General features: G+C 68.2%; 46 protein-coding genes and 1 tRNA gene. 15 read left to right on the top strand and 32 right to left on the bottom strand.

Going from position 1 to position 57,370, the window contains the following annotated elements:
* Positions 1–23 precede the first annotated feature (23 nt).
* From ACTOWL_RS14985 to rplU, 4 genes are all read right to left on the bottom strand, one after another.
* A complete protein-coding gene (locus ACTOWL_RS14985; protein WP_441322043.1) occupies positions 24–830 on the bottom strand; it encodes a hypothetical protein in 807 nt (268 codons plus the stop codon).
* Between the two features lie 198 nt (positions 831–1,028).
* Positions 1,029–2,093, bottom strand: coding sequence for a GTPase ObgE (gene obgE / locus ACTOWL_RS14980; RefSeq protein WP_441322042.1), 1,065 nt, complete (start codon positions 2,091–2,093; stop codon positions 1,029–1,031).
* A gap of 136 nt (positions 2,094–2,229) precedes the next feature.
* Positions 2,230–2,493 (bottom strand): 50S ribosomal protein L27, encoded by a 264-nt coding sequence (gene rpmA / locus ACTOWL_RS14975; protein WP_429228069.1) that lies wholly within the window; start codon positions 2,491–2,493, stop codon positions 2,230–2,232.
* A 15-nt stretch (positions 2,494–2,508) separates the two neighbouring features.
* Positions 2,509–2,823 carry a 50S ribosomal protein L21 gene (rplU, locus tag ACTOWL_RS14970; protein WP_441322041.1) on the bottom strand — a complete coding sequence of 105 codons (315 nt, stop codon included), beginning with the start codon at positions 2,821–2,823 and terminating at the stop codon, positions 2,509–2,511.
* Between the two features lie 256 nt (positions 2,824–3,079).
* Here rplU and ACTOWL_RS14965 point away from each other — a divergent pair.
* Positions 3,080–3,169 (top strand) — tRNA-Ser (locus ACTOWL_RS14965).
* A 179-nt stretch (positions 3,170–3,348) separates the two neighbouring features.
* Positions 3,349–3,948, top strand: coding sequence for a hypothetical protein (locus ACTOWL_RS14960; protein WP_441322040.1), 600 nt, complete (start codon positions 3,349–3,351; stop codon positions 3,946–3,948).
* An 85-nt stretch (positions 3,949–4,033) separates the two neighbouring features.
* On the opposite strand, the gene ACTOWL_RS14955 is transcribed toward ACTOWL_RS14960, so the two are convergent.
* The 8 genes from ACTOWL_RS14955 to ACTOWL_RS14920 form a co-directional block, all read right to left on the bottom strand.
* Positions 4,034–5,143 carry a DSD1 family PLP-dependent enzyme gene (locus ACTOWL_RS14955; RefSeq protein ID WP_441322039.1) on the bottom strand — a complete coding sequence of 370 codons (1,110 nt, stop codon included), beginning with the start codon at positions 5,141–5,143 and terminating at the stop codon, positions 4,034–4,036.
* Positions 5,144–5,162: 19 nt separating this feature from the next.
* A complete protein-coding gene (locus tag ACTOWL_RS14950; RefSeq protein WP_441322038.1) occupies positions 5,163–6,785 on the bottom strand; it encodes a GMC family oxidoreductase in 1,623 nt (540 codons plus the stop codon).
* A complete protein-coding gene (locus ACTOWL_RS14945) occupies positions 6,782–7,309 on the bottom strand; it encodes a hypothetical protein (RefSeq protein ID WP_441322037.1) in 528 nt (175 codons plus the stop codon). Before ACTOWL_RS14945 ends, ACTOWL_RS14950 begins: the two co-directional genes overlap by 4 nt.
* Entirely contained in the window at positions 7,306–8,760 is a 1,455-nt protein-coding gene (locus ACTOWL_RS14940; RefSeq protein ID WP_441322036.1) for an aldehyde dehydrogenase family protein, read from the bottom strand. The genes ACTOWL_RS14945 and ACTOWL_RS14940 overlap by 4 nt, the downstream gene beginning before the upstream one ends.
* Positions 8,760–9,908, bottom strand: a complete 1,149-nt coding sequence (locus ACTOWL_RS14935; protein ID WP_441322035.1) for an amidohydrolase/deacetylase family metallohydrolase — start codon at positions 9,906–9,908, stop codon at positions 8,760–8,762. The genes ACTOWL_RS14940 and ACTOWL_RS14935 overlap by 1 nt, the downstream gene beginning before the upstream one ends.
* 36 nt (positions 9,909–9,944) lie before the next feature.
* Positions 9,945–10,961 carry an ABC transporter ATP-binding protein gene (locus ACTOWL_RS14930; RefSeq protein WP_441322034.1) on the bottom strand — a complete coding sequence of 339 codons (1,017 nt, stop codon included), beginning with the start codon at positions 10,959–10,961 and terminating at the stop codon, positions 9,945–9,947.
* 16 nt (positions 10,962–10,977) lie between these two features.
* A complete protein-coding gene (locus ACTOWL_RS14925) occupies positions 10,978–12,882 on the bottom strand; it encodes an ABC transporter permease (RefSeq protein ID WP_441322033.1) in 1,905 nt (634 codons plus the stop codon).
* Positions 12,883–12,952: 70 nt separating this feature from the next.
* Positions 12,953–14,266 carry an ABC transporter substrate-binding protein gene (locus ACTOWL_RS14920; RefSeq protein WP_441322032.1) on the bottom strand — a complete coding sequence of 438 codons (1,314 nt, stop codon included), beginning with the start codon at positions 14,264–14,266 and terminating at the stop codon, positions 12,953–12,955.
* A 183-nt stretch (positions 14,267–14,449) separates the two neighbouring features.
* Here ACTOWL_RS14920 and ACTOWL_RS14915 point away from each other — a divergent pair, with 183 nt between their 5' ends.
* A complete protein-coding gene (locus tag ACTOWL_RS14915) occupies positions 14,450–15,427 on the top strand; it encodes a Gfo/Idh/MocA family protein (protein ID WP_441322031.1) in 978 nt (325 codons plus the stop codon).
* Between the two features lie 4 nt (positions 15,428–15,431).
* On the opposite strand, the gene ACTOWL_RS14910 is transcribed toward ACTOWL_RS14915, so the two are convergent.
* From ACTOWL_RS14910 to ACTOWL_RS14890, 5 genes are read right to left on the bottom strand one after another with little or no spacing between them, the layout of a single operon-like run.
* Positions 15,432–16,442: an aldose epimerase family protein gene (locus tag ACTOWL_RS14910; RefSeq protein WP_441322030.1), complete on the bottom strand. Its 1,011-nt coding sequence runs from the start codon at positions 16,440–16,442 to the stop codon at positions 15,432–15,434.
* A 20-nt stretch (positions 16,443–16,462) separates the two neighbouring features.
* On the bottom strand, positions 16,463–17,245 hold the full coding sequence (locus tag ACTOWL_RS14905) for an SDR family NAD(P)-dependent oxidoreductase (RefSeq protein ID WP_441322029.1): 783 nt from the start codon (positions 17,243–17,245) through the stop codon (positions 16,463–16,465).
* 34 nt (positions 17,246–17,279) lie between these two features.
* Positions 17,280–18,110, bottom strand: coding sequence for a carbohydrate ABC transporter permease (locus ACTOWL_RS14900; RefSeq protein ID WP_441322028.1), 831 nt, complete (start codon positions 18,108–18,110; stop codon positions 17,280–17,282).
* Position 18,111: 1 nt separating this feature from the next.
* Positions 18,112–19,047 (bottom strand): carbohydrate ABC transporter permease, encoded by a 936-nt coding sequence (locus ACTOWL_RS14895; protein ID WP_441322027.1) that lies wholly within the window; start codon positions 19,045–19,047, stop codon positions 18,112–18,114.
* Positions 19,048–19,051: 4 nt separating this feature from the next.
* Positions 19,052–20,290 (bottom strand): ABC transporter substrate-binding protein, encoded by a 1,239-nt coding sequence (locus tag ACTOWL_RS14890; protein WP_441322026.1) that lies wholly within the window; start codon positions 20,288–20,290, stop codon positions 19,052–19,054.
* Positions 20,291–20,539: 249 nt separating this feature from the next.
* On the opposite strand from ACTOWL_RS14890, the gene ACTOWL_RS14885 reads away from it, so the two are divergent.
* Positions 20,540–21,814, top strand: coding sequence for an ROK family protein (locus tag ACTOWL_RS14885; protein WP_441322025.1), 1,275 nt, complete (start codon positions 20,540–20,542; stop codon positions 21,812–21,814).
* A gap of 87 nt (positions 21,815–21,901) precedes the next feature.
* Here ACTOWL_RS14885 and ACTOWL_RS14880 read toward each other — a convergent pair whose 3' ends face one another.
* The 3 genes from ACTOWL_RS14880 to ACTOWL_RS14870 all read right to left on the bottom strand — a co-directional run bounded on the left by ACTOWL_RS14880 (position 21,902) and on the right by ACTOWL_RS14870 (position 33,842).
* The gene (locus ACTOWL_RS14880) at positions 21,902–31,525 is read right to left on the bottom strand and encodes a hypothetical protein (RefSeq protein WP_441322024.1); all 9,624 of its coding nucleotides are present in this window, start codon (positions 31,523–31,525) and stop codon (positions 21,902–21,904) included.
* 12 nt (positions 31,526–31,537) lie between these two features.
* On the bottom strand, positions 31,538–32,134 hold the full coding sequence (locus tag ACTOWL_RS14875) for a hypothetical protein (protein ID WP_441322023.1): 597 nt from the start codon (positions 32,132–32,134) through the stop codon (positions 31,538–31,540).
* Between the two features lie 388 nt (positions 32,135–32,522).
* The gene (locus tag ACTOWL_RS14870) at positions 32,523–33,842 is read right to left on the bottom strand and encodes a mandelate racemase/muconate lactonizing enzyme family protein (RefSeq protein ID WP_441322022.1); all 1,320 of its coding nucleotides are present in this window, start codon (positions 33,840–33,842) and stop codon (positions 32,523–32,525) included.
* A gap of 149 nt (positions 33,843–33,991) precedes the next feature.
* Here ACTOWL_RS14870 and ACTOWL_RS14865 point away from each other — a divergent pair, with 149 nt between their 5' ends.
* The 8 genes from ACTOWL_RS14865 (at position 33,992) to ACTOWL_RS14830 (ending at position 43,090) form a co-directional block, all read left to right on the top strand.
* A complete protein-coding gene (locus ACTOWL_RS14865; protein ID WP_441322021.1) occupies positions 33,992–35,029 on the top strand; it encodes a LacI family DNA-binding transcriptional regulator in 1,038 nt (345 codons plus the stop codon).
* Between the two features lie 180 nt (positions 35,030–35,209).
* The gene (locus ACTOWL_RS14860; protein ID WP_441322020.1) at positions 35,210–36,406 is read left to right on the top strand and encodes a mandelate racemase/muconate lactonizing enzyme family protein; all 1,197 of its coding nucleotides are present in this window, start codon (positions 35,210–35,212) and stop codon (positions 36,404–36,406) included.
* A 143-nt stretch (positions 36,407–36,549) separates the two neighbouring features.
* Positions 36,550–38,055, top strand: coding sequence for an ABC transporter substrate-binding protein (locus ACTOWL_RS14855; protein ID WP_441322019.1), 1,506 nt, complete (start codon positions 36,550–36,552; stop codon positions 38,053–38,055).
* A gap of 77 nt (positions 38,056–38,132) precedes the next feature.
* Entirely contained in the window at positions 38,133–39,086 is a 954-nt protein-coding gene (locus tag ACTOWL_RS14850) for a carbohydrate ABC transporter permease (RefSeq protein WP_441322074.1), read from the top strand.
* Positions 39,083–39,973, top strand: a complete 891-nt coding sequence (locus ACTOWL_RS14845) for a carbohydrate ABC transporter permease (RefSeq protein ID WP_441322018.1) — start codon at positions 39,083–39,085, stop codon at positions 39,971–39,973. The genes ACTOWL_RS14850 and ACTOWL_RS14845 overlap by 4 nt, the downstream gene beginning before the upstream one ends.
* Before the next feature lie 15 nt (positions 39,974–39,988).
* A complete protein-coding gene (locus ACTOWL_RS14840; protein ID WP_441322017.1) occupies positions 39,989–41,086 on the top strand; it encodes an ABC transporter ATP-binding protein in 1,098 nt (365 codons plus the stop codon).
* 52 nt (positions 41,087–41,138) lie between these two features.
* Positions 41,139–42,311, top strand: a complete 1,173-nt coding sequence (locus tag ACTOWL_RS14835; RefSeq protein ID WP_441322016.1) for a mandelate racemase/muconate lactonizing enzyme family protein — start codon at positions 41,139–41,141, stop codon at positions 42,309–42,311.
* A gap of 35 nt (positions 42,312–42,346) precedes the next feature.
* Positions 42,347–43,090 carry a ribonuclease activity regulator RraA gene (locus ACTOWL_RS14830; protein WP_441322015.1) on the top strand — a complete coding sequence of 248 codons (744 nt, stop codon included), beginning with the start codon at positions 42,347–42,349 and terminating at the stop codon, positions 43,088–43,090.
* Positions 43,091–43,144: 54 nt separating this feature from the next.
* Here ACTOWL_RS14830 and ACTOWL_RS14825 read toward each other — a convergent pair whose 3' ends face one another.
* Both ACTOWL_RS14825 and ACTOWL_RS14820 read right to left on the bottom strand, forming a co-directional pair.
* A complete protein-coding gene (locus ACTOWL_RS14825; protein WP_441322014.1) occupies positions 43,145–45,349 on the bottom strand; it encodes a molybdopterin cofactor-binding domain-containing protein in 2,205 nt (734 codons plus the stop codon).
* Positions 45,350–45,352: 3 nt separating this feature from the next.
* Positions 45,353–45,805, bottom strand: a complete 453-nt coding sequence (locus tag ACTOWL_RS14820; RefSeq protein ID WP_441322013.1) for a (2Fe-2S)-binding protein — start codon at positions 45,803–45,805, stop codon at positions 45,353–45,355.
* Positions 45,806–45,920: 115 nt separating this feature from the next.
* Here ACTOWL_RS14820 and ACTOWL_RS14815 point away from each other — a divergent pair, with 115 nt between their 5' ends.
* A complete protein-coding gene (locus ACTOWL_RS14815) occupies positions 45,921–46,904 on the top strand; it encodes an AraC family transcriptional regulator (RefSeq protein WP_441322012.1) in 984 nt (327 codons plus the stop codon).
* A gap of 21 nt (positions 46,905–46,925) precedes the next feature.
* On the opposite strand, the gene ACTOWL_RS14810 is transcribed toward ACTOWL_RS14815, so the two are convergent.
* The 10 genes from ACTOWL_RS14810 to ACTOWL_RS14765 form a co-directional block, all read right to left on the bottom strand.
* Positions 46,926–47,318, bottom strand: a complete 393-nt coding sequence (locus tag ACTOWL_RS14810) for a type II toxin-antitoxin system VapC family toxin (protein ID WP_441322011.1) — start codon at positions 47,316–47,318, stop codon at positions 46,926–46,928.
* Between the two features lie 18 nt (positions 47,319–47,336).
* Complete coding sequence (locus ACTOWL_RS14805) at positions 47,337–47,567, bottom strand: FitA-like ribbon-helix-helix domain-containing protein (RefSeq protein ID WP_441322010.1); 231 nt, start codon at positions 47,565–47,567, stop codon at positions 47,337–47,339.
* Positions 47,568–47,652: 85 nt separating this feature from the next.
* Positions 47,653–47,982 (bottom strand): TfoX/Sxy family protein, encoded by a 330-nt coding sequence (locus ACTOWL_RS14800; RefSeq protein ID WP_441322009.1) that lies wholly within the window; start codon positions 47,980–47,982, stop codon positions 47,653–47,655.
* A gap of 15 nt (positions 47,983–47,997) precedes the next feature.
* Positions 47,998–48,804, bottom strand: a complete 807-nt coding sequence (locus tag ACTOWL_RS14795; protein ID WP_441322008.1) for a FadR/GntR family transcriptional regulator — start codon at positions 48,802–48,804, stop codon at positions 47,998–48,000.
* A 19-nt stretch (positions 48,805–48,823) separates the two neighbouring features.
* A complete protein-coding gene (locus tag ACTOWL_RS14790; protein ID WP_441322007.1) occupies positions 48,824–50,383 on the bottom strand; it encodes a HEAT repeat domain-containing protein in 1,560 nt (519 codons plus the stop codon).
* A gap of 106 nt (positions 50,384–50,489) precedes the next feature.
* On the bottom strand, positions 50,490–51,341 hold the full coding sequence (locus tag ACTOWL_RS14785; RefSeq protein ID WP_441322006.1) for a carbohydrate ABC transporter permease: 852 nt from the start codon (positions 51,339–51,341) through the stop codon (positions 50,490–50,492).
* The gene (locus ACTOWL_RS14780) at positions 51,331–52,272 is read right to left on the bottom strand and encodes a carbohydrate ABC transporter permease (RefSeq protein ID WP_441322005.1); all 942 of its coding nucleotides are present in this window, start codon (positions 52,270–52,272) and stop codon (positions 51,331–51,333) included. Before ACTOWL_RS14780 ends, ACTOWL_RS14785 begins: the two co-directional genes overlap by 11 nt.
* On the bottom strand, positions 52,269–53,489 hold the full coding sequence (locus tag ACTOWL_RS14775; RefSeq protein ID WP_441322004.1) for an ABC transporter substrate-binding protein: 1,221 nt from the start codon (positions 53,487–53,489) through the stop codon (positions 52,269–52,271). Before ACTOWL_RS14775 ends, ACTOWL_RS14780 begins: the two co-directional genes overlap by 4 nt.
* 61 nt (positions 53,490–53,550) lie before the next feature.
* Positions 53,551–54,867, bottom strand: coding sequence for an alpha-L-fucosidase (locus ACTOWL_RS14770; protein ID WP_441322003.1), 1,317 nt, complete (start codon positions 54,865–54,867; stop codon positions 53,551–53,553).
* Positions 54,864–56,177: an L-fuconate dehydratase gene (locus ACTOWL_RS14765; RefSeq protein ID WP_441322002.1), complete on the bottom strand. Its 1,314-nt coding sequence runs from the start codon at positions 56,175–56,177 to the stop codon at positions 54,864–54,866. The genes ACTOWL_RS14770 and ACTOWL_RS14765 overlap by 4 nt, the downstream gene beginning before the upstream one ends.
* A 222-nt stretch (positions 56,178–56,399) precedes the next feature.
* On the opposite strand from ACTOWL_RS14765, the gene ACTOWL_RS14760 reads away from it, so the two are divergent.
* Both ACTOWL_RS14760 and ACTOWL_RS14755 read left to right on the top strand, forming a co-directional pair.
* On the top strand, positions 56,400–57,092 hold the full coding sequence (locus ACTOWL_RS14760; protein ID WP_441322001.1) for a FadR/GntR family transcriptional regulator: 693 nt from the start codon (positions 56,400–56,402) through the stop codon (positions 57,090–57,092).
* A 50-nt stretch (positions 57,093–57,142) separates the two neighbouring features.
* The coding region (locus tag ACTOWL_RS14755) for a LysR family transcriptional regulator (RefSeq protein ID WP_441322000.1) at positions 57,143–57,370 on the top strand (228 nt) is incomplete at its 3' end.

Below are 57,370 nucleotides of genomic sequence, written 5' to 3'. Positions count from 1 at the left end.
CCCTCGCCGCGGCACGGCGCCCGTCAGGCTCGGCCGAGCGCCCGGCGGATCGAGGTCTCGACCGGCGAATAGGCCCCGTCCGGCCGCTCCAGCCGGTACGGTTCGGCCAGGCCGAGCGATGGCTGCGCCAGGAAGCGCGGCTCGGTGCCACGATGCTTCTGCGCCGCATGGATCATGAAGGGGTGGCACAGATAGACCGTGCCGGCCTCGCCGATCGCCAGCGCCTCCGGCCGGCCGGCGCCGACCCGGTCGACGCGTGGGGTGGCCAGCCCCGCCTCTCCCGCCGGTTCGAGGAACCGGGCCATGTCGAGGTGGGAGCCGACCCGGAGCCGCGTCGGCGCGTCGTCCGGGCCGATATCGGAGAACAGGAACAGCATCACCAGCGCCCGGCCGCGCGAACTGACATTCACCCGCCAGGACGAGAAGTCCTGTCGCTCGTTCGGGTCGCTGCTGTCGCCGGGGAAGCTGACATCGACATGCCAGCCGTCGTCGTTCGGTGCCGCCCGCGCCGGGAAGCGGACCGGGAAGGTGCCGAGGTCGGCGCGCGGCTGCCACCGCCCCTGGCCCACCAGCCGGTCGAGCGCGGCGCGGAGGACCGGCGTGTTCGCCGCCTGCCGGAACGGCTCCTGCCCGTACCAGCCGAGCCGGACGACCGGCTGCGTCCAGGTTTTTGGGTCCTGCGGGTCGCAGGGCAGGTCGCGCCACAGGATGGCGCGCCCCTGCTCGGCCAGGTCCCGGGAAAAGGCCCGGTCGATCCGGACGAATCCGTCGCGGATGAACTGCTCCACCTGCGCCTCGCTCAGCGCGGGGCCGGGATTGTCGATGGCCATGGAAACTCCTCTCCGCCGTCTGCCGACGGCACCACTGTCCGGTCCGCACGGGAGCCGCGCGGAGGCTGCCGTTCTTCTCCAGGTCGCTGTCAGCGCCTGGGAGAACGGAGCCGGATGGCGGAAAGGATCATCATGGCAGCAGGATAGCGCATCGGGCGGGGAATGGAATCAGGCTTCGAGGGCGAAGCGTCGGGCCGCTCAGTCGGAGTCGGTGGCCGCCCAGGGCGTGATGTCGGCCGGCGCCGGCTCGTCCTCGACCGGGGCCGGGCGGCTCTCGGCGATGCGGGCCCAGAGCAGGCGCAGCACGTCCTGCACCCCGCCGCCGGTGGCGCCGGACAGGGCCATGACCTTGGCCTTGCGGCCGGCCGCCGCCTTCAGCGCCTTCAGCCGCGCCGCCACCGTCTCCTTGTCGAGCGCGTCGGTCTTGTTCAGCCCGACGATCTCGAGCTTGCCGGCCAGGCCGCCGCCATAGGCCTCGAGCTCGCCGCGGACCACGCGATAGGCCTCGGCCACATCCTCCTGGGTGCCGTCGACCAGGTGCAGCAGCACGTTGCAGCGCTCGACATGGCCGAGGAAGCGGTCGCCCAGCCCGGCGCCCTCATGCGCGCCCTCGATCAGGCCGGGGATGTCGGCCAGCACGAATTCATGGTCGTCGCTGCGGACCACGCCGAGATTCGGGTGCAGCGTGGTGAAGGGGTAGTCGGCGATCTTCGGCTTGGCCGCGGTGGTGGCGGCCAGGAAGGTCGATTTGCCGGCATTGGGCAGGCCCACCAGCCCGGCATCGGCGATCAGCTTCAGCCGCAGCCAGACCCAGCGCTCCTCCCCCGGCCAGCCGGGATCGAAGCGGCGCGGGGCGCGGTTGGTCGAGGTCTTGAAATGGGCGTTGCCGAAGCCGCCGTCGCCGCCCTTGAGCAGCCGGAGACGCTGCCCGACCTCGGTCAGGTCGGCCAGCACCTCCTCCTTCTCCTCGTCCAGCACCTGGGTGCCGACCGGTACGCGCAGCACGGCGTCGGCCCCGGTGGCGCCGAACCGGTCGGAGCCCATGCCGTGATGGCCGCGGTCGGCCTTGAAATGCTGCTGGTAGCGGTAGTCGATCAGGGTGTTCAGCCCGTCCACCGCCTCGATCCAGACGTCGCCACCGCGGCCGCCATCGCCGCCGCTGGGGCCGCCGAACTCGATGAACTTCTCGCGCCGGAAGGCGACGCAGCCATTCCCGCCGTCGCCGCTCTTCAGGAAGATCTTGGCTTCATCGAGGAACTTCATGGCCGAATCGCCCCGTGCCGCCGGCCCCGGGGCCGGCCCTCTTCTTGTCGCATCAAAACAGGAAACGGGGGAATGGTCGCCCATTCCCCCGCTTCACCATCGTCCGTGCCTGCGAGCCCCCGGAAGGGGCGAGGCGTTACTCGGCGGCTTCCGCCTGGGCGATCGACACCGTCATCCGGCCGCCGGCCGACTTGAACTGGACGCTGCCGGGAACCAGGGCGAACAGGGTGTGGTCCTTGCCCATGCCGACATTGACGCCGGGATGGAACTTGGTGCCGCGCTGCCGCACGATGATGTTGCCGGGAATGACGGCCTGGCCGCCGAAAATCTTGACGCCGAGGCGCTGACCCGCCGAGTCGCGGCCGTTGCGCGACGAACCACCGGCCTTCTTATGTGCCATCTGTCGATCTCCTCTTTACGCGCCGGCGATGGCGGTGATCTTGAGCACCGTCAGGTCCTGGCGGTGGCCCTTCTTCCGCCGGTAGTTCTGGCGACGCTTCTTCTTGAAGATGATGATCTTCGGGCCGCGGGTCTGCTCGACCACCTCGGCGGTGACCGAGGCGCCGACCAGCACCGGGGTGCCGATCTGGACAGCGCCGTCGCCGCCGAGCATCAGCACCTGGTCCAGGGTGACGGACGAGCCCGCCTCGCCGTCGAGGCGCTCGACGGTGATGAGCTGGTCCTGGGCGACCCGGTACTGTTTCCCACCGGTGCGGATGACTGCGAACATGGTCAAGCTGCCGTCGACTAGGAGAACGCCCCTTGCGGTCCGTCCTCAGGTGATCAAAAACGAGCACGGGTGCCGGCCGAACCAGCACCCGTGTCCGTGAACGCGGCACTATAGTCAGGCGCGCCGGCGTGTCAACGGCGGAATGCGGGACCGGGATTCCACCCCGCAATCGACGCTTGCATGGCCGAACGCTCTCCACTATGGTCCGCGCCGGCCACGCGGAGGGGGTCTTTCAGGCCGCCCGCCATGCCTCTGCGGAGAGGTGCTAGAGTGGTTGAATAGGACGGTCTCGAAAACCGTTGTGTCCGCAAGGGCACCGAGGGTTCGAATCCCTCCCTCTCCGCCATTCATCTCGAATTCTTGACAGTTCCCCTAGGCCTTCCCGGCTCGCGCTCGGCGTTCTACTCGGCAATCAGCTTCATCTTCCGCTTGTCGGCCGCGCGCTCCTGAGCGGTCAGCACCTGCCACTCAACCCGGCCTGTGGTATATCAGGCGGACGGGAGTCAGGGGCTCGGAATTTCGATCATGAATTCTCCAATAGCCGGCGCCGTACGCGGTGTTGTTGTAGCTGCGGTCTGCCTCACCCTGGTGACCGTTCCCGTGCGCGCCGCCGAGCCGACCCCGGACAATGCGACCTGGGCCTATTCCTTCGCCTATGTCATGGGTGCCACTGCCGGCATCATAGGTGCCTGCCGCTTCGACGATATGCGCAAGGCCCATGACAAAGCATGGGAATCGCTCCAGGCAACATTCGACGCCGCTCACAATATGGGCATCGCCAGCATCGCGAAGGGCGGGCCTGAAGTATTGAGTGGCCCCCAACTCGCGGCGGCGCTGGAGGTCCATGGCCAGATCCTGGCCTATCTCGCTGTCGGCCCGTGCGCAGGATCAAAGCTCATCGAGCTGAACCGCCTTGTCGTGAAGATAGGCAGTTCCATGAAGGCAGTTTCCGAATTGTCCGATGCCTCGACTCTCAAATTCAAGATCTCGAATCTGCGGAACGAAGGCGCAGAGGCCGAGGACCAGATCCTTCGGGATACCGCTCGCGAGTATAATGCCATACTGAACGGTGCCGCAGCCGAGATTGTCGAAAAGTTGAAGATGATCGATCTCGTCAACAAATAGACACTAGGAAATTCCGATCAGGGTTTCTTTTCTTGCCGGCGCCGAGATCGACACCACGCTCCGTTGCCGCTGACCGTCGCGGCCGTCAGGCCATGGCGCCGCGGGCGGCGACCGGCCACAGGCATTCGACCCGGCCGTTGCGGGTGCCGACATACCAGTCGTAGCGGTCGACGGTCGGATCGCAGTGGCCCGGCACCATGCGCAAGCGATCGCCGAGCTTCGGCCCAGCGGCGCCGGGCTCGAGCACCAGCCGGCCATGCTCGTCCGACGGGCCCTCGTAGCGGAGGCCGTCGCGGCCCCAGACCAGCGGCATGCCGCTGTCGGTGGGCAGCGCCTTGTGGCCGGCGTCGACGATGGCGGTGCCGTCGCGCGGCACGCTCATCACCGTCGCCAGCACGAACAGGGCCTGGCGGAAGGGCGGCGGCGGGTCGTTGCGGGCGTAGTCCGCATCCATGAAGGCGTAGGAGCCGACCTGCAGCTCGGTGAACACGCCGCTGGCCGCCTCCAGCGCGAAGGTGCCGGTGCCGGCGCCGCCGACGATCGGGCAGTCGAGGCCGGCCCGGCGCAGGCCCTCCACCGTCCGACCCGCCGCCTGTGCCGCTTCGGTGATGGCGGTGGCGCGCTCCTCCGGCAACCGGCGGTGCTGGGCCCGGCCGTGATAGGCCTGCAGCCCGCCGAAGACGAGGTGCCGGCTGGCGGCGATGCGCCGGGCCAGCGCCACCGCCTCCTCGCCCGGCACCACGCCGCAGCGGCCGGTGCCGACATCGATCTCGACCAGCACGGTCAGCCGCGTGCCGGCCGCCTCCGCCGCCGCCTCGATCGCCGCCACGCCGTCGGGATGGTCGGCGCAGACCGCGACCCGCGCGATCCGGGTCAGCGCCGCCAGCCGCGCCAGCTTGCGCGGGGACACCACCTCGTTGCTGACCAGGATGTCGGGCACGCCGCCCCAGGCCAGGATCTCGGCCTCCGCCACCTTCTGGGTGCATTGGCCGACCGCGCCGCGCGCCAGCTGCAGATGGGCGATGACCGGCGATTTGTGGGTCTTGGCGTGCGGCCGCAGCTTGACGCCCGCCGCCGTGGCCAGCCCGGCCATGTGGTCGAGATTGGCCTCGAAGGCGTCGAGGTCGAGGATCAGGGCCGGGGTGTCGACCTCCTCCTCGCGCATGCCCGGCTCGGCCGGCGGCGGCTGCAGCATCGATCGGACTCCCTTGGGCCTAGGCCGCCATCGGCCGGGTCGCGCCCTTCAGCTCGCGGAAATTGTCGCGGATATGGGTCGCCGCCCGCAAGGCCAGGGCCGAGATCGTCGGCGTCGGGTTGACCACGCCGCCGGTGGTCAGGACGCTGCCGTCGACGATGAACAGGTTCGGCACGTCCCAGCTCTGGTGCCATTTGTTGACCACCGAGGTCGCGGGGTCGCTGCCCATGCGGCAGGTGCCGATCATGTGCCAGGCCGGGGTGCGGTAGACGCCGTCCTTGTCGCGGTAATCCTGCAGCTTGACCTCGAAGGCGCCGGCGGCGGTGCCGATATCGACCAGCCGGTCGAGCATGTAGTTCATCATCCGCCGGTCGTTCTCGCCCGGCGCGTAGTGCATGGTCGCGACCGGGATGCCGTCGGCATCGCGCTTCACCGGGTCGAGGGCGACGCGGTTCTCGGGGTTCGGCAGGTCGTCGCCGATGGCGTAGACGCCGATGCCGTGGCCGAAATGGCGCTCGAACCAGCGGTGGTGATCGCGGCCCCAGGGCGCCCGGGTCTCGGTGATCCAGCCGGCGGCGACCTCCGCCGCGGCCGAGGTGCTGGTCAGGCAGTTGAAGTTGAAGCCGTTGACGAAGCCGCGGCTGGTGTCGGTCTCGGCGAATTGCCGGCTGATCAGCGAGGCGACGTAGCCCATATGGCCGTCGATCGGCTCGTCGACCCAGATCTCGGCCCCGACCAGGGTGTGGTGCAGCAGGTTGCGGCCGACCTGGTCGGACTGGTTGGCGAGGTTGTCCGACGCCAGCAGCAGCCGCGGCGTGCCGACGCCGTTGGCGGCGACGACCACGATCTCGGCCGGCTGGAACTCGGTGCGGCCGGTCTCGCGGTCGATATAGACGACGCCGGTGGCCCGCCCGTCCCTGCCCTTCTCGATCCGCAGCACCCGGGCGTGGATGCGCAGCTCGGTGCCGGCCGACAGGGCCTTGGGCCAGATCGACAGGGAATACTTGCTCATCGACCCGCGCGGGCAGCCGTTGCAGATGCCGCAGCCGTTGCAGCCGGGGCGGCCGTCATAATCCTCGGAGATCACCCCCGCCTCGGCCGGCCACCAGTGCCAGCCGAGATGGTCGAAGGCCTGGGACAGGCGGCGCGCCGCCTTGGTGAAGGGCAGCGGCCCGGTCGGGCAGGAGTCGCGCGGCGGCATCGCCGGGTCGCCGGCCAGGCCGCTGACGCCGATCATGCGGTCCGCCGCCTCGTAGAACGGGGCGATATCCTCATAGGCGATCGGCCAGTTCGGCTGCAGCCCGTGCTCGTCGCCCTTGCGGAAATCCGACGGGCGGTAGCGCGGCCAGATCGCGCCATAGACATTGGTCGACCCGCCGACGCCGTTCCACATCAGCACCTGCGAGCTGTCGGTGACGACCGGGTAGTCGTCCGGATGGCGGCGGCGGTTGACGTCGGCGTTCCACCGGGTCTTTCGCTGCCAGGACCAGTCGGAGCTGTAATGCGGGTGGTCGCCGGCCTCGACCCAGGAGCCCTGCTCGAGGCAGACCACGTTCAGCCCGGCCTGGGCCAGCACCACGGCGGCCAGCGAGCCGGTGGCGCCGGCGCCGATGATCAGGACGTCGCAGGATGGCTTGGTCATCGCTTCAGGCCCCAGGCTTGCGTGCGGTCGACGTCGAGTTCGAGGGCGGAGATGTCGACCGGGCGCACATCCCCGGTCGGCAGCCAGCGGCCGCGGCCGTGCTTCGGCGCGTCACGGGCCGGGTCGAAGCGCTGCAGCGGGTAGCCCTTCACATGCGGCCGCAGCCGGTAAGGATGACCCTGGGCGTTGATCACCGCGACCACATAGGGGCTTTCGTAATAGGCGAAGTACGCGGCATCGCGGACCCAGCCGAACAGCTCCGGCTCCGCCGCCTCCAAGGCCTGGGCGATGGCGATGCGCCGCTCCTCCGGCTGGTCGGCGAAGGGGCCGCCGGCCTGCAGGGTCGCCTGGGCCAGCCGGGTCAGGTCCGGCTCGCCGCGCTCCTCGACCAGCCGGATCGCCAGCATCGACTGGACGCCGATGGTGGCGCCGGAGGGCCAGTCGCCATCGCCCGGCAGCAGCAGGTCGACGAGGTCGGCCAGCAGCCGTGCCGCGACGGCGGAAGAAGGTGTGGGTGTCGTCATTTCCCGGTCCGGGTGATCGAGATCATCTTGAGTTCGGTCATCGCCTCGAGCGTGTGGCGGCCGCCGAGCCGGCCGATGCCGCTCCTGGTGCCGGAGCCGCCGCCGAAGGGCAGGTGCAGCTCCCAATAGGTGCTGCCGGCATTGACGTTGACGATGCCGGCCGGGATCGCCTCGCCGAAGCGCAGCGCCCGGTCCATGTCGGCGGTGAACACGCCGACGCTGAGGCCGTGCTCGGTGTCCAACGCCAGGTCCAGCGCCTCGGCGTCGTCGTCGAAGGCCAGGACCGGCACCACCGGGCCGAACGTCTCCTCGCGGTTGATCCGCATGTCGCGGGTGACGCCGGTGATCACGGTCGGCTCGAAGAACAGGTCGCTGCCGAGGTCCGGCCGCGGCTTGCCGCCGGCCAGCACCGTGGCGCCGCGGGCGATCGCGTCCTCGACATGCTCGCGCACCTTGGCCGCGACCTTGGGGTTGTTCAGCGGCCCCATGGTCGTGCCCTGCTGCAGCGGGTCGCCCAGCGTGTGCGACTTGGCGATCTCGACCAGCCGCTGCGCCAAAGGCTCGACGATGCTGCGATGGGCCAGGACCCGGCCGGTGGCGGCGCAGACCTGGCCGGCGTTGAAGAAGGCGCCGCCCGCGGCCGCCGCGGCGGCACGGTCGAGATCGGCGTCCGCGAACACCAGCACCGGCCCGTTGCCGCCGAGCTCCAGCAGCATCGGCTTGCCCGCGCCGCGCTCGGCGATGCGCTGGCCGGTGGCCGGGCTGCCGGTGAAGCCGATGCCGTTGGTGTCGGGATGGGCGACGATCTCGTCGCCGACCACCGCCCCCTCCCCGATCACCAGGTTGACCACGCCCGGCGGCAGCCCCGCCGCCTCGATCGCGCGCATCAGCTCGACCGCCGCCATCGAGGTGGTCGGCGCCGGCACCCAGACGATGGCGTTGCCGGTTGCGATGCCGGGGGCGAGGTATTCGACCGGGATGTTGACCGGGAAGTTCCAGGGCGTGATCACGGCATAGACGCCGCGCGGCTGGCGCAGGGTCAGCACCAGCTTGCTCGGATCCTCCGCCGGCAGCGTCTCGCCGCCCAGCTGCTTGACCAGCTCGGCCGCCAGGCGGAACCCGTCCGCCGCCTTGCCGACCTCGCCCTGCGCCTCCTTGAACGGCTTGCCCTGCTCCAGGCTCAGGGTGCGGGCGATGCGGTCGCGGGCGCCGTCGATCTGGGCGGCGATGGCGAGGCAGGCCTTCGCCCGCTGCCACACCGGCGTCGCGGCCCAGCCGGGCTGCGCCGCCCGGGCGGCGGCGATGGCGCGCCGGGCCGTCTCGCGGCTGCTGCGCGGCAGCTGGCCGATCGGCTCGCCGGTCGCCGGGTTGGTCGCCGGCATCCACTCCGGCTCGGTTTCCCAGCGCCCGCCGATGTGGTTGGCGAAGGTCTCGATGTCGTTGCGCTGCATCACTTCGTTCCTTCCGCCGGGTGCCACCAGCGCCCGTTGACCACGACGCCTTCGGCGAAGATCCGCCGATCGGCGGTGACGATTTCGCCGCGCACATCCTCCAGCGGGAAGGCACCGTCCTGCAGCGACAGGATGCTGGCGTCGCCGACGCTGCCGGGCTTGAAGGTGCCGAGCTCGGGCCGCCCCAGCGCCTTGGCGGCGTTGACGGTCGAGGCGGCGATGACCTCGTCCAGCGGCATGCCCAGCGCCAGGAACTTCGACAGCGTCGTCACCTGGTCATAGGCCGGGCCGTTGATGCACAGCGCGTGCACGTCGGAGGAGATGGTGTCCGGCTTGAAGCCCTGGGCCAGCATCGTCCGCGCCGTCTTCCAGCCGAACGACCCCTTGCCGTGGCCGATGTCGAACAGCACGCCGCGCTGCCGCGCCGCCAGCACCTCGGGCTTGATCTGGCCGTCGCGGGTGACCGGCGAATTCGGGAAGGGCCGGAAGCAATGGGTCAGCACGTCGCCCGGCCGCAGCCGGTCGACCACCGCCTCGTAGGAGGGCGGCGGCTCGTCGATATGGACCATCAGCGGCAGCCCGGTTTCGTCCGCCACCTGCAGGGCGACGTCCAGCGGGGCGATGCCGGCCGGGCCGCTGGCGATGCGGCCGATCCGCACCTTGATGCCGATGATGACGTCGCGGTTCGCCTCCGCCACCTCGACCGCGTCGCGCGCGGCCATCAGCCGGATGTCGTGGCTTTCGCCCACCATGACCCGTTCGGAGAAGGCGAAGATGCCGGCGAAGGAGACGTGCAGATAGACCAGGATGCGGATCTGGCTGGGGTCGATCACATGCTTGCGGAAGCCGGGGAAGTTGCCCGGCCCGGCGCTGCCGGTGTCGACGCAGGTGGTGACTGCGCTGGCCCTGGCGAACTCCTCGGCATCGATGCCGAGCGAGGTGCCGCCCCAATAGACATGGGTGTGCAGGTCGATCAGCCCCGGCGTCACGATCAGGCCGGAGACGTCGCGGACGGCGCCGCCGCCGGGATCCAGGCCGACGCCGACCGCGGCGACCTTGCCGCCGGAAAAGGCGACATCGGCGACGCGGTCGATGCCCTGCGACGGGTCGATCACCCGACCATTCCGGAGCACGAGATCGAAGGCCATGGGATGCACGCTTCCTTGCGGTGGGGGCGCCGGCGCCTAGACCCGGGCGCCGCTGGCGCGGTCGAACAGGTGGATGCTGCGGTCGGCGGCGGTCAGGGTCAGGCTGGCGCCGGGGCGCAAGGCCCCGGGGTCGCCGCAGGTCGCCTTGACCATCCGGTCGCCGACCAGCACGTCGAGGAAATGGATCGGCCCGGCGGGCTCGATCAGCGCCAGCTCCCCGGTCAGGGACAGCGCCCCGTCCTCGGGCCCCGCCGATGGCGTCAGGTCGTGCGGACGGATGCCGACAACCCGGCTGTCGTCCTGGCCGCCGGAGACGGCGGAGCCCGGCAGGAAGTTCATCTGCGGGCTGCCGATGAAGCCGGCGACGAACTGGTTGGCGGGCTCGCGATACACCGCCATCGGGTCGGCGAATTGCTGCAGCACGCCGTCATGCATCACGGCGATCCGGTCCGACAGGACCATCGCCTCCTCCTGGTCATGGGTGACGAAGATGGTGGTCACCGCCAGTTCGCGCTGCAGCCGCTTGATCTCGGTGCGCATCCGCACCCGCAGGCTGGCGTCGAGGTTGGACAGCGGCTCGTCCATCAACAGCGCCGCCGGGTTGCGGACGATGGCGCGGCCGACCGCGACGCGCTGGCGCTGGCCGCCGGACAGCTCGGCCGGCGACCGGTCCAGCAGCTCCTCAAGCCCCAGCAGCTCCGCCGCCCAGGCGACCTGGCGCTTGATGGCGTCGGCGCCGACCCTCTGCTGGCGCAGCGGGAAGGCCATGTTATCGCGCACCGCCATGTGCGGATACAGGGCGTAGTCCTGGAACACCAGGGCGATGTTGCGGTCGCGCGGCGCCAGGCCGCTGATGTCGCGGCCGTCGAACAGGATGCTGCCGGTCGAGATCTCCTCCAGCCCGGCGATGCAGTAGAGCAGCGTGCTCTTGCCGCAGCCGGACGGGCCGAGGAAGGAGATGAACTCGCCATCGGCGATGTCGAGGTCGAGCCCCTTCAGCACCCGGTGCTGGGAGTAGCTCTTGGACACGGCACGGATGTTGATCGAGGTCATGTGGGCCTCTCGCGGCTCAGCCCTTGACGGCGCCCGAGAGCGCGCCCTGGACGAGGTAGCGTTGGAACAGGAAGGCGACGAGCACCGGCGGCGCGATCGACAGCACGCTGGCGGCGAACATCGGCCCGTATTCGTAGAAGCGCGCCTGGCTGAGGAAGCCGGACAGCACCACCGGGATGGTCTGCGACGCGGGGGTCGAGGTCAGGATCAGGGCGAACAGGAACTCGTTCCAGCTGACCAGGAAGCAGAAGATCGCGGCGGCGATGATGCCCGGCCGGGCCACCGGCAGCAGGATCTTCCACAGCATCTTCAGCCGCGAGCAGCCGTCGATCAGCGCCGCCCGGTCCAGGCTGACCGGGATGCCCTCGAAATAGCTCTTCATCATCCAGGCGCTGAGCGGCAGCAGGATGCTGCTGTAAGCGATCACCAGCCCGGTCCGGGTGTCGATCAGCCCCAGGGTGCGGAAGATGACGAAGAAGGGCAGCACCAGGGTCAGCGCCGGGGTCATCCGGGTCAGCAGCAGGCCCCACAGGCTGATCCGGAAGAACCGGGCCTTGCCATGCCGGGCGAAGGCGTAGCCGGCCAGGGTGCCGAGGGCGACGCTGATCGTCACCACCACCACGCCGACGATGAAGCTGTTGAACAGCGACAGCGGCACCCGCTTGGCCTGGACGCTGGTCTCGTTGCCGGCCGCCAGCTCCGGCGCCAGCACCGCGGTGAAGTTCTGCAGCGTGAAGCCGCTGGGCACCATGGTGGGCGGCGTCCGGATCAGGTCCGAGGCCGGGGTGATGCTCATCAGCACTAGCGCGATCACCGGTAGCGCCGACCACAGGAAGATCAGCAGCGCGGACAGGGCGAAGCCGAAGCGGGCCAGCACGGCCTCGACCGGCCGGGGCAGCCGCGCCCGCGGCCGGTAGCGCGGCAGCGCCACCATGGCGTGCCGCCGGCCGGCGCCGACCCGGCCGCTGTCCGGGGCGATGCCGATGGAGGCCTCGGCGGCCCGGCTCTGCCGTGGGCCGAGCACCAGGAAATAGAGGATCGCCAGGACGAAGCTGAGGATGGTGAGGCCGTACAGGATCGCCGCCCCTTCCCCGAACTTCAGGAACTGGAAGGAATAGAGGTAGCCGAGCCAGGCGAAGACCGTGGTGGCGGCGCCCGGCCCGCCCCGGGTCATGATCCACAGGATGTCGAAGGCCATCAGCGAGTTGATCGTGGCGATGATGGCGATGAACAGCAGGTTGGGCTTCAGCCAGGGCAGCGTGATGGCGAAGAAGCGGGCGACCGGCCCGGCGCCGTCCAGCATCGCCGCGCGGTGCAGGTTGCCCGGCATCGACTGCAGCCCGGCCAGCAGCAGGAGGGCGGTCAGCGGCGCCTGGTTCCAGACCTGGGTCAGGGCGACCAGGTTGAGCGCGCGGAAGCCGTCGCCGAGCCAGGGTGTCGCCAGGAAGCCGAGGCCGAGATCGTTGAGCAGCCCGTTCAGCGCGCCGTAATCGCCGGCATAGACGAAGGACCAGAGCACGCCGACCGAGACCGGCGCCATGGCCCAGGGCACCAGCATGACGCTGCGCAGCAGGCCGCGGCCGGCGAAGCGCTCGTTGAGGACCAGCGCCATGGCCATGCCGATCAGGGTGGTGCCGATCACCGAGAAGGCGGCGAAATACCCGGTTCGGCCCAGCGCCGCCCAGAACTCGGCATTGCCGAGCATGCCGGCATAGTTGTCGAGCCCGACGAAGAGCCAGCGTTTGGTGATCGGGTTGGTGCGGTGCAGGCTGAGATACAGGCTGTAGGCCAGCGGCAGGCCGACGACGGCGATCACGATCGCCAGCGTCGGCGCCACCGCGCCATAGGCGAAGCCCGGGATCCGGCCGATGCGGCGGCGCGGGCGGGTGATGGCAGCTGCTTGCGGAATGGTGATCGACACCGGGCCGCCCCTCCGACGAATGGCTCGCGAAGGACGATCGCGGCGATGCCGCGACCGCCGTTCCTGCTGGCTACTGGTACTGCTGCTTGAGTTCGGCGACCTTCTTGCCGAGCTCGTCGACGATCTGGTCGGTCGACATGCTGCTGCGGATGTATTCCTGCACCCGCTGCATCATGAACAGGTCCCATTCCGGGAACCAGATCTGCTTGGCGATATCGCGGGAGGTGGCGAGCTCGAGCTGCTTGTTGGTGACGGCGAGGTCGCGCCACTTGCCGAAGCTGGCGACGACTTCGGGGTCGGCCATCACTTCCTTGTAGGCGGAGCCGAGACCGAAATCGAGCGCCCAGCGCTTGATCACATGGTACTGGCCGTCCTTGGACTTGCCGCCGAAGAAGCGCAGCAGGTTCCAGGTGCGGTCGATGTCGGTCGGCTGCGCCCCCATCATGTAGACGGCGGTCCAGGCGAAGGTCGACTTGGTCTTGCCCGGCATCAGGGCGTTCTTCACCTTGCCGGCGGCCTTCGAGAGCTTGGGATCGTTGGCGACCTTCTGGTCGTAGTCGTGCAGCACCATGAAGGTGTGGCGGCCGGTGGCGTAGCTGGGCACGCCTTCATTCGGCAGCGTCATGATGTCGGCCGCGACCAGCTGCTCCTTGTACAGGGCCTGGTGCGTCTCCAGCACCTTGCGCAGCGCGGCGTCGTCGACGAAGTCGCTCTTCTCATCGAAGACCGGCGCGCCTTCCGCGTACCAGCAGGAGAAGATGCTCCAGGACAGCTCCGGCCATTTCTGGCCCCAGGCGCTGTTGTAGGGCGCGTCCGACACGCCGTCCTTCTTCAGCTTGCGGCAGGCATCCAGCAGTGAATCCCAGCTGTCCGGAACCTGGAGGCCGGCCTTCTGCAGATGCTCCTCATTGTAGATGAAGGCGTTGTGCCCGGCGTAATAGGGCAGCCCGGCCAGCTTGCCGTTCGGCAGCGACATCGACTTGACGCTGACCGGGAACATGCCGGCCTTCATCTCGTCGACGCCGTCCAGCCCCTCGAGGTCACGGGTCCACTCCGCCGTGCACCAGCGGGCGATATGATCCTCCTCGGCATACAGCATGTCGATGCGCTGGCCGCCGGTCAGCTTGGTCTCGACCACCGGGTGGTAGTCGCCGGTCACCAACTCGTAATTGACGTTCTCGTCGTACAGCGACTTGAAGGTGTTGACGTTCTCTTCGACGATCTGCGGCTGGAACTGCCAGCCGATGAAACTCAGGGGCGTGGCCGGCGCAGCGCGGGCAAATCGGCCGCCGAGCCCCGTCAAGGCGGCGCCCGACCCCAGGGCTGCGCCCTGCAGCAGACGACGGCGGGACACCAGATAACGACCCAATAGATCCTTATCCATTCGCCTCTCCTGTGATTTTTCGGGCTTGCTTCCATCCGGCATGGCCGCCGGCACGGGCTCGCTCATTGGTATGTTTGTTATAGTTCCAAACAAACTTGCCGTCAACGCGGGAGACATGCCAAATCCGGGGGCCGGAACGGTCGCGCGGGGAGCCGTATCCCGCCCTCTTCGGGAGAGCAGGACATGTCGACGGGAAAGACCATCCGCTGGGGCGTCATCGGCGCGGGCGACATCGCGCGCCGCTTCGGGCAAGGCCTGGCGCATGTCCCCGACACGCAGATCGCGACGGTCTGGTCGCGTCGCGCGTCGACGGCCGACGCCCTGGCACAGCAGTTTGGGGCGCAAAGCTGCGCCAGCCTTGACGAACTGCTGTCGAGCGATATCGATGCCGTCTACATCGCCACGCTGCACGACAGCCACGCCGACTATGCGATGGCCGCCCTCGCCGCGGGCAAGCCTGTGCTGTGCGAAAAGCCGGCGACGATCAACGCCGCGCAGCTCGAAGGCGTGCTCGCCGTGGCGCGCGACCGGAAGCGGCTGTTCATGGAGGCGATGAAGCCGCCCTTCTATCCGCTGTACCGGAAGCTGCGCGAGCACCTTGCGGCCGACCCGATCGGCGACATCGGGCTCGTGCGCGCCGGCTGTTCCAGGACGGACGTGCCCGCGGATCATGCGACGTTCTCGTTCGAGCACATGTGCGGCGCGCTGCTCAGCCTCGGCATCTACGAGGCGTTCCTGGCCGTCGACTGGCTCGGCGCGCCGCTCGATGTGCAGACGATCGGCCGCCTGGGGCCGACGGGTGTCGACAGCTTCGCCAGCCTCAATTGCCGCCACGAACAGGGGTTCGCGCAGCTGTTCTGCGGCCTGGACCTGCATGGCAGCGGCGACGCCTTGCTGGCGGCGCCGCATGGCCATGTGACGATCCACGAGCCCTGGTGGAATCCGGTCCGCGCGACGATCCGGTACGCGGATGGCCGCGTCGTCGAGCTCGACCACCCGTTCGAGGGCGGCGGCCTGAACTATGAGACGGCGCATTTCTGCGACCTGATCCGCTCGGGGGCGCTGGAAAGCCCGGTCATGACGCATGCCAAGTCGCTGCAGATGATCTCGATGATGGATGCGGCGCGCGCGACGCTCGGGCTCAAATTCGCCGGCGAGTGACCTGCTACTGCTCGATGAACTCGTAAGTGGTCTGCTGGCGATAGAGCTCGCCGGGCCGCAGCACGGCCTGGGGAAAGCCCGGCTGGTTCGGGCTGTCGGGGTAGCGCATCGGCTCCAGGCACAGCCCGGCATGGGCGAAAGGACGGGACCCGTCGACCGCCGGCCAGTCCGGGCCCAGGCCGGCCCCGTCATAGAGGACGAGACACGGCTCCGTGGTCGCGACCTCGAGCCGGAGGTCGCCATCGGGCGGTTCGAGGCGCGCGGCCGGCCGGAGCCCCTGCCCCTCCCGGTCGAGCACCAGGCAGCAATCGTACAGGACCGATGGATCCGGGCCGGCGATCGGCCGGAGCGTCCGGAAGTCGTAGGGCGTGCCGGCGACCGGTGCGAGGTCGCCCGTGGGCACCAGGTCCGGGCCGAAGGGCACGAAGCGGCTCGCCGGGATCCGCAGGCGATGGCCGCGGATCGACGCGCCGGGTGCGAGCGTGAAGTAGGAGTGGTGGGCCAGGCTGACGATGGTCGGCGCATCCGTCGTCGCGGTCATCTCGACCGAGAGCGTCGCCGGCTCCTCCAGCCGGTAGGTGCAGCGGACATCGAGCCGGCCGGGATAGCCGTCCTCGCCGTCGGGCGAGACCAGCCCGAGCGTCACCGCGCTTTCGCTCGCCTCGACGATGTCCCACAGCCGGCGCGAGAAGCCGGTTGCGCCGCCGTGCAGATGGTGCCGGCCGTCGTTCCGGCTGAGCTGGTGGACGGTGCCGTCGAGGATCAGCCGGCCCTCGCCGATGCGGCTGGCATGGCGGCCGGCGGTGACGCCGAGATAGCGCCGGTTGTCGAGATAGCCGTCGAGCGCCGCGAAGCCGAGCACGACGCGCCGCATCCCGCCGCCGAACGGCACGACGAGATCGCGGACCGCCGCGCCGAAGGTGATGACCGAGGCGGTGGCGCCGGCGGCGTTGGCGAGACGGATCTCGCGGACCGCCCGGCCGTCCGGCAGCCGGCCGAAGGGATGGATCGACACGGGTTCGTCCTGCCGGGTGCTCACCACAGCGTGTAGCCGCCGTCGATCACATAGGCGGCGCCGGTGACATAGGTCGCGGCGGGGCTGGCGAGATAGACCGCCAGCGGCCCGATCTCGGGCGGATTGCCCGGCCGGCCCATCGGCACCTGCCGGACGAAGGTCTCGATGACGTCGGGCCGCGTCTCGTTCCAGTGCCGGTTCGCGTCGGTCATGAACAGGCCGGGGCAGATGGCGTTGACCGTGATGCCGTGCGGCGCCCAGTCGGCCGCGGCGCAGCGCGTGAAGTGCAGCACCGCCGCCTTGCCGGTCTCGTAATGGCGGCCGCCGATGCCGCGATTGGCGATCAGGGCGCTGATCGAGGCGATGTTGATGATCCGCCCGCCCTGGCCGCGCTTCAGCATGGCGCCGCCGACCAGCTTGGTCGCAACGAAGCAGCTGGTCAGGTTGAGGTCCATCAACGACCGCCAGTCCTGCAGCGTCTCCTCCTCGATCGGCACGTTGAGGTCGCGGTTGCCGACATTGTTGATCAGGATGTCGATCGGGCCGAGCTCGGCGAGGATCGTCCCGCAGGCCGTCTCGCACTCCTCCGGCACGGCCATGTCGGTCTTGACCGTCCAGGCTTGGCGGCCGAGGGCGCGGATGTCGGCGGCGGTCTGGTCGAGCGTCTCCTGCGTGCGGCCGGTGATGATGATGTCGGCGCCGGCCTCGGCCAGCGCCAGCGCCATCTCGCGGCCGAGGCCCCGGCTTGCGCCGGTAACCAGCGCCCGCTTGCCGTCGAGGCCGAACCATTCCTGCAGTCCCATCTGGGTCTCCGATGTCGAAGGTCGTTGATGTTGGCTACTTCACGGCGCCGACCGTGAGGCCGCTGACGAGGTAGCGCTGCAGCATGGCGAAGACGATCGCGACCGGCACGCTGGCGACCAGCGTCGCGCCCATCACATGGTCCCATTCGACCTGGTAGCGGCCGCCGACGAGCGAGAAGATCTGCATGGTGAGCGTATACTTCTCGTTCGAGCGCAGCAGTGTCATCGCCAGCACGAACTCGTTCCAGCAATAGATGAAGATGAACACGGAGGTGATGCCGATCGCCGGGGCGGCGAGCGGCAGGAACACCAGCCTGAGCCGCTGCAGGGAGTTCGCGCCGTCGAGCGTCGCGGCTTCTTCGAGCTCACGCGGGATCGTCTGGAAATAGGCCTGCAGCATCCACACCGCGAAGGCGAGGTTGAAGGCGATGTAGGCCAGCATCAGCGCCGGCAGCTGGTCGACCAGCCCCATCTTCGACATCAGCCGGAAGATGCCGAGCACGAGCACGATCGGCGACAGCATCTGGGTGACGAGCAGGAACTGCCGGAACAGCCGCTGCCCCCGGAACTCCATGCGCGCCATGGCGTAGGCGGCGGGGATCGCGACCAGCAGGCAGAGGACGGTCGCGGCGATGCTGACCAGCAGGCTGTTCACCAGCGCCGGCCCGAAGCGCGCCGCCTGCCACATGTCGACGAAGTTCTGCAGCCGGATCTCCGACGGCAGCCAATGCGGCGGGAAGGCCAGCACCTCGGCCCGCGGCTTCACCGCGGTCGAGATCATCACCGCGAACGGGAACAGGATGACCAGGCACAGTGGCCCGAGCCCGAGCCAGATCAGCGCGGATTTGCGGAGCTGGTTTTCCATCTCAGCCCATCCTCTCCTCGTTGCGCATCGCCAGCGCCGCATAGGTGATGGTGAGCGCGAGCAGGATCAGGAACATCACGATCGACAGCGCCGAGGCGACGCCGAGCTCGCCGTAGCGGAAGGCGAGCTTGTAGAGCCAGGTGACGAGGATGTCGGTGCTGTTGGCCGGATCGCCCTGCGTCATCACCCAGATCAGCGGGAAGGAGTTGAAGACGTAGATGAAGTTCAGCACCAGCACGATGTTGAGGAAGGGCCGCATCAGCGGCACCGTCAAGTAGCGGAAGCGCTGCCAGGGGCTGGCGCCGTCGATCCTGGCCGCCTCGAAGATGTCGGCCGGCAGCGAGGACAGGCCGCCGAGGAACACGGTCACCGTGAACGGGATCGAGACCAGGATGCCGATCGCGATCTCGATCGGAAAGGCGGTGTTCGCCGTGGCCAGCCACTCGACCGGTTCCGTCAGCAGGCCGAACTGGTTCAGCGTCGCGTTGACCATGCCGAACTGGCCGTTGAGCGACCAGCGCCAGACGATGCCGCTCATGGTCAGCGAGACCGCCCAGGGCAGCATGATGATGATGCGGGCGAGGTGACGGCCGTAGAAGCGCTCGTTGAGCGCGAGCGCGATCGGGATCGACAGCAGCACCGTGCCGCCGACCACGAACACCGTCCAGACCAGCGTCCGGTACAGGCAGCCGAGGAACAGCTGATGCGAGAACAGCCGGCTGTAGTTGCCGAAGTCGTTGAAGCCGGTCGTGCCGCCGAAACGGTTGACCGTCTGCAGCGACATCTGCGCCATGTCGAAGATCGGATAGCCGATGATCCAGAAGGCGAACAGGATCGACGGCAGGACCAGCAGGTAGGGCGCGCTGGCGCGCCCTACCCTGCCGCCGGACGGTGCTTTGGTCCGGCTCATGGCGCTGCCGGCATGGGCGGCCGTCACGGATCTACTGCTGGATCAGGCTGTCGATCGTCGCGGCCGCTTCCTTGAGCGCGTCCTCGGGCTTGGCCTGGCCGATATAGGTCTTCTGCAGCGCGCTGATCACCGCATCCACCATCTGCTCCCAATTCGCCACCGGCGGCGCGAAATGGGCGTAGGGCAGCATCTCGGTGAAGGCCTTGAGCTGCGGATCCCCGGTGAAGACCGGCGCCTGGGCCTCGGCCTTCATCACCGGCAGGAAGCCCTCCTTGGTGCTGAAGTCGATGCGCCACTTGTCGCTGAAGGCGGTCTCGCTGAGGAACTTCCAGGCGAGATCCTTCTGGCTGCTCGACTTGAACACCATCAGCGTGTCGGTCACGCCATAGGTGGCCTTGGTCGAACCGGCCGGGATCGGCGCGATGCCGTAGTTGAGATCCGGCGCGTCGGTCTTGATCTGGCCGCGCAGCCAAGGGCCGGTCAGGATCATGGCGATGCGGCCCTGCTTGAACAGCCGCTCGATGTCCTGGCGGTTGAGGCCGGTCGGATCGGGCTCGGTCAGCCCCTCGTCGATCATGCTCTTGTACAGCGTCAGCGCCGCGATCGCCTGCGGGCTGGCAACGCCGGACTTACCGTCGACGATGATGTCGCCGCCATGGGTCCACAGCGAATAGTACCAATAGGCGTCGGTCTCGATCTCCTTGCCCTGCAGCGCAAGGCCGTAGGTGTTGCCGCCGAGCGCCTTGACCTTCCGGGCGGCGTCGACGACGGCGTCCCAGGTCGCCGGCGGCTCGGACACGCCCGCCTTCGCGAGCAGGTCCTTGTTGTAGTACATGGCGCGGGCCGACGCCGCGACCGGCAGGCCGTAGATCTTGCCGTCGAGGGTCGAGGGCGACATGAACGCCTCGATGAACCGGCCCTTGAACTCCGGCGCGATGTAGGAATCGAGCGGCTCGGCGATGTCGTTCTTGACATAGTCGACGAGCCAGCGCGTGCCGATCATGGCGATGTCGGGCGCGGTGCCGCCGGCGATGTCGGTGGTCAGCCGCTGCTGCAGGTTGTCCCACTGGACGACTTCGATCTTCACCTCGTCGCCGGGGTGGGCGGCCATGTAATCCTTGGCCATACCCTCGAAGAGCTCCTGCGTCGCCGCGCTGTAAAAGCCGACGACGACCCGCAGCGTTGCCGCATCCGCGATCGTGGCGCTGCCCATCAGCGCCGCGGCGCCGACGAGGAGAGCTAAGCCCGCTCCGGACTTCTTTAGAAGCATGTTGCGACTCCCTGTTCTCGTCCTGTGGACGATTGGCTTGCTGAATAAGACTTGGTTTTTCTGTTCTTATTCTTGTCGCGGCCGGTAACAGCGAGGCTTCGAGCCGGCCTCATTCTGCATGTTTGTTATAATTCCTAACAAACTTGCCGTCAACGCGGTTAACATGCCAGAGCATGGGTTCGGCCGGTGGCGCGGGGAGCGTTCCGCGGCACGCGCCACCGCCGATAGGATGTGTCAGGAGGCCGGACCATGTCCGGCCCCTGGGAAGAGCAGGACATGTCGACTGGAAAGATGCCAGGCCGGGTGATGGGAGCCTCCCCGCCCGCCCCCGCCGAGCCGGCGAAGCCGCGGCCCCATTCCCTGCTGTCTCCGGCCAAGATGGGCGACGTCAACCGCGGCCGCCTGCTGCAGTCGCTGTTCGACCTCGGGCCGACCAGCCGCGCCGACCTGGCCCGCCATATCGGCGTCAACCGCGCCACCATCACCGGCATCGTCCAGCCGCTGATCGACGACGGCATCCTGGTGGAGGGCGAGCCCGCCCTGCCCGGCGGCGCCGGCGGCAAGCCGGCCCGGCCGCTGCAGTTCTCGCGCGACGCGCCGCCGATCGGGGCGGTCGATCTGAGGCACGGCTCGGTGCGCACCGCGCTGGTGTCCTGGACCGGTGAGATCACGGCCGTCGAGCGCGAAGACTTTCCCACGGAGGCCGGCGATCCCGGGGCGGTGGCGGCCATCGTCGCCAGCCTGTCGCGCACCCTGTCGGCCGCCCGGCAACCGCCGCTCGGCATCGGCGTCGGCGCCACCGGCATGATCGACACCGACCGCGGGGTCATCGTCAAGGTCAACCTGGCGCCGGTGCTGTCCGGCCTCGGCCTCGGCGCGATCCTGGAGGAGCAGACCGGCCTGCCGGTCTATCTCGAACACCATCCGCGAGCGCTGCTGCTGGCCGACCGCTGGTTCGGCATCGGCCGCAGCCTGCGGACCTTCGCGGTGCTGTACCTGTCGGACGTGATCGGCGGCGCCCTGCAGCTGGACGGGCATCTGCAGAGCGGGCCGGCCGGCGCCGGCGGCGAGCTCGGCCACACCTTCGTCCAGCTCGACGGCGAGATCTGCGCCTGCGGCCGCCGCGGCTGCTGGGAGACGGTGGCGACGATCGGCTGGCTGCGGCGCCAGGCGCAGGCCGCCTGCCTGCCCGAGGCCGAGGCGATGACCCCTGCCCTCCTGGCCGGTCTCGCCGACACGGGCTCCGAAGCGGCGGAGCGGTTGCTTGACCTCTACGCCCGCAACATCGCGGTCGGCATCGCCAACCTGCAGCAGACCTTGGCCCCCAACCATTTCGTGCTGCATGGCGAGGTGGTCGAGGCCGGGGAACGGCTGCGGGCCGCGATCGAGGCACATGTCGGCCTGCTGGTGCCGCCGCGCCCCGGCAGCGACCCCCGAATCCTGCTGACCGACCAGAGGGGCCGCGCCACGCTGCGCGGGGCGGCGGGCATCGTGCTGTCGCGCCGACTGCAGTTCCAGCTGTAGCGGGGTGCCGGCCGCTCCGGCAGCGGCTTCTTCGAGGATCTGAAAGCCATACCCGGTCCAGCCTCGAAGAAGCCCGCGGCATTCGCCCTACAGGATGAAGTCGCTGTTATCCATCCCGCCATACGCTCGCCCAACGATCATGATCGAGAAATCGACAGTGTCCTCCAGACCATCGACGTCGCCTTCGATGTAGATACTGTCGCCCGCACGCCAGGCATAGAGATGCCCGATGGAGGCTCCGTTGGAGTGAACTTGCCGCCACTCCTCGCGATTGTCGAAAACCCCATCAAACATGAAGCCTTGATTGCCGGCCGCATTGATGTTCGCGTCGATGCCTGACAGGTCGAGCCAGTCGTGATCCGCCGAGGCATCGGCCTCGGTGTGATCCATGATGCGGTCGACCGCGCCGTCGGTGCTGTCCGATGCCGCGTAGTAGACGAAGGTGTCCCGGCCGCCATTGCCGTAGAGCGTGTCGGCGCCGCCCAGGCCGGCGATGCGGTTGTCGCCGCTGTTGCCGATGAGCGTGTCGTTGCCCTGGCTGCCCTCGACGCCCTCGAATCCGCTTAGCTGGTCGCCCTCGGCATCGTTCCAGGAGCCGTGGCCGGTGGACAGGTCGACATGGACCGCTCCCCCGGACGCCTTGTAGCTCAGCCAGTCCCAGCCGCCGCCACCGTCGAGGGTGTCGCCGCCCCATCCGCCATGGATGAAGTCATCGCCGGCGTTGCCGCGCAGCACATTGACGGCACTGTCGCCGAGCAGCACGTCTGCGCCACCGCCGCCCTGGACCTCTTCGATCCCATAGAGCCTGTCGCCCTGGGCGTTTCCGCGGAGCCCCTGTCCGGTGTTGAGGTCGATCGAAACGCCGACGGTCTCTCCGGTGTAGAGGGCGATATCCCAGCCGGCCCCGCCGTCCAGGGTATCGGCCCCGCCGCCGCCGCGGAGGGTGTCGTTGCCATCGTTGCCGCGCAAGGTCCCGCCCGCGCCGCTGCCGACGATGGTGTCGTTGAAGCGGCTGCCCCAGACCTCCTCGATGCCGGCGAGCGTGTCGCCTTCGGCATCCCACCAGAAGCCCTTCCCTTGGGCGAAGTCGACATAGACCGCGCCCGCCGAGTCCGTGTAGCTGGCGAAGTCCCACCCGGCGCCGCCGTCGAGCTTGTCGGCACCCGTGCCACCCGTAAGGTAGTCGTTGCCGTCGTCGCCCCAGAACGTGTCCGCGCCGGCGCCGCCGAGGAGCGAGTCGTCGCCTCCCTTGCCGGAAAGCGTGTCGTTCCCGACCCCGCTCCGCAGCGTGTTGTTGACGGCGCTTCCGATCAGGGTGTCGTTGAACCGGCTGCCCCAGACCTCCTCGACACCGGCATAGGTATCGCCGGCTGACTCGCTCCAGAACCCCTTGCCTTGGGTGAGATCGACGTAGACGGCATCGAAGGACTCCGTGTAGCTGGCGAAATCCCAGCCCGCGCCGCCGTCGAGGTGGTCGGCGTCGGCACCGCTGGCGCCCCCGATCAGGATGTCGTCGCCGTTGCCGCCGTATAGATCGTCGGCGCCGTCCTCGCCCCAGATCGTGTCATTCCCGTCCTCGCCGTGGAGCTTGTCGTCCCCAGCACCGCCGACGACATAGTCGTTGCCGCCGGCCCCCTGGATCGTGTCGACGCCGATGCCGCCATACAGGCCGTTGGCGTTGCCGTCGCCGCGAAGCCAGTCCGCTCCGTTGCTGCCTATGACATTCTCGATCCCGCTCAGGATGTCGCCGGTGGCATCGCCGGAATATCCGGCGCCGGCCGCCAGATCGACGTTCACCGGGGCGGCACTGTCGCTGTAGGTCGCGACGTCGATGCCGGCGCCGCCGGACAGGGTGTCGGCGCCCGTGCCGCCCCAGAGCAGGTCGTTGCCGTCGCTGCCCGACAGGCTGTCGGCCCCCTCATCCCCGATCACGGTGTCGTTCCCGCCATGGCCGCCGAGGACATCGTTGCCGAGCAGGCCGTACAGGACGTTGGCGCCGGCATCGCCGTACAGCGTGTCGCCGAAGCTCGACCCCGCCAGGTTCTCGATGTTCTGCAGCAGATCGCCCTGGGCCTCACCGCCCTGGAAGGTCATGCTGGTCAGGCTGATGGTGACGCCGGCAGCGGAGTCGCGATACGAGGCCGTGTCGCTTCCGGCGCCGCCGTCGAGCTTGTCGGCACCGGTGCCGCCGATGAGCATGTCGTCGCCGCCGTTGCCGACGATGGTGTCGATCCCCGCCATGCCGATCAAGATGTTGGCGACATCGTTGCCGCGCAGCCAGTCGGCACCGGCGCTGCCGGTGACGTTCTCGATGCCGGCCAGCGTGTCGCCATTGGCATCGCCGGAATAGCCCTTGCCGTCGACGAGGCTGACATTCACCGCCGCCGCGCTGTCCACATACGACGCCGTGTCGGCGCCGGCCCCGCCGTTCAGGATGTCGGCGCCGGTGCCGCCCGAGAGCCCGTCATTGCCGTCCTCGCCGTAGAGCTTGTCGTCCCCGGCGCCGCCGATGATCTGGTCGTTGCCGGCGGCCGCTTGGAGGGTGTCGATCCCGTCATTGCCGAACAGGGCATTGGCGTTGCCGTCGCCGCGCAGCCAATCGGCGCCGGCGCTGCCGATCACGTTCTCGATGCCGGTCAGCGTGTCGCCGGTGGCATCGCCGGAAGAGCCCGCACCGGCGGCCAGGTTGACGTTCACCGCCGCGACGCTGTCGGCATAGGTGGCTGTATCGTTGCCGGCACCGCCGTCCAGTTGGTCGGCGCCGGCGCCGCCGTGGAGGATGTCGCTTCCATCCCGGCCCGACAGCGTGTCGAGGCCGGCCCTGCCATGCAGCGCATTGGCCCCGGCATTGCCCGCCAGGGTGTCGTCGAAGGAGGAGCCGATCACCTCCTCGACGCCCGCCAGCGTGTCGCCTGCGGCTTCGCCGCCATCCCCGGTGCCTGCCGACAGATCGATGTCGACGGCCGCGCTGCTGTCGACATAGGTGGCGATGTCGAAACCGCTTCCGCCGGACAGAATGTCCGCACCCAGGCCGCCATTGAGGATGTCGTTGCCGTCACCACCGCCGAGCGTGTCGGCCCCGGCGAGGCCGATCAGAAGGTTGGCGCCGACGTTGCCGTAGAGGGTGTCGTTGAACTCCGAACCTTCGAGATCCTCGATCCCGGTCAGCGTGTCGCCGGCCGCGGCGCCCGAGAAGGTGTTGCTGTTCAGGCTGGCGGTGACCGCGGAGGTCGCGTCGTACCAGGTGGCGCGATCGATGCCGCCGCCGCCGTCCAGCGCATCGGCGCCCCGCCCGCCATGGAGGATGTCGTCGCCGGCCCACCCCTTCAGCGTGTCGTCGCCATCCCGGCCATGAAGGACGTTGCTGCCGGAATCGCCCTGGAGGCTGTCGTTGAAGGTGGAACCGATGACCTCCTCGATGCCGGAAAGCCTGTCACCGGCTGCTTCCCCGCCGCTGCCATCACCGGTGGTCAAGTCAATGCTCACCTGGCTCTGGCTGTTGGCATAGGAGGCGGTGTCGAAACCGCCGGCTCCGACGAGGGTGTCGGCACCATCACCCCCCTCGAAGAAATTGTCCCCGTCGTTGCCGACGAGCACATCGCCGAACGCAGAGCCGATGAGCCCTTCCACGCCGGCGATCGTGTCGCCATGAGCCTCGCCGCCATAGCCTTTGCCGGCAGCCAGGATGACCTCGACCGCCAGATCGCTGTCGACATAGGTTGCGATGTCAAAACCGTTGCCGCCGGACAGCACGTCGGCGCCAAGGCCGCCGTTGAGGATATCGTCGCCGTCGCCGCCGCCGAGCGTGTCGTTGCCGGCCCGTCCGATCAGCAGGTTGTCGCCGGCGTTGCCATAAAGCTTGTCGTTGTAGGCCGAGCCCTCGAGATCCTCGATGCCGGAGAGGGTATCGCCCTCGGCGTCGCCGCCTTGCCCGGTGTTGGTGTTCAGGCTCGCCGTCACCGCCGCCGCGGAGTCGAACCATGTCGCCAGGTCGATGCCGTCATAGCCTGCCAGAACATCCGCACCCGCGCCGCCGTGGAGGACGTCGTCGCCCGCCCGGCCGCCGAGCGTGTCGTTGCCGGCACCGCCACGCAACACGTTGTCCTCGGCATCGCCGGCCAGACCATCGTTGAAGTCCGAGCCGATCACGCCCTCGATGCCGCTCAGCGTGTCGCCTGTCGCCTCCCCGCCATTGCCCGTGCCGGTGGCGAGGTCGACCCCGACCTGGCCGATGCTGTCGGCATAGCTCGCCACGTCGAAGCCGAGCCAGCCCGACATCACGTCCGCTCCCGCACCGCCATGGAGGACGTCGTCGCCCTCCTTGCCGTAGAGCCCGTCATTGCCGGCACCGCCGAACAGGGCATTGGCGCCGGCGTCTCCGCTCAGCTGATCGGCGAAGGCCGAGCCTTCCAGGCTCTCGATCCCGCTCAGCGTGTCACCGGCGGCATCCCCGCCCTGCCCGGTGTTGGTGATCAGGCTGACCGTCACCCCTACTGCCGAGTCGAACCAGGTAGCCAGGTCGACGCCGTCATAGCCCGCCAGCACATCCGCACCCGCACCCCCATGAAGGACGTCGTCGCCCGCCCGGCCGCCGAGCGTGTCGTTGCCGGCACCGCCGCGCAGCACATTGTCCTCGGCATCGCCGGCCAGGCCGTCGTTGAAGTCCGAGCCGATCACTCCCTCAATGCCGCTCAGCGTGTCGCCCGTCGCCTCCCCGCCATTGCCCGTGCCGGCCGCGAGGTCGACCCCGACCTGGCCGATGCTGTCGACATAGCTCGCCACATCGAAGCCGGCCTCTCCCCTCAGGACGTCGGCCCCGAGGCCGCCATTGAGGATGTCGTCGCCGTCGCCGCCGCCGAGCAGGTCGTTGCCGGCCAGGCCGATCAGCAGGTTGGCGCCGGCATTGCCGTAGAGGGTGTCGTTGTAAGCCGAGCCTTCGAGATTCTCGATCCCGCTCAGCGTGTCGCCGGCCGCGTCCCCGCCCTGCCCGGTGTTGGTGTTCAGGCTCGCCGTCACCGCGGCGGTGGAGTCGAACCAAGTCGCCAAGTCGACGCCGTCATAGCCCGCCAGAACATCCGCACCCGCACCCCCATGGAGGACGTCGTCGCCCGCCCGGCCGCCGAGCGTGTCGTTGCCCGCACCGCCACGCAGCACATTGTCCTCGGCATCGCCGGCCAGGCCGTCGTTGAAGTCCGAGCCGATCACGCCCTCGATGCCGCTCAGCGTGTCGCCGGTGCCATCGCCGCCATTGGCCGTTCCGGCAGCCAGATCGACCCCGACCTGGCCGGCGCTGTCGACATAGCTCGCCATATCGAAGCCGGCATCGCCCCTCAGGGTATCGGCACCGAGGCCACCGTTGAGGATGTCGTCGCCATCCCCGCCGCCGAGCAGGTCGGTGCCGGCATTGCCGGTCAGCGAATTGGCGAGAGCATTGCCGTAGAGCGTGTCGTTGAACGCCGAACCTTCGAGATTTTCGATGCTGGAGAGGGTGTCGCCCGCCGCGTCCCCGCCCTGCCCGGTGTTGGTGTTCAGGCTCGCCGTCACCGCGGCGGCGGAGTCGAACCAGGTGGCCAGGTCGATGCCGTCATAGCCAGCCAGCACATCCGCACCCGCACCCCCATGGAGGACGTCGTCTCCCGCCCGGCCGGCAAGCGTGTCGTTGCCGGTACCGCCACGGAGCACGTTGTCCTCGGCATCGCCGGCCAGGCCGTCGTTGAAGTCCGAGCCGATCACTCCCTCAATGCCGCTCAGCGTGTCGCCCGTCGCCTCCCCGCCATTGCCCGTGCCGGCCGCGAGGTCGATCCCGACCTGGCCGATGCTGTCGACATAGCTCGCCACATCGAAGCCGGCCTCTCCCCTCAGGACGTCGGCCCCGAGGCCGCCATTGAGGATGTCGTCGCCGTCGCCGCCGCCGAGCAGGTCGTTGCCGGCCAGGCCGATCAGCAGGTTGGCGCCGGCATTGCCGTAGAGGGTGTCGTTGTAAGCCGAGCCTTCGAGATTCTCGATCCCGCTCAGCGTGTCGCCGGCCGCGTCCCCGCCCTGCCCGGTGTTGGTGTTCAGGCTCGCCGTCACCGCGGCGGTGGAGTCGAACCAAGTCGCCAAGTCGACGCCGTCATAGCCCGCCAGAACATCCGCACCCGCACCCCCATGGAGGACGTCGTCGCCCGCCCGGCCGCCGAGCGTGTCGTTGCCCGCACCGCCACGCAGCACATTGTCCTCGGCATCGCCGGCCAGGCCGTCGTTGAAGTCCGAGCCGATCACGCCCTCGATGCCGCTCAGCGTGTCGCCGGTGCCATCGCCGCCATTGGCCGTTCCGGCAGCCAGATCGACCCCGACCTGGCCGGCGCTGTCGACATAGCTCGCCATATCGAAGCCGAGCCAGCCCGACATCACATCCGCGCCCGCACCGCCGTCGAGGACATCGTCGCCCTCCTTGCCGTAGAGCCCGTCATTGCTGGCGCCCCCGCGAAGGGAGTTGTCGCCGGTGTCCCCGCTCAGCTGGTCGGCGAAGGCCGAGCCTTCCAGGTTCTCGATGCCGCTAAGCGTGTCGCCCGCCGCGTCCCCGCCTTGGACGACGTTCGTTCCCAGGTTGGCCGTCACCCCTGCCGCGGAGTCGAACCAAGTCGCCAGGTCGTCGCCGTCATAGCCCGCCAGAACATCCGCGCCCGTACCCCCGTGGAGGACGTCGTCGCCCGCCCGGCCGGCGAGCGTGTCGTTGCCGGTACCGCCGCGAAGCACATTGTCCTCGGCATCGCCGGCCAGGCCGTCGTTGAAGTCCGAACCGATCACACCCTCGATGCCGCTCAGCGTATCGCCCGTCGCCTCCCCGCCATTGCCCGTGCCGGCGGCGAGGTCGATCCCGACCTGGCCGGTGCTGTCGGCATAGGTCGCCATATCGAAGCCGAGCCAGCCCGACAGCGCGTCCGCACCCGCACCGCCGTCGAGGACATCGTCGCCCTCCTTGCCGTAGAGCCCGTCGTTGCCGGCACCGCCGCGAAGGATGTTGTCGCCAGCGTCTCCGCTCAACTGGTCGGCGAAGGCCGAGCCTTCCAGGTTCTCGATGCCGGCAAGCGTGTCGCCCGCCGCGTCCCCGCCCTGCCCGGTGTTGGTGATCAGGCTGACCGTCACACCCGCCGCGGAGTCGACATAGGAGGCAAAGTCGATGCCAATGCCGCCGTCGATCTTGTCGGCACCGACCCCTCCCAGGAGGAGATCGTTTCCATCGCCGCCGAACAGCTTGTCATCACCGGCTTGGCCGACGAGAGCATTGTCCTGGTCATTTCCGGTGAGGGTGTCGGCGAGCGCGGACCCGTAGAGATCCATGATGTTCGCCAGCGTGTCGCCCTGCGCGTCTCCGGCGGTCCCCGTCCCGGTCTGCAGGCTTACGACAACTCCGCTCAGAGAACCGGCATAGTCGGCGCCGTTTCGGCCGGCGCCGCCATCGAGCCCGTCTGCCCCGGCACCGCCGCGAAGGATGTCGTCCCCGGCGTCGCCGCGCAGCGTATCGGCACCGCCTCCGCCGCGGAGCTGGTCGATACCGTCGCCGCCATTCAGCTTGTCGGCGCCCTCACCGCCAATCAGGTGGTCGTCTCCGCCGCCGCCATTCAGGAGATCGTCGCCGGAGCCACCAAAAACCAGGGATGCGCTGGTTCCGCTGTCCGAGATCGTGTCGGAAAGGGCTCCGCCGATGGCACCGTCGAGACCGGTCCGGCCCGCAACGGTTGCGGTGGCAAGATCGATGCTGAGAGTTTGGCCACTGCCTGCGGCAAGCAGGCGCGCGCCATCGCCCAGCACGTAAAGCGTGCTGCCATCGGCCTGCGGTGTGCCGGTTGCCTCCTCCGCTCCCCCAGCAAGGCCGATGTCGCCCACCAAGCGGACCGAGCCGTCGCTGCGCGTCACGGTCGACACACCATAGAGCTGGTTGCCGTCGGCCAACTCGAAATGCGCCGTGCCGCTGCCCTGGACGACCGCCGAACTCAGGGACCATTTGCCCCGGTCCGCCGCGGTCATCTCGTCGGCAGAGTGCCAGGTCCCCTGCGGATCGACACCGACGCTGGTGATGCCGGCCTGCGCAAGCGTCTTCAGCTCTCCGGGATCGGTCACTCCATTCCCGTTGCTGTCCTGCCAGACCCGCAGCTTGCCGAAATCGGCATCCTGTGCGTCGACCCGTCCGTCATGATTGCTGTCGAAGACCGTCGCCAAAGCCTGCAGGTCCGTGTCCTGTTCCGCAGTCAGCAGCGATACGGCCAGCTCTTTCGCTTGATCGATCTTGCCATCGCCATTGAGATCGGCGACCAGGAAGCCGTCATTGCGCCCGACCCAGGACACCCGTTCCTTGCTGCCGTCCCCGTCGAAATCGAACAGTGCGCTGCTGTCATCCAGCGAGACGAGCGCAATCCTGCCGTCGCCATCCAGATCCAGCGCGATCGGGACCTCGCCATAGCCGCCGCTCATGCTGTCATGCACGCTTCCGGGAGTGCCACCGCTCTGGCCGGACGTACCATCATTGGTGCCCTTCGGCCCGTCGGGGTGGCTCGGTCCGCTTTCATTAATATTGCCCCGGCCGTCGCTGCTGCTGGAATAGCCGCCTCCACGGCCGCTGTGATTGGAGTTACCCGGCTGGCTGGGCCCGGAATCATTGTCCGGCCGATGGCCCGGGGTGGGCGGATCGTGCGTCCAGCCGGGGCGCTCGCCACCCGACCGCGTTCCCGATCCGCCACCCAACATGTCGCGGCCCGCGCCACTGCCGACTTGGTCGTCGCCCCAGCCGCCGCTGATAATGCCGCCGCCATCATCATCGTCCTGCTGCTGGCCACCGTCACGGTTGTGTTCGCCGCCATGGCTCTCACGGCCGCCGCCCGATGACCCGCCATTCCCGCCGCCGGAGCCGGTGCCCGGGGGGTTCGGATCGTTCGGCGTGGGCTGGTTGGTGGGGGGCCCGCCGTTCAGGATGCCCTGGAGCCGCGGATCCAGGGTGCCGTTCGGATCGGGCGTCGGCGGCGGCGGGCTGCCGCCGTCCGGCGAGGGCGGTGTTGGCGGCTCCAGTGTCGGCGGTTGGGGAGGGGGAGGCAGTTCCGCTCCATGGGCCGGCCCGCCGAAGATGTCCTCTAGGATCTGATCCAGCAGGCCGGGCTCGGCAGGGGCGGGATGATCGGAAGGTTTCGATGATGGATCTTGAAATGAACTGGGACCGTTGATCGGATCAGTTAGAGTGTTCTGATAACCCTTAGGATTATGTACAGTTGGATAATCTGGACCAGTTGGGTCATCCAGACCAGAGACCCCACGAGCAGTCGGGAGGCCTGCATATCTCAATGCCGCATTGGCGAAAGTATTACTATTTTGGTCTAAAGGGCTATACTCATATCCCTCTTCTGTTACCTTAGCAGCAGCTTCTTTGATTTTATCCCACTTCACCCGAAGACTGTCGCCCGTAGCGATTGTCTCACGCGGCAGCTGATCTTCGTTTGGTCGATGCTCCGGCAGAATATTGCGCTCTTCATTGACACGAATGCGACCCCACGGTGAATCTGTATTTGATGACTTATCGTATGCCTGCTCAACTACATCGCCGAAGCCGCCAGCATCTTGGTGTTCCGGTTCTGCCTCTATGACGTGCTCGACACCATACTGATCGACGTAGTGTAACGCCATATGATCAAAAGCACCTAACGTCGAGCTGTAGGTGACGTAGATTTCTTCCTTCGCCATGATTTTAAAATCCTAAGGCCAACGGTGAATGTCGTGAAAAACAGAGACGCCAACTATCTGATCTTTGCCACATTTGATCGGGATACCATTTAGTATTTCCGTACAAACGTTAAATACAATATTGAAATCATCTGGTCGTTCCGTTTTTGAAAACATTATTGTAACAAATAAGTTCCTGACTTTATCGGATGATCTTTGATAACTGAAGTATTTACTTCGCATTGCGACAGTTATCACTTCTCCTGGATTCGTCCGACAACCGGTTAATGATTGCACCAAACGATCCTGAGCGATGCTCCATAGTGAACCGTCAGTGGATGATTGTGATAACTGCTCTTCGACAAGAGAAATCACCTGCTGTGCGGTCAAGCTGCATTCACGCGCCATCAACTGATCCTTAGACAAGCGATCAGGACTCCCGGCTTGCTCATATCCGTAGCTAAGCGGAAGCCAGCATGCGGCGGCAAAAACAATGATTCCAAGTACTACTGAAACGTTCTTGATCCGACACGCCCACTTTGTCTTACGAATCTGCCGATCCTGATCTGACATCGAGGCATTTACTCTCTTGAGCCAAGGAAGCGCTCCGACATGTCCGATAGCAGCCATCCCAACCTTCCACCAAACCCACATTCTGAGGAGTGATCGCCCTGACTTGTCTTATTATTATTGCAATTACACAAAATCTCTCAGGCGATTTCGCAAAATTCTATGAAGCAATGCAACCAAACGATCGACTCCCACCCTCACAGGCTGAAGAGAAAGGTTTAGCGTCCGCTCATTACAAAAAGTTAACGTCTGTCTGGATGTAGCATTCCGCTTTGAACAGGTCCAGTGACTTTCTTCCTGTTTTTGAGAGGGCATTCGGTCCTAGCGGCGGCAGCACCAAACTGCAAACGCGGAGGCATCAGCCGATGCCGTCGCGACGAATTTGCCCGGCTCCGGGATGCGCCGATCCACCCCGCAGCGCTGCGCCGGCCCCCTGACAGGCCCGCCCTCAGCCGCGCGACCGGCGCTCGAAGCCGATGCGGATCCGGTTCCACTCCTCGGTCGGCTGGAACAGGGCGCCGGGATGGCGCAGCTGTGCCGCCACCGCCGCCTCGTTCAGCTCGATGCCCAGGCCCGGCGTGTCCGGCACGGTGATATAGCCGCCCTTGAGGTAGTCGGGGTCGATCCCGGTCACCAGGTCGCCCCAATGCGGGATGTCCAGCCCGTGATGCTCGACCGCCACCAGGCCGGAGATCGCGGCGCCGCAATGCACATTCGCCATCAGCCCGATCGGGGTGCAGCAGGCGTGCAGCGCGGTCGCCAGGCCGAAGCGCTCGCCGTAATCGGCGATGCGCTTGGTCTCCAGCATGCCGCCCGAGGTCAGCAGATCGGGGTGCAGGATGTCGAAGGCGCGGGTCTCGATCGGCTCGCGGAACCCGTCCCAGAGATACAGCTCCTCGCCCGCCGCGACCGGGGTCAGCAGCGCGTCGGCGACCTTCTTGTGGCCGGCGAAATCGTGCCAGGGCAGCGGGTCCTCGACCCAGGCGAGGTCGAACGGCTCCAGCGCCTGGCCGAGGCGGATCGCCTCGTCGGCGGTCATGAAGCCCTCGCCGAAATGGTCGATGCACAGCGAGATCTCGCTGCCCACCGCCTCGCGCACGGCGCGGACCACGTCGACAGCGGCGGCGATGCCCTTCTGGCTGAGCTTGACACCCCGCCCGGCCCCCGGCGCGCGCCAGGCCTTGGCCAGGTCGTATTCATGCTTCGTGGCCTGCCCGACCAGGGCGCCGTCGACCGCGTTGAAGAAGCGCGGCGGCAGGTCGAACTTGATGAAGGTCAGGCCCAGCGCCTTGCGCCGCAGCACCGCCTCGACATAGCCCTCCGGCGTCGGCTGGGCCGGGGCCGGCGTGTCGCCGTAGATCCGCACCCGGTCGCGGTGCTTGCCGCCGAGGAACTGGTGGCAGGGCACGCCATAGGCCTTGCCGACCAGGTCCCACAACGCGATCTCGATGCCGGAGACGCCGCCCCCTTCCCGCCCCCAATTGCCGTAGCGGCGCAGGGCCGAGAAGATCATGTCGACATTGCAGGGATTCTGTCCCAGCAGCATGTGCTTGAACTGCAGGGCGTATTCGGCATGGCCGCCGTCGCGCACCTCGCCGAGGCCGGAGATGCCCTGGTTGGTGTCGATGCGGATGATCGGGTGGTAGCCGCTGCCGACCACCACCGCGACCCGCAGATCGGTGATCCTGAGCTCGCTCGGCCGGGAATGGGTCGACGCGGCAGTCTCGACCCTGCCCATGGCAGCGTCATCCAGGCGTCCTGTGGTCATGGCGTCCACCCTGCAGTTTGCTGTTCGTTAGGTAATTTGCTATCATCACCAAACAAGTTGCGCAAGCCGGACCCGTTGCATGTGATGATGTTGACGCCGGAACCAGCGCTGCGGCAGAAGGTGCGGCCCAAACAGGAGCGCAACACCGCATGAGTTCAGGCCGCGTCACCATCCAGGACATCGCCGACCGGCTCGGGATCTCGAAGTTCTCGGTGTCCCGCGCCCTGTCCGGCAAGTCCGGCGTCGGCGAGGCCACCCGCAACCGGGTGCTGCGCGCCGCCCACAGCCTGGGCTATCGCCGCAGCCAGGAGCTGCCGGCGGCCAACGGCCAGATCCTGTTCATCCGGCAGGAGATCGACCCGGTGTCGAGCGAGCTGTGGCTGAACATGCTGCACGGCGCCGAGCGCGAGGGCGAGCGGCTGGGCTTCTCGATCGTGCCGCGCCAGGCCCGGCACCTGGCCGAGGGCGGCCCGCTGGACAGCGCCGTGGCCGGGCTGATCCTGGCGGTGCCGCGGCCGCATGAGGTTTCCGGCCCGGCCGCGCGCACCGGGCTGCCGGTGGTCTGCGCCACCTATGTCGGCGCGATGGAGCGGATCGACCAGGTGGTCGGCGCCGACTGGGAGGCCGGGGTGGGCGTGGCCCGGCTGCTGCTCGGCCTCGGCCACCGGGCCACGGCCTTCGTCCATGGCAGCACCCTGCCGCTCGGCCGGGCCGAGCGCTACCGCGGCTTCCGCGACGGCATGCTGGAGGTGCCGGGCGCCACCGCCGACGACATCGTCTTCGACGAAACGGAGGGGTTCCGCGATGCCTTTCTGACCTATCTGCGCCGTGGCGGCGCGCCGACGGCGCTGTTCTGCGCCCATGACGGCATCGCCGTGAACGTGATCTCGGACCTGCTGCGCCTGGGCATCCGTGTGCCCGAGGACATCTCGGTGGTCGGGTTCAACGACTTCGCCGCCGCCTCGCAGGTGTCGCCGCGGCTGACCACGGTGCGGACGCCGCAGGTCGAGATCGGCGCCGCCATGGTGCGCTGCATCGCCGACCGGCTGGGCGACGCCGAGGCCGCCGCCCGGCCGCCGGTGCGCCTGGCGCTGGTGGCCGAGATCGTCACCCGGGGCTCGACCGCCCCGGCCGCGCCGACGGCCTGGCTGGCGCCGGTGCTGAAGCGGGCGAAGGCGGCGAAGTAGGGCTGGGCTGGAGGCCCGCAGCAGCGCCCGGAATTTTTCTCCACCTAACAAGTTGCAATGCCTCTTGCCTGTGTTAGGCTCGGCCATCGACTGCCTAGATCGGACATAAAAAGGGCAGCGGAGAGGAAACACCGGGTGGGCGGCAGCGCCCGTCCCCCACCGAGCGGGACGCCCAGGACCATGAAGATCGTCGATCTGAAATGCGCCGTGATCGGCAAGAACCCGATCGTGCGCATCGTCACCGACCAGGGCATCAGCGGCTATGGCGAGGTCGAATCCTACAAGCCGTATCTGAAGCCGCACATCCTGCATTTCCGCGACGCCCTGATCGGCGCCGACCCGACACTGGTCGAGCAGACCATGATGCGGATCCGCCAGCGCGGCGCCTTCAAGCCCTGGGGGGCCGCGGTCAGCGCCATCGAGATGGCGCTGTGGGACGTCGCCGGCAAGGCGGCGGGCCTGCCGGTGCACAAGCTGCTGGGCGGCAAGGTGCGCGACCATGTGCGGGTCTACAACGGCTCGCTGCGCGTGCCGATGGCCGGCTACGAGCCCGAGCACTACGCCGCGGACGCCAAGCGGCAGATGGCCCTGCCCGAAGGCTTCACCATGATCAAGCAGGGCATCGGCTTCCACAGCCCGATGAAGCGGGAAGTGCCGGACTTCTACTACGGCACGCCGGGGCAGAGCGTGTTCCACGGCTCGCTCGATTCCGGGCTGATCACCGAGCGCGGTCTGAAGCACATGGTCGCCTGCGTCGCGGCGATGAAGGAGGTGCTGGGCGACAAGGTGGCGCTGGCGCTGGACTGCGGGCCGGGCTGGACCGTGCCCGACGCGATCCGCTTCGCCCGCGCGGTCGAGGAGTACAACCTGCTCTGGCTCGAGGACCTGCTCACCGGCGACTACGTGCCCTATGTCAACGCCGATGTGTATCGCGAGGTCACCCGCGCCACCTCGACCCCGATCCACACCGGCGAGCAGATCTATCTGCGCCAGAACTTCAAGGCGCTGATCGAGGGCCACGCGGTCAATGTGGTCGGCCCCGACCCCTGCGATGTCGGCGGTATCGCCGAGCTGAAATGGATCGCCGAATACGCCAATCTGCACGGCATCCTGATGGCACCGCACGGCACCGGCAACGGCCTCTTGGGCCTGGCCGCGCTGGTCCAGGTCTCGGCCACGCTGCCGAACAACTTCATCGCCTTCGAGTACCCCAGCGGCAACCCGGCCTGGTGGTACGACATCGTCGACGGCCTGCCGAATCCAATCGTCCGCAACGGGCTGATCGAGGTCTGGGACCGGCCCGGCATGGGCGTCGAGATCAACCCCGAGCGCGCCCGCCAATATCTGTCCGACGAGGACAAGGCGTTCTTCGACTGAGCGGCCGGCCGAGGACTATCTTCGGCTAACAACATAACAAAAACCGCAACTTGTTGCGCGGCGTCCTTGACGCGTTTTGCCCCCGAAGCCTAGGCTAGCCTTGAACTCGCAGACGACAAGCGAGGCCATTGGGAGGACCGTTCATGACCAAGCCTCATGCTGGTGACCTCTTTCCCCATGCCGTCGACCGCCGGCGTTTCCTCGGCTATGCCGCCGGGGCCGGGGCGCTGGCCGCCGGGCTCGGCCCGCTCCGCGCCCTGGCGCAGGACACGGGCATCGACATCGCCAACTGGACGCCGGACTACATCAACAGCATCGCCGGCACGATCGAGGTCGACACCGCGACGGAATGCGCCAAGGTGGTGCCGCTGGATTACAAGGGCAAGCTGACCTACTGGTGGGTCGGGCCGAACGAGGCGTCGCCCCGGATCGACCACGAGGTCGACGCCCAGTTCTGGGAGGCCTTCGCCAAGACCTACCCGAACATCACGGTCCAGAAGCAGAACCTCGACTACAACCAGATGCTGAACAAGCTGCGCGCCGCGGCGCTCGGCAACGCCGCGCCGATGGTGGCGAAGCTGCCGATCCTGTGGGGCGTGGAGTTCGCGGCCAAGGGCCAGTTGAGCGAGCTGTCGCCCGAGCTGGTCGGCCACCGCACCGCCGATTTCTGGCCCGGCGCGATGAAGTCGGTGACCTGGCAGGGCAAGACCTACGGGGTGCCGACCAACAACGAGACCATGGCGCTGATCTGGAACGCCGCGATCTTCAAGGACGCCGGCCTCGACCCCGAGACGCCGCCCGCGACCTGGGACGACCTGATCGCCTATTCCAAGCAGATCAAGGACAAGACCGGCAAGAACGGCTACGGCCTGGTGGCCCGCCCCAATGCCGGCAACACGCCGTTCCGCTTCATGCCGCAGCTCTGGGCCTATGGCGGCGGCGCGCTGGACGAGGCAGAGGCCAGCCCGACCTACAAGACCGTCTACATCAACAATGACGGCTCCAGGGCCGCGCTGCAGGCCTCCTACGACATGTATGTGCGGGACAAGTCGGTGCCGACCTCGGCCCTGACCAACACCCAGACCGAGAACCAGGACCCGTTCATCTCAGGCCAGCTGGCGATGATGATCAGCCATCCGGCGGAATACGCGACCATGCTCGACCGCGCCAAGAAGGCGACCGGGGCCGACAAGGCGGTGGCCGACGCGGTGGTGGCGAACATGCGCTACGGGCTGATCCCGAAGGGGCCGGCGCGCCGTGCCGTGGTGTTCGGCGGCTCCAACGACCATATCTTCAACCCGGATGTGGTCGATGGCGGGCTGGACATGGACGCCGCCCGCGCCTTCATCGCCTTCGCCACCGGGCCGGAATGGTCGACCAAGGTGGCCTGGGTCGCCTCCAACCCCGGCAACACCCGCGGCTTCCGCACCAAGTGGATGAAGCAGCGGCTGGACGAGATCAAGTTCCTGAACGTCACCACCTCGATGCTGCCGAGCGGGATCCCGTTCCCGGTGATCCCGGAATCGGCGGAGATCATGAACATCATCGTCCCGGACATGATGCAGAACGCGCTGACCGGGAAGATGACCGTGGCCGAAGCGGCCGACGACGCCGCCAAGAAGATCAACGAGCTGCTGTCGGGCCTCTAGGCCCCGTCCCGCACCCGGCCGGTGCCTGAGGCGCCGGCCGGTCCTTTCCCCCCGCAAAGGAGAGTTCGGGCGTGACCATGGCTGCCGCGCAGGACGATGCGCCCCGGGCGCGGGCGGCGCCCCGCCGCCGCCCCGGCCTGATGCGACGCATCGCCCGCCACTGGGCCGACTATCTCTACATCCTGCCGGCCTTCGCGGTGATGCTGCTGGTGATCGGCTACCCGATCTACGACACCGTCTACCTGTCCTTCTTCAACACCCCGCCCAGCCTGGCGATGGCCGACAAGACCTATGTCGGCCTCGACAACTACAGCCGCATACTGGGCAGCGACAGCTTCCGCGAAGTCACCATCAACACCCTGATCTGGACGGTGTTCTCGACCTTTTTCGCCTTCATCCTCGGGCTCGGCGCCGCGCTGTCGCTGAACAACGCCTTCATCGGCCGCGGCATGCTGCGCGGCCTGTTCCTGATCCCCTATGTGATCAGCGCGGTCGCCGCCTCCTATGTCTGGCGCTGGCTGTACCACAGCGATTTCGGCGTGATCGGGGCGCTGTCGGTGGCCTTCGGCATCACCGAGACGCCGATCAACTTCCTGGACAACGTCCACACCTCGCTGCCGTCGCTGATCGTGGTCAATGTCTGGAAGGAGTTTCCCTTCGCCATGATCATGCTGCTGGCCGGGCTGCAGACCGTGCCGGACGAGTTGCACCGCGCCGCCAGGGTCGACGGCGCCGGCCCCTGGCAGCGCTTCTGGCACATCACCATGCCGCATCTGAAGGGGGTGACGCTGGTGACCGTGCTGCTGCTGCTGGTCACCAACCTGAACGGCTTCACCATCCCCTGGATCATGACCGGCGGCGGCCCGGCCGGGTCGTCCGACATCTGGATCACCCAGATCTACCAGCTGGCCTTCGGCCGCATCCGCTTCGGCCTCGCCTCGGCCTATTCGGTGATCCTGTTCGTGGTGATGATGGGGCTGGGCTACTTCTACGTCCGGGCGCTGACCCAGGGCGAACGGAGGCCGGAATGAGCGCCGTCGCCCTGGAGCCGCGGCCCGCCCCGAAGCGCCGGCGCGGCAAGGCCGGCCCCTGGGGCGTGGCCCGCATCGTCTACCTGGTCCTGCTCGGCATCTTCACCGTGCTGCCGATGGCCTGGATGCTGCTGACCTCGGTGAAGACGCAGTTCGCCGCCCTGCAGTACCCGCCGGAATGGATCCCGTCGGAGCCGACGCTGGAGCAATACACGCGGCTGCTGTCCCCCGCCAACGAGGTCGGGCAGGAGTTCCTGCACTACCTGCTGAACAGCATCATGGTCTCGACCGCGACCACCGTGCTGGGCGTCGTCATCGCGGTGCCGGCGGCCTACGCCTTCTCGCGCTTCCGCTTCCCCGGCCGCAAGCTGCTGTTCTACGCGGTGCTGGTCCGGAACATGTTCCCGGCCGTGGTCTTCCTGATGCCGCTGTTCATCATGATGAAGTGGCTGGGGCTGGTGAACACGTCCTGGTCGCTGATCCTGACCTACCTGACCTTCGGCCTGCCGCTGTCGATCTGGCTGCTGAAGGGCTTCTACGACAACATCCCGCCACAGCTGGAACAGGCGGCGCGGATCGACGGCGCCACACGGTTCCAGGCCTTCCTGTACGTGGTCATGCCGCTGTCCTCGCCCGGCATCATCGCCACCGCGATCTATTCCTTCGTCCTGGCGTGGAACGAATATGTCTATGCCCTGACCTTCATCAACGACAAGAGCAAGCTGACCTTGCCGGTCGGGCTGGAACGCTTCTTCACCGAATACGCGACCAACTGGCCGGGGCTGATGGCGGCGTCGTTCATCATGAGCGTGCCGGTCGTCGTGCTGTTCCTGGTCCTGCAGAAATACTTCGTCCGCGCCCTGACCGAGGGCGCGGTCAAGTCCTGACGAGAAGGGGAATTCATGGCGGAGGTGGTGCTGCGGGACGTGGTCAAGCGGTACGGCGACCTGACCGTCGTCGACCATGTCTCGCTGACGGTCGGCGACGGCGAGTTCGTGGCCCTGGTCGGCCCGTCCGGCTGCGGCAAGACGACGACGCTGAACCTGGTGGCCGGGCTGATCGAGCTGAGCGACGGCGACATCCAGATCGGCGACCGGCTGGTCAACGACCTGGACCCCAAGGACCGGGACATCGCCATGGTGTTCCAGAACTACGCCCTGTACCCGAACAAGACGATCTTCAAGAACCTGGCCTTCCCGCTGAAGATGCGGAAGCTGCCGGCCGCCGAGATCGAGACCAAGGTCCGGGCCGCCGCCAAGCTGCTGGACATCGAGCATCTGCTGGAGCGGCGGCCGCGCGAGTTGTCGGGCGGGCAGCAGCAGCGCGTGGCGCTGGGCCGGGCCCTGGTGCGCGACCCGCGCGTGTTCCTGATGGACGAGCCGCTGTCGAACCTGGACGCCAAGCTGCGCACCCAGATGCGGGCGGAGCTGAAGCGCTTCCACCAGGACCTGAAGGCGACGGTGATCTACGTCACCCACGACCAGATGGAAGCCGTCACCATGGCCGACAAGATGGCGGTGATGAACGGCGGCGTGCTGCAGCAATACGACACGCCGGAGCAGGTGTTCGAGCACCCGGTCAACACCTTCGTCGCCGGCTTCGTCGGCAGCCCGGCGATGAACCTGGTGCGGGCCCGCGTCGCCGGCACCGGCACCGGCGCCGAGATCGAGAGCCCGGACGGCTGGCGCTATGCCCTGTCCGACGCCAATGCCCGCAAGGCCCATGCGGCGACCGATGGCGAGATCGTGCTCGGCGCCCGGCACAGCACCATCCGGCTGCACCGCGAGGCGGTGCCGGGGGCGGTCGCCGGCCGGGTCTACACGGTCGAGCCGACCGGCGACATCACCTACGCCCATGTCCATCTCGGCTCGGCCCCGCTGGTGGTCAGCGTCACGCCCGACGTCAAGCTGGGGATCGACCAGCCAGTCTGGCTCGAATTCGACCAGCAGAAGCTGCACCTGTTCGACGGCAAGACCGGACGGGCGCTGCCGGCCGCCTGACAAATCATCGGCCCCGCCAAGCGGGCCGGGTCTCGAAGGGAAGGACGATTCCGTGAAGATCACCAATCTGCGGACCGCCGTCATCGCGGGGAACTTCCCCTGGGTGCTGGTCAAGGTGGAGACCGATGCCGGCATCACCGGCCTGGGCGAGGCCTATTGGGGCGCCGGGGTGGCCGAGCTGGTGCACAAGGCCAAGCCCGTCATCATCGGCGAGGACCCGGTCAATATCGGCAAGATCGTCGAGATCCTGATCCGCTGCCTGTCCGGCGAGGGGTCGCAGGCCGGCGCCACCGTGACCGCGATCAGCGGCATCGAGATCGCGCTGTGGGACCTGCTGGGCCGGGCGCTGCAGACCCCGATCTCGACCTTCTTCGGCGGCCGCTTCCGCGACAAGATCCGGATCTATGCCGACTGCCATGCCGGCGACACGCCGGAGCCGTCCTCCTACGCCGCCAAGGCGCGCGAGGTGGTGGCGGACGGCTTCAGCGCCATTAAGTTCGACCTCGACACCCGCAACCCCCACACCATCGACATCTCCGACGATCCCAATCCGCGCCGGCAGTGGTACGAGCCGTTCAACCGCACCATCGGGTCGCGCGAGATGGCCTGGATGGTCGATGTCGTCCGCGCCGTGCGCGAGGCGGTGGGGCCCGAGATCATGGTGGCGATGGACGCGCATTGGAAGTTCGGGGTGAACGACGCCATCAAGCTGGCCCAGGCGCTGGAGCCGTTCGACCTGCTGTGGCTGGAGGACCCGGTGCCGCCGGAGAACATCGAGGCGCAGCGCCACGTCACCCATTCGACCCGGACGCCGATCTGCACCGGCGAGAACCTGTACCGCAAGCACGGCTACCGCGAGTTGATCGAGAAGCAGGCGGCGCGGATCATCGCCCCGGACATCCCGAAGATGGGCGGCCTGGCCGAGGCCAAGAAGGTCGCCGACCACGCCGACCTCTATTACATCCCGATCGCGCCGCACAACGTGGCCAGCCCGATCGGCACCGTGGCCGGCGCCCATGTCTGCGCCGCCATGAACAACTTCCTGGTGATGGAGTTCCACGCCCATGACGTCGAATGGTGGAGCGACATGGTCGATGGCGGCCCGCCGATCGTCGACGGCTTCATCCACCTGAACGACCGGCCGGGCCATGGCCTGACCCTGAACGAGGACGTGGCGCGGGCGCATCTGCAGCCCGGCACCAAATACTTCGGCGACGAACCCTGATCGCCGCCGACGGACCAGCGAAGGACGAACCGAGAATGATCGAGACCAGCGACATCAAGCGGCCGCCGGCGGAATGGTGCGCGGCGCTGCAGGTGATCGGCGCCGCCACGGCGAGCAGCACCCTGGCCCATATGGGCATCCGCAACACCCATATCGGCGGCCCGGTGGCCTGGACCAAGGGCAAGGCGATCGCCGGCCCGGCGCTGACGCTGCAGTTCATGCCGAAGCGCGAGGACCTGTACGGCGAGGACGAATACGCCGAGCCGGAGAAGCAGCTGCACCGGCACGTGTTGTATCACGCCCAGAAGGGCGACATCGTCGTCGTCGACGCCCGCGGCGACATGAAGAGCGGTGTCTTCGGCGACATGATGCTGACCTACTTCAAGGGCCGCGGCGGCCTGGGCGTGGTGATCGACGGCTGCATCCGCGACTATCCCAACACCGGGCGGCTCGACCTCGGCTTCTGGCTGCGCGGCGTCACCCCGAACTTCCACACCCAGACCGACCTGATGCCGTTCGGCGTCAACATCCCGATCGCCTGCGGCGGCGTGCTGGTGATGCCGGGCGACATCATCGTCGCCGATGACGACGGCGCCGTGGTGGTGCCGGTGGCGCTGGCGCCGGAGGTGATCGAGCAGTCGGCGAAGCACCACGAATGGGAGGAGTTCTCGCGCGAGCGGCTGTCCGAGGGCGGCGACCTGCGGCGCTACTACCCGCTGAGCGACGCCGCGCGGCCGGAATACGAGGACTGGCTGCGGAGCAAGGGCCGAGCGCCGTAGGTCAGGCCTCGAAATAGGCCGGCCGGTCGTCCGAAGCGACAACCACCTTTCAAGTCAGGCGTTGAGCGCCTGCAGCACCCGCTGCGGCAGGAACGGATAGTGCCGGAGCCGCACGCCGCCGGTAAGCCGGGCCACCGCATTGGCGATCGCGGGACCGATCGGCGGCAGGCCGGCCTGGCCGATGCCGCCGATCGGAGCCTCGGGCGTCGGAATGACGGCGACCTTGATGTCAGGCGCCTCGGACATCCGCATCACCCGATAGGTGTCGAAGTTCGATTCCTGTACCTCGCCATTGACGATGTTGATCTGTTCGAACAGCGCGTGGCTGGCACCGTTGGTGATGCCGACGATCATCATGGCTTCGATGTTGCGCGGCTGGACGGCCACCCCCGGATCGACCGCGCACCACACCGTGTGCACCCGGATCTCGCCGCTCTGCCGGTTCAGCGACACCTCGGCGATCTGGGCGCAATGCGAGCCGAACGCGTCGGAATAGGCGAGGCCCAGCGCCCGCCCGTCGCGAGGGCGATCCCACTCCGCCATCTGCGCGACGGTCTCGATGACCCTGCGCGCCCGCGGCTGGTCCCTCAGCAACTCCAGCCGCAACGCCAGGGGATCGGCGTCCCTGGCCGCCGCGATCTCGTCGACGACGCATTCGATGGCAAATCTGGTGTAGCCGACGCCGACCGCGAACCAGAAGCCGACATCCAGCCCATTGTCCTGGCGGATGTACTCGATCTGATGTCCCGGGACGGCGTAGTTGAACTGCGCGCCCTCGGTCACGACGTCGTCGTGGCCGCCTTCGCTTTCGAACAGCCGAGGCAAGGTCCGGGCGAAAATCGAATCCGCCACGATGCGATGCCGCCAGCCGACGATGGCCCCATCGGCATCGAGCCCGACCTGCAGGTGCTGCGCCGCGAGCGGCCGGTACTTGTCGTGCCGAACGTCGTCTTCGCGGCTCCAGATCACCTTGACCGGGCGGCCTTCCACCGCCTTGGCCAGCGACACTGCGTCGACGATGAAGTCTGCCTCCGCCTTGCGGCCGAAGCCGCCGCCGAGCAGGGTCGTGTTCACCTTGACCTTGTCGGGGGTGGTGCCGGCCACCTCCGCGGCAAAGCCCTGGGTGCCCGTCGGGCCCTGTGTCGGTGCCCAGATTTCCACCCTGTCGCCGGTCACGAGCGCCGTGGCGTTCATCGGCTCCATCGTCGCGTGGCAGACGTGGTCGCTCATGTAGTCGGCCTCGATGACCGTCGCGGCCCCCGAGATCGCGGCCTGGACATCCCCTTCCGCGTGAGCGGTGACGCCTGTCCGGGCGAGGTCGCGGCCGACGCTGCGGTATTGCTCCAGCAGCCGATCGCTGGTGTAGCGGCGGACCCGCGACGACGTGCTCCAGGTCACGTCGAGCAGGTCCTTGGCCCGCCTCGTCGCTTCGACCGTCTCGCCGATGATGCCGACGCCGTAGGGCAGTGGAACGATGCGCAGGATGCCCGGCACGGCCTGGGCCGCGGCGTCGTCGATCGCTTCCGGCCGCTCGCCCTGAACGGGTGCCCGCAGGACCGCTCCGTACAGCATGTCCGGGCGTTGCACATCCATCCCGTACGTCGCGGTGCCGTCGACCTTCGAGGGAATGTCGATGCGGGTCATTCTCGGATTGCCGATATAGCGCCATTGCTCGCGCGGCTTCAGATCGGCGATGGTCGCCTGCGGCAGCGGATCGGGAAGCGCGCCGGCCTCTGCGATCTCGCCATAGCCGAGCGAACCGCCCGATGGCGCGTGCACGACCCGGTTGGGCTCGGTCGTCAGCTCGTCCGCCGGGACGTTCAGCATCCCGGCGGCGCTCGCCAGGATGATCTTGCGGGTCTGGGCGCCGATCAGGCGCAGCATCTCGTAGTAGCCCCGCGTGGATTCGCTGCCGCCGGTGAGCTGGATGCCGTAGAAGCCCGGATTGCCGTAGGTCGCTGCGTCGGACGGAGCCTGGACGATGCGGACCTTGTCCCAATCGGCGTCCATGTCCTCGGCGATCAGCAGCGGCAGAGTCGTCATGATACCCTGCCCCATCTCGGAGGCGGGCGACATGATGGTCACCGTGCCGTCGCCGGCGATGGTCACCCAGGCATTCGGGCGATAGTCGCCCTCGGCCGACGCAGCGCCCCAAGCCTCCTGGGACAAGCCGCCGAAGGTGACGGCGATGCCGACGCCGCCGACGGTAACGAGAAAGCTGCGCCGCGACAGCGCATCGGCACGAAGCTGCAACGCCATGGCTCAGGCCTCCCGCGCAGCGCGCTGAATGGCGCTGATGATCCGCACATAGGTGCCGCAGCGGCAGATGTTGCCGTCCATATGCTCGATGATCTGGTCGCGGGTCGGGCTGGGATTGTCCTTGAGCAGCGCCGCCGCCTGCATGATCTGACCGGACTGGCAATAGCCGCATTGCGGCACCTGCTCGGCGATCCAGGCCTTCTGCAGCGGATGGCCGGCATCCGGCGAGAGGCCTTCGATGGTGGTCACCCCTCTGCCCGCCACGTCCTGAAGCTGGGTGATGCAGGAGCGCGCCGGCGCGCCGTCGATGTGGACGGTGCACGCGCCGCATTGCGCGATGCCGCAGCCGAATTTGGTGCCGGTGAGCTTCAGATGCTCCCGGATCACCCATAGCAGTGGCGTGTCGGGCTCGGCGGCAACATCCACCGCCCGCCCGTTGATGGTGAATGCTGTCATCGATATTGCCCTTGTCTGGGATCACCTCTGCAGAATGACCGCACGATAGGAGTCCCGGAAAATACGATCTATGCTGCGAAGTCCGTCTTATCTTCGCAATCGTCCAGGATAGCCCATGGATCCGCTGTCAGACGTGCTGTCCTTGCTGAAGCCCCGCAGCTATCGCTTCGGCGGCTTTGAGGCCGGCGGAGACTGGTCGATCCGCTTCCCCCGGCACGACGGGATCAAGTGCTACACCATCGGGTCCGGCCAATGCTGGCTGGCGATGGAGGGTGTCGACGCCGACCCGGTGCGCCTGCGGACGGGGGATTGCTTCCTGCTGCCCTGGGGGCAGCCCTTCCGGCTGGCCAGCGACCTGGCTTTGGCGCCGGTCGACGCGATGACGATCTTCCCCAGCCCACGCAGCGGCGGCATCGCCCTGGTCGGCGGCGGCGGCGACTTCTCCGTCGTCGGCGGTCATTTCTTGCTCGACGGCAGCCACGCCCGCGTGCTGCTGCGGGCGCTGCCGCCGATCGTCCATATCCGGTCGGAGCCGGACCGCGCGGCGCTGCGCTGGTGCATGGAGCGCATGGGGCAGGAGCTGCGCGAGCGGCAGCCGGGCGGTTTCCTGGTGGCGCAGCACCTGGCCTATACGATGCTGATCCAGGCCCTGCGGCTGCATCTGGCGGAAGGGCCGAAAGCCGGCGTCGGCTGGCTGTTCGCCCTGGCGGACCGGCGGATCGGCACGGCGATCACCGCCATGCACGACGACCCGGCGCAGCGCTGGACGCTGCAGGAATTGGCGGCGCGGGCCGGCATGTCGCGATCGAGCTTCGCCCTGCGGTTCAAGGAGACCGTCGGCGAGGCCCCGATGGAGTATCTGACGCGCTGGCGCATGCTGCTGGCCGCGGACAGGCTGGCGAATTCCGGCGACCCCGTCTCCGCCATCGCCCTGTCGCTCGGCTACGAATCCGAAAGCGCCTTCAGCACGGCGTTCAAGCGCGTGATGGGCTGCTCGCCGAGGCAGTATGGCCGCGGCCGGGTCGCCTCCCATCTGCAAGGACGCGGCGACGTGGCGATGAGCACGGACGACATCATGGCGCTCACCCGGGAAGGCTGAACGACCGTCGCATTCGCTGGTTCACACCACCTCGACCCGCGCCTTGTGCCCGGGCGCGGCGGCGAGGCGCTGGTCGCGGGTCAGCAGCGGGGCATCGAGCGCCTCGGCCAGGGCGATGTAGGCGGCGTCATAGGCCGTGACATTGGCCCGCAGGTCCCAGATGCGCGGCAGCAGAATATCGTGCGGATAGCGGTGCAGAGGGAAATCCGCCAGATCGGCAAGGGCGGCACGGCCACGCGCATCGTCGATCTCGCCCTTCGCCGCAAAGCGACGGATCACCTGCGCGACCTCGACGTCCAGCAGGTGCGGCACATGCAGCGTGACGCCGGAGGCGAACAGCCGCGCCTCCACGGCCCCGGCCGCAGGCGTACGAAGGAGCACTTCGAGCAGGGCCGAAGCGTCGACGACGATCATCGGACGATCATCGGACGATCATCGTCGGTCGCGCTCGGCCCGCACCGCCTGCGCCGGCGTCTCGGACGGTGCCACCGCCGGTCGCTGTGCCAGACGCGTCCGCAGTTCGTCGAGCGTCGGCCGCTCGGCCAACCGGCGCATTTCCTGGAGCAGATAGTCGGAGAGCGACATGCCAGCCAGCGCAGCGCGCGACTTGAGCTGGCGGTGCAGCACATCCGGCACGTTGCGGATCTGGATCATCGCGGTCATGTGAGAAACATGGGCGCATGTGCTGCACATGTCAAATAGAGGAGGAAGCCGCGCCGACTTCGCGCTGGGCACGCTGGCGGCGTAGCTATTTCGGCGGCAGCGAACGGACGAAGGCGAGCGCGGCGTCGAGCAGCCGCCGGCGCAGCGCGTCGTCGCCATAGGCCGCGGCACCGGCCCGGACCCAGCCCGGCATGTGCCGGCCCTGCATGATCATCGGCGCAATGCCCGGCTGCGCCAGCGCCCAGCCGTCATTGCCCTTGCCGAGGCGGACCAGCATGCTGTCGACCCGGGCGCCGCACAGCAGGTTGCCATGCAGCAGCCAGGCCAGGCCGCCGAACATCCGCTTCTCGTCCAGGCCGGGCTCGGCTCCCAGCGCCTCCCGCACCAGCTCCTCCAGCCCCGGATCGCGCGCCATCTCGCCTTCCCCGTCTCAGCCCGGCGCGGCCACCTTCTCGGCGATGCCGCGGTTGCGGGTCAGCATCGCCATCACCGCGTCCCGCGCCTTCTGCGGGTCGCGGCCGCGGATGCCCTCGGCGATGCCCATATGATAGTCGGCCGAGGGGCTGTAGGCATATTCCGCCGCGATGCCATGCGCCGAGACCAGAAACTGCACCCGCAGCAGCACGTCGAGCGGCCGGGCGAAGCCGGAGAGCAGCCGGTTGTGCGAGGCGTTCAGCACTGCCAGGTGGAAGGCCACGTCGGTGTCCAGCACCTGCGGCATGGTCTCGACCGCCAGCCGCGCGGCCAGGGCGACGATCGCCTCCGCCTCCGCATCCGTGGCGCGCAGGGCCGCCAGCTCCGCCGCCTGCGGCTCGACGATCTCGCGCAGCTCGGAGATCTCGACCAGGAAGCGGCCGATGCCGTCCGGCTCGCGCAGCAGCCAGGCCAGCACGTCGGGGTCGAGGATCGACCATTCCTCGCGCGGCCGGATGCGCGAGCCGTAGCGCCGGGCGGTGCGGATCAGCCCCTTGCCGGCCAGGACCTTGATCGCCTCGCGCATGGCGTTGCGGCCGACCGCGTATTCGGCGGCCAGCTCGGTCTCGGTCGGCAGCGGCCGGTCGGCGGCATAGCGGCCGGAAACGATGGCGCGGCCCAGCGCCTGCACCGTCTGGCGCACCGCGCCGCCCGCCAGCGAGCGGCCGGACGCGCCGGACAGGGTGCTTTCCAGCAGCGCGGCCAGCGCCTCCGGATCCTGGGCAGAAGGTCCGCTGGTGGGGGAGTGCCGCCGATCCGCCAATGCCGCGCCGTGCAAGAGGTCAGAAAATGCTCGCCGAGGTCGTCATCGGACACCAGCGCGAGAGCCGCAGATACGGTAGCAGCACCCGGTATGCGGCGTCATCCCCGATGCGGGACAGCGCCTCGACCGCATAGCCGCGGACATAGCGGTTCGGATCGTCGGTCAGCACCCGGCCCAGCGCCGGCACCGCCGCGGCGGCCGCCCGGCCCATCCGCGCCAGGCCGAGCACCGCGTCGAACCGCACCTCCGCGTCCGCGTCGTCCAGGGCGCCGGCCAGGGCGGTGACGACCGCGTCGTCGGCCGGCTTCAGCCCCAGCGCCTCGACCGCGGCGATGCGGAGATGAGGGTCGGAATCGCCGGCGGCGGCGATCAGCGCGTCGCGCACCTCCGACCCGGTGCCGGCGATCTCGCCGAGGGCGAAGGCGGCGAATTTGCGCGACCGGCCAGCGCCGTTTTGCAGCAGGCGCAGCAGCTCCGGCACCGCCGGCGCCCCGATCTCGACCAGGCCGTAGATGGACGACAGGGCGATGCAGTCCTTCGGCGTCAGGCGGCCGGAATCGCTCTTGTTCGAGCCGTCCTCCGGGTCGCGGCGGGTGTCGGCCTCGACCCGCTGCAGCAACGCCGGCAGCGCCGCCGCGCCGATCGCGCCCAGGGCATAGGCGGCGTCGAGCTGCAGCGCCTCGTCGTCGCCGTCGAGATGCGGCAGCAGCGCCGGCACCAGCGCCGCAGCCGAGGAGCCGAGATCTGAGATCGTCGACATCGCAGCGGCAGCTTCCGCCGGCGCGCCGGCCAGCGCCGCGCGCAGGGCGTCGGGATCGGCCGCGCCGCCGGACGCGGTGCCGTCGGTCAGCCAGCGCCAATGCGCCTTCCAGGCCGCCTCCATGGCGAAGGACGGGGCCTGCTCCGGCGCCCGCCAGGCCGGATCGCGATGCGGCCAGGCCGGGGCTGCGACCGGCGCCATGCGGATGAACTCGAACTTCATCATGAACCGCTTGTCGGCGGTCAGGTTCTTCATCTTCCGGTGCCAGATGTCGTAGTGGATCATCAGCACCGAGCCTGCGGGGCCGGAGCCGTTGCGCTCCAGCGCATCCGGGTCCTGGATCCCGGCGGCGAGCAGGTGGCTGCCCGGCACCACCCCGGTCGGCCCCAGCTCGGCCGGCGTGTCCTGCGGGTAGTACATGATCATGACCCAGCGCGGCCGGTGGTTCCGCACCCGGCGCATGTAGCCCCAGTAGCTGTCCTTGTGCCAGTTCTGGATCGGCGAGCCGGGCGGGTTCTTATGCAGCGCCCGGTGCGGGTGCATGATGTAGTCCGGCCCCAGCACGCTGGTCAGCGCGCCCCTCACCACCGGGTCCTCGAACACGGCGTTGATCTCCGGCACCAGCGGCAGGAGGTTGTTGCCCGGGTTCTCGTGCCGGTCGGCGCCGATCAGGTCGTCGAAGCGCTGGAAGACCTGGTCGTGGAACGACTTCGGCAGCGCCGTCTGCAGCACCAGATAGCCGTTCGCCAGGAACTGCCGGATCTGCGCATCGGTGAGGAGACGCGGCGCCTCGGCCTGCGCCGGAACATGCATGTCCATGGTCGGTCCCTTCCCCGCCTTGTCGTTTGGTTTGATCGATACTGCGACTCTAGATGGGATTTAGCAATATGGTTGTTTCTCTAAATCCCCTTTTAAAAATCACCCGTCACCGCCCGCCGAACCCCGAATTCATGGCGATGCCGCTGAAGATGTAGCGTTGCAGCAGGATGGTCAGGCACAGGCCCGGGATCATCGAGATCGCGGCGCCGGCCATCAGGTAGTTCCACTGCGTGCCCTGCTGGGTCTGGAACATGGTGAGGCCGAGCGGGATGGTGGCGTGCTCCGTCCCGTTCACGATGATCAGCGGCCACAGGAAGCTGTTCCACTGCGCCGTGAAGGTGAACAGCGCCAGCAGGCTCAGCACCGGCAGCGACATCGGCAGGATGATGCTGACCAGGATGCGCAGCCGCGAGGCGCCGTCGCACAAGGCCGCCTCCTCCAGCTCGCGCGGGATGGTCTTGAAGAACTGGCGCAGCATGAAGGTGCCGAAGGAGCTGAAGGCCACCGGCAGGATCAGCGCCTGGAAGGTGTTGACCCAGTCGAGCCTGCTGATCAGCAGGAACAGCGGGATCACCAGCACCGCCTGCGGGATCATCAGCGTCGACAGATAGGTCAGGAACAGCGTGTCGCGGCCGGTGAAGCGCAGCCGGGCGAAGGCGTAGGCGGCGAGGCTGGAGACGGTCAGCACGATCACGGTGACGGCGCCGGCGACCAGCGCGCTGTTCAGGAAGAAGCGGCCGAAGGGCAGGTACACCCAGGCGTCGAGGAAGTTGCCCCACTGCCAGTCGCTGGGCAGCAGGCGCGGCGGCACCGCCATCACCTCGCCGTTCGGCCGGATGGCGTTGGTCAGCATCCAGAAGAACGGGAACAGGAAGGCCAGCGCCACCAGCGCCATCGCCCCCTGCGAGACCAGCGTGCCGGCGGTGACGGCGCCGGCCGCCTTGCGCCTAGTCGTCATAATGCACCCATTTCCGCTGCAGCCGGAACTGAAGCGCCGTCAACACCATGATGATGACGAACATCACCCAGGCGATCGAGGAGGCGTAGCCCATCCGGTAGGTGGTGAAACCGTTCTGGTAGATGAAGAAGCCGAGCGTCGCGGTGGCGACGCCGGGCCCGCCGCGGGTCATGGAATAGACCTGGTCGAACACCTGCAGCGCGGTGATCGCGGTCATCACCGTGCCGAAGAACAGGGTCGGCGAGATCAGCGGCAGCTTGATCCGCCAGAAGCGCTGCCAGGCGGTGGCGCCGTCGATCTGGGCGGCGTCGAGATAGGTCTGCGGAATCGATTCCAGCGCCGCCCCGAACAGCAGCAGGTTGTAGCCGAAGCCCGACCACAGCGAGACGATGACGATCGCCTGCATCGCCCAGGCCGGGTCGACCAGGAAGTTCGGCACCGGCAGGCCGAGCGACTGGACGACCCAGTCCATCAGCCCGCCCGGGGTGAAGATCAGCACCCAGACCACCGACACGCCGATCATCGGGGTGAAGGTCGGCAGGAAGAAGATCAGCCGGAAGAAGCGCTTGCCCCAGCGCAGGCTGGAGATCCAGACCGCCATGCCGACCGCCAGTACGATGTTCAGCACCAGGTATTCGACGGTGTAGAAGGCGGTGTTGACCACCACCCGCCAGAAGCTGGGATCGACGGTGAACAGCCGGGTGTAGTTGGCCAGGCCGACGAATTTCGGCTGGCTCAGCAGCTGCCAGTTGGTGAAGCTGAGCGCCAGCGACGCCACCAGCGGGAACAGCAGGAAGGCGAGGAAGCCGAGCAGGCTGGGCAGCAGGAACCAGAAGGCGGCCCGCCCCTCCGCCCGGAAGGCGCGGCGGCGCCTCCGGGCCTGGAGAGCCGCCGTCCCCTGCACCCCGAGATCCTGGGCCTGCACGGTCATTCGGCGGCCAGGCTCTGCACGGTGTTCAGCACCTCGGCGCCGCTCTGCGACCCGCTGAAGGCCAGCGGCGCATACTGCTCCAGCAGCTCCGACACCGTGTTCCAGTTGGGCGTGGTGCGGTAGGGCTGGGCGGTCTTCAGCGCGGCTTCGATGGTCTCGCGCGCGCCGGTCACGCCCTGGGCCGCCACCTCGTACCACTGGCTTTGCTGCGCGATCCGGGCCGGGAAGGCGCGGCCCTGAGACGCCAGGTACTGCTCCGCCTCCGGCCCGGTCAGCGCCTGGATCGCCTTCCACGCCAAATCCTTGTGCGGGCCGGTCTTGTTGATGCCGAAGCCGGAGCCGGCGGTGAAGGTGACGCTGCCGGCCTTGCCGGCGGGCAGCGGCGCCATCCCCACCGGGAAGTTGGAGGATTTGCGGATGTTGATCACCTCCCACGGCCCGGTGACGTACATGGCGACGTTGCCGGCCAGGAAGCGGCCGCGGGCGATGTCGCTGGACATCTGGCCGCTGGCGGCGATCACCGGCGCCACCTTCTCCTTCGTCACCAGGTCGACATAGGACTGGAAGGCGGCCTGCAGCGCCTCGTCGGCGAAGTTCAGCGCGCCGTCCTCAGTCAGGTGCTTCGCCCCGTCGGACAGGGCGAACTCCATCCAGTCGCTGGCGGTGACGGCGAAGCCGAAATTGCCGTCCTGGGTCAGCGCCTTGGCCGCGGCCAGGAAGTCGTCCCGGGTCCAGCCGACCTTGGGCGGCTCGACCTGGTATTTCGCGAACAGGTCGCGGTTGTAATAGACGATCCAGGGCCCGAAATCGTAGGGCAACGCGTAGAGATGGCCGTCATAGCTGAGGCCTTCGAGGATCGATTTGTCGAACTGGCCGAGGTCGAAGCCCTGCTTCACATACTCGTCCAGCGGCTCGAACAGGGTGGTGAAGTTGGACAGGCGCAGCGACTGGATGCTGACGATGTCGGGCAGCGTGTTCGACGCCGCCAGCGTCGGCAGCTTGGTCCAGTAGTCGCGCCAGGGCGCCGTCTGCAGCTCGACCTTGATGTCCGGATACTGGGCGTTGACCAGCCCGGCGACATGTTTCCAGGCGGCGATCTCGGCATCGGTGCCGGCCCACATCTGCCAGGTCAGGGTCACCGGCTCGGCCCGGGCCGGAATGGCGGACAGCGACACGGCGGCGGCGGCCACCGTCAGAATGGTCGTCAGCGTCTTCATGGCGTTCGTCCTCCTGTTGCGGCCGCCTTCTGCCGGGCGGGCGCTTGATGGTTGATCCGGCTCAGCCGTCCTTCAGGAACAGCTCGACCACCGGAACCGTCACGTCCGGGCGGCGCACCGGCAGCTCCAGCGTCAGGGTGCCGGCGGTCAGCGGCACATGGGTGTTGCCGCCCAGCGCCGGGTTGGTCGGCTCCAGCCGCTTCACCTCGCTGGCGTCGTGCAGCAGCTGGGCATAGGCGACCTTGCCGCCGAGCCCGTCGAGATGCAGGTGCCGGAACGGCCAGGCGAACAGATGGACATAGAGCCGGTTGCCGTTGCGGGTCAGCCGGCAGTCGCGCGGCACCGCAATCTCCGCCCCCGCCGGGCCGCAGCCAGTGATGCTGCGGCCATGCAGCTCCAGCCAGTTGCCATAGGCGTCGAGCGCCGCCTTGGCGCGGTCGTCGAAGGTGCCGCGGCCGGTCGGGCCGACATTCATCAGCAGGTTGCCGCCCATGGCGACGTTGTCGACCAGCAGCTGGATCAGCTGCTCCGGGCTCTTCCAGCTGGTCTCGTCGCGGTGATAGCCCCAGGAGCCGCTGAAGGTGTGGCAGGATTCCCAGGTCACCGCCCGGTCCAGCACCCGCGGCGCCTGGCGCGGCAGGAACTGCTCCGGCGTGGTGATGTCGGGCGGCACGCCCAGCACGTCGAGCAGGTCGAGCCGGTTGTTGACCAGCACGTCCGGCTGCAGCTCGCGCACCAGCGCCAGCAGCTGCTCGCTCTCCCAGTCCTTGTGGCCCTTGCCCGGCAGGCCCTTGTACGGCCGGTCCGGGTAGGAGAAGTCGAACCACAGCACGTCGATCTTGCCGTAGCCGGTCAGCAGCTCGCGCACCTGGTCGCGCATATAGGCGGCGTAGCGGCGCATGTCCCGCCCTTCGTTCAGCGCCGCCGCCTCCGGGTGGTTGCGCTGTGGGTGGTGCACGTCGATCGGGAAGTCCGGGTGATGCCAGTCGATCAGCGAATAGTAGAAGCCGACCTTCAGCCCCTCGGCCCGGAACGCCTCGACGAAGGGCCTGATCAGGTCGCGGCCGCCGGGGGTGTTGGTCGCCTTGTAGTCGGTGACCTGGCTGTCCCACAGGCAGAAGCCCTCATGGTGCTTGGCGGTCAGCACCACGTATTTCATGCCGGCCTTGCGGGCCCGAGCGGCCCAGTCGCGCGGGTCGTAGAGGTCGGGGTCGAAATGCTCGAAATAAGCCTGGTAGGCCTCGTCGCCGATCTCCTCCCGGCTCTTCACCCATTCATGCCGGGCCGGCAGGGCGTACAGGCCCCAATGGATGAACATGCCGAAACGGTCCTGGACGAACCAGGCCTTCTTCTCCTCCGGCAGGAAGGTTGCGCTCATGGGCGGGTCTCCTGGTCGTCGCGCCAGGCACTGCCGTCGGGGAAGCGATGGGCCTGGAGCGAGGCGGGCTTCATGGCGATGGAATAGCCGGGCGCGGTCGGCACGGCGTAGCAGCCGTTCTCGATCCGCACCGGGTCGACGAAATGCTCGTGCAGATGGTCGACATATTCGATGAAGCGGCGCTCCTTGCTGCCGCTGACCGAGATGAAGTCCCACATCGACAGATGCTGCACGTATTCGCACAGGCCGACGCCGCCGGCATGGGGGCAGACCGGCACGCCGAACTTGGCCGCCATCAGGATGATCGCCAGGTTCTCGTTGACGCCGCCGACCCGGGCCGCGTCGATCTGGCAGAAACCCATGGCCGTCGCCTGCAGGTACTGCTTGAACATCACCCGGTTGTGGACATGCTCGCCGGTCGCCACGCGAGTGCCGTAGCGCCGCAGCACCCGGTCGATCTGGGCGTGGCCGAGGATGTCGTCGGGGCTGGTCGGCTCCTCCACCCACAGCGGCTTGAAGGGCAAGAACGCGACCGACCATTCGATCGCCTGGCCGACATCCCAGACCTGGTTGGCATCGACCATGAAGGTCAGGTCGTCGCCGATCTCGGCGCGGACCAGCGCGGCGCGGGCCAAATCGGCATCGCGGTCGGCGCCGACCTTGATCTTGAAGGCCTTGAAGCCCTGGGCCAGCGCCTCGCGCACCAGGCGGCGGATCTTGTCGTCGCTGTAGCCGAGCCAGCCGGCGCTGGTGGTGTAGGCGGGATAGCCCTCGGCCAGCAGTTGCTCGATCCGCGCCGCCTTGCCGGCCTCCTGCTTACGCAGCAGCTCCACCGCCTCGGCCGGCGTCAGCGCGTCGGTAATGTAGCGGAAATCGATGCAGCGCACCGTCTCCTCGGGCGTCATGTCGGCCAGCAGGCGCCACAGCGGCTTGCCCTCGGCCTTGGCCCAGAGGTCCCAGATCGCGTTCAGCATCGCCGCGGTGGCGAGCTGCATCACCCCCTTCTCCGGCCCGAGCCAGCGCAGCTGGCTGTCGCCGGTGAGGTGGCGGTAGGTGGCGCCCATGTCGCGGGTGAAGTCCGCCAGGTCGCGGCCCAGCACCGCCGGCTTCAGCGCCTCGATCGCGGCGCAGACGATGTCGTTGCCGCGGCCGATGGTGAAGGTCAGGCCATGGCCTTCCAGATCGCCATCGGTCGACAGGATCACATAGGCGGCGGAATAGTCGGGGTCGGGATTCATGGCGTCCGACCCGTCCAGCGCTTTCGCGGTCGGGAAACGGATGTCGAGGACGCTGATCCGGTCGATTTTCAAGGATGTCTCCGTCCCAGGACGGCGCGCCATGACGGCGGCGCCGGGCGACGTTCCATGACCGCTCTCCGGCGGCTTTCCCTGCCGTTTTCGGCGGCAGGCCCTGGCATTAGGGCGTGGGAACGGCTAGGCTGTCAAGTGGTCAGGCCAGTTCAAATGGGATTTAGACCAAGATTCTTTGGGTGCCGGCCGGACCAAAGGTGGACCTTCAAGCGGCAGGGCAGGATGCCCCTTCAAGCGGTCGTCAATCGCAAGCTCTACATCCAGATCGCCGAGCAGATCACGGCGCTGATCGAGTCGGGCGAGTTCAAGCCGGGGCAGCAGCTGCCGTCCGAGCGCGACCTGGCGCAGGAGCTGGGCGTCAGCCGCCCGACCGTGCGCGAGGCGCTGATCGCGCTGGAGGTGGCGGGGCTGGTCGAGGTCAAGGTCGGGGTCGGCGCCTTCGTCCGCGCCGCGGCCAAACCCGGCAGCGCTTTGCCCGAGGCCGACCATTCGGCGCTGGAGATCATGCAGGCAAGGGCGCTGGTGGAGCCGGAGCTGGCGGCGCTGGCGGCCCGGCACATCACCGCAGAGGGCCGGACCGAGCTGGCCGGCATCGTCGCCGCCATGCGCGGCCAGACGGCGCGGCGGGAATGGTCGCAGGAATCGGACCGCGCCCTGCACCTGCTGATCGCCGAGCATTGCGGCAACCAGGCGCTGCGCGAGATCGCCCTGACCCTGTGGCGCGGCCGCGAGGAGGGGCTGAGCGCCGCCTTCCATCTGCACCTGTCGCGCCAGCCGGCCCTCTTGGACCGGATCATGGCCGACCATGACGGCATCGCCACCGCGATCGCCGCCGGCGACCCCGACCGGGCCCGGTCGGCGATGGCCGCGCATCTGGACTATGTGCAGAAGGAGATGCTGGCGGTGTGGGACTGACGCGGCAGACGGGGCAGTATCCGGCCATGACTGACGCGGGACGCCCACCGATGTTCGACCTCAACCAACTGCGCTGCTTCGTCGCCGTCGCCGAGGAGCTGCATTTCGGCCGCGCCGCCGCCCGGCTGAACATGACCCAGCCGCCCCTCAGCCGGCAGGTGCAGATCCTGGAGCGCATCCTCGACGTCGCTTTGTTCGAGCGCACCAGCCGGTCGGTGCGGCTGACCCCGGCGGGGAAGAGCTTCCTGGTCGAGGCCCGGCGGTTGCTGAAACAGGCG

Origin of the sequence: Inquilinus sp. CA228 (genome assembly GCF_052078665.1) — a bacterium.
Classification (GTDB): domain Bacteria; phylum Pseudomonadota; class Alphaproteobacteria; order DSM-16000; family Inquilinaceae; genus Inquilinus.
The sequence above is the reverse complement of the archived record's forward strand: the minus strand, read 5'-3'. Positions and strand labels throughout refer to the sequence as shown.

Bases quoted from the DNA above. Each gene is read 5' to 3' on its own strand.
- ACTOWL_RS14900 (WP_441322028.1), bottom strand. From the start codon at position 18,110: ATGGAAAACCAGCTCCGCAAATCCGCGCTGATCTGGCTCGGGCTCGGG.
- ACTOWL_RS14830 (WP_441322015.1), top strand. From the start codon at position 42,347: ATGATCGAGACCAGCGACATCAAGCGGCCGCCGGCGGAATGGTGCGCG.
- ACTOWL_RS14850 (WP_441322074.1), top strand. From the start codon at position 38,133: ATGGCTGCCGCGCAGGACGATGCGCCCCGGGCGCGGGCGGCGCCCCGC.
- ACTOWL_RS14865 (WP_441322021.1), top strand. From the start codon at position 33,992: ATGAGTTCAGGCCGCGTCACCATCCAGGACATCGCCGACCGGCTCGGG.
- ACTOWL_RS14935 (WP_441322035.1), bottom strand. From the start codon at position 9,908: ATGGCCTTCGATCTCGTGCTCCGGAATGGTCGGGTGATCGACCCGTCG.
- ACTOWL_RS14985 (WP_441322043.1), bottom strand. From the start codon at position 830: ATGGCCATCGACAATCCCGGCCCCGCGCTGAGCGAGGCGCAGGTGGAG.
- ACTOWL_RS14915 (WP_441322031.1), top strand. From the start codon at position 14,450: ATGTCGACGGGAAAGACCATCCGCTGGGGCGTCATCGGCGCGGGCGAC.
- ACTOWL_RS14955 (WP_441322039.1), bottom strand. From the start codon at position 5,143: ATGCTGCAGCCGCCGCCGGCCGAGCCGGGCATGCGCGAGGAGGAGGTC.
- ACTOWL_RS14805 (WP_441322010.1), bottom strand. From the start codon at position 47,567: ATGACCGCGATGATCCAGATCCGCAACGTGCCGGATGTGCTGCACCGC.
- ACTOWL_RS14770 (WP_441322003.1), bottom strand. From the start codon at position 54,867: ATGAGCGCAACCTTCCTGCCGGAGGAGAAGAAGGCCTGGTTCGTCCAG.
- ACTOWL_RS14890 (WP_441322026.1), bottom strand. From the start codon at position 20,290: ATGCTTCTAAAGAAGTCCGGAGCGGGCTTAGCTCTCCTCGTCGGCGCC.
- ACTOWL_RS14845 (WP_441322018.1), top strand. From the start codon at position 39,083: ATGAGCGCCGTCGCCCTGGAGCCGCGGCCCGCCCCGAAGCGCCGGCGC.
- ACTOWL_RS14775 (WP_441322004.1), bottom strand. From the start codon at position 53,489: ATGAAGACGCTGACGACCATTCTGACGGTGGCCGCCGCCGCCGTGTCG.
- ACTOWL_RS14880 (WP_441322024.1), bottom strand. From the start codon at position 31,525: ATGGCGAAGGAAGAAATCTACGTCACCTACAGCTCGACGTTAGGTGCT.
- ACTOWL_RS14800 (WP_441322009.1), bottom strand. From the start codon at position 47,982: ATGGCGCGCGATCCGGGGCTGGAGGAGCTGGTGCGGGAGGCGCTGGGA.
- ACTOWL_RS14825 (WP_441322014.1), bottom strand. From the start codon at position 45,349: ATGGCGTTGCAGCTTCGTGCCGATGCGCTGTCGCGGCGCAGCTTTCTC.
- ACTOWL_RS14885 (WP_441322025.1), top strand. From the start codon at position 20,540: ATGTCCGGCCCCTGGGAAGAGCAGGACATGTCGACTGGAAAGATGCCA.
- ACTOWL_RS14875 (WP_441322023.1), bottom strand. From the start codon at position 32,134: ATGGCTGCTATCGGACATGTCGGAGCGCTTCCTTGGCTCAAGAGAGTA.
- ACTOWL_RS14960 (WP_441322040.1), top strand. From the start codon at position 3,349: ATGAATTCTCCAATAGCCGGCGCCGTACGCGGTGTTGTTGTAGCTGCG.
- ACTOWL_RS14870 (WP_441322022.1), bottom strand. From the start codon at position 33,842: ATGACCACAGGACGCCTGGATGACGCTGCCATGGGCAGGGTCGAGACT.
- ACTOWL_RS14930 (WP_441322034.1), bottom strand. From the start codon at position 10,961: ATGACCTCGATCAACATCCGTGCCGTGTCCAAGAGCTACTCCCAGCAC.
- ACTOWL_RS14920 (WP_441322032.1), bottom strand. From the start codon at position 14,266: ATGGATAAGGATCTATTGGGTCGTTATCTGGTGTCCCGCCGTCGTCTG.
- ACTOWL_RS14945 (WP_441322037.1), bottom strand. From the start codon at position 7,309: ATGACGACACCCACACCTTCTTCCGCCGTCGCGGCACGGCTGCTGGCC.
- ACTOWL_RS14950 (WP_441322038.1), bottom strand. From the start codon at position 6,785: ATGACCAAGCCATCCTGCGACGTCCTGATCATCGGCGCCGGCGCCACC.
- ACTOWL_RS14785 (WP_441322006.1), bottom strand. From the start codon at position 51,341: ATGACGACTAGGCGCAAGGCGGCCGGCGCCGTCACCGCCGGCACGCTG.
- ACTOWL_RS14940 (WP_441322036.1), bottom strand. From the start codon at position 8,760: ATGCAGCGCAACGACATCGAGACCTTCGCCAACCACATCGGCGGGCGC.
- ACTOWL_RS14815 (WP_441322012.1), top strand. From the start codon at position 45,921: ATGGATCCGCTGTCAGACGTGCTGTCCTTGCTGAAGCCCCGCAGCTAT.
- ACTOWL_RS14820 (WP_441322013.1), bottom strand. From the start codon at position 45,805: ATGACAGCATTCACCATCAACGGGCGGGCGGTGGATGTTGCCGCCGAG.
- ACTOWL_RS14760 (WP_441322001.1), top strand. From the start codon at position 56,400: ATGCCCCTTCAAGCGGTCGTCAATCGCAAGCTCTACATCCAGATCGCC.
- rplU (WP_441322041.1), bottom strand. From the start codon at position 2,823: ATGTTCGCAGTCATCCGCACCGGTGGGAAACAGTACCGGGTCGCCCAG.
- obgE (WP_441322042.1), bottom strand. From the start codon at position 2,093: ATGAAGTTCCTCGATGAAGCCAAGATCTTCCTGAAGAGCGGCGACGGC.
- ACTOWL_RS14840 (WP_441322017.1), top strand. From the start codon at position 39,989: ATGGCGGAGGTGGTGCTGCGGGACGTGGTCAAGCGGTACGGCGACCTG.
- ACTOWL_RS14780 (WP_441322005.1), bottom strand. From the start codon at position 52,272: ATGACCGTGCAGGCCCAGGATCTCGGGGTGCAGGGGACGGCGGCTCTC.
- rpmA (WP_429228069.1), bottom strand. From the start codon at position 2,493: ATGGCACATAAGAAGGCCGGTGGTTCGTCGCGCAACGGCCGCGACTCG.
- ACTOWL_RS14860 (WP_441322020.1), top strand. From the start codon at position 35,210: ATGAAGATCGTCGATCTGAAATGCGCCGTGATCGGCAAGAACCCGATC.
- ACTOWL_RS14855 (WP_441322019.1), top strand. From the start codon at position 36,550: ATGACCAAGCCTCATGCTGGTGACCTCTTTCCCCATGCCGTCGACCGC.
- ACTOWL_RS14905 (WP_441322029.1), bottom strand. From the start codon at position 17,245: ATGGGACTGCAGGAATGGTTCGGCCTCGACGGCAAGCGGGCGCTGGTT.
- ACTOWL_RS14810 (WP_441322011.1), bottom strand. From the start codon at position 47,318: ATGATCGTCGTCGACGCTTCGGCCCTGCTCGAAGTGCTCCTTCGTACG.
- ACTOWL_RS14790 (WP_441322007.1), bottom strand. From the start codon at position 50,383: ATGGACATGCATGTTCCGGCGCAGGCCGAGGCGCCGCGTCTCCTCACC.